Origin of the sequence: Paenibacillus sp. NAIST15-1, assembly GCF_001894745.1 — a bacterium.
Classification (GTDB): domain Bacteria; phylum Bacillota; class Bacilli; order Paenibacillales; family Paenibacillaceae; genus Paenibacillus_B; species Paenibacillus_B suaedae.
The window spans coordinates 57,672-101,945 of sequence record NZ_BBYF01000021.1; the positions used below are offsets into that span (position 1 = coordinate 57,672).

40 protein-coding genes, 1 pseudogene and 1 riboswitch (1 of these 42 cut by a window edge) are annotated in these 44,274 nt (G+C 45.5%); of the genes and pseudogenes, 9 read left to right on the forward strand and 32 right to left on the reverse strand.

Translation table 11 applies throughout. The annotated features are described in order from the left end of the window. Both PBN151_RS27060 and PBN151_RS27065 read right to left on the reverse strand, forming a co-directional pair. A protein-coding gene (locus PBN151_RS27060; protein WP_072731716.1) for a Type 1 glutamine amidotransferase-like domain-containing protein crosses the window boundary here: on the reverse strand, window positions 1-343 show its start. Its footprint begins 359 nt before the window's first position; the window shows 343 of its 702 coding nt (coding positions 1-343); its start codon is at window positions 341-343; the stop codon falls past the left edge of the window. A 70-nt stretch (window positions 344-413) separates the two neighbouring features. Further along, a complete protein-coding gene (locus PBN151_RS27065) occupies window positions 414-1,010 on the reverse strand; it encodes a TetR/AcrR family transcriptional regulator (RefSeq protein WP_072731718.1) in 597 nt (198 codons plus the stop codon). Between the two features lie 235 nt (window positions 1,011-1,245). Here PBN151_RS27065 and PBN151_RS27070 point away from each other — a divergent pair, with 235 nt between their 5' ends. Continuing rightward, window positions 1,246-2,502, forward strand: a complete 1,257-nt coding sequence (locus PBN151_RS27070) for an MFS transporter (RefSeq protein ID WP_072731720.1) — start codon at window positions 1,246-1,248, stop codon at window positions 2,500-2,502. 227 nt (window positions 2,503-2,729) lie between these two features. Here PBN151_RS27070 and PBN151_RS27075 read toward each other — a convergent pair whose 3' ends face one another. Beyond that, the gene (locus tag PBN151_RS27075; protein WP_072731721.1) at window positions 2,730-3,218 is read right to left on the reverse strand and encodes a tetratricopeptide repeat protein; all 489 of its coding nucleotides are present in this window, start codon (window positions 3,216-3,218) and stop codon (window positions 2,730-2,732) included. Window positions 3,219-3,438: 220 nt separating this feature from the next. Here PBN151_RS27075 and PBN151_RS27080 point away from each other — a divergent pair, with 220 nt between their 5' ends. From PBN151_RS27080 to PBN151_RS27095, 4 genes are all read left to right on the forward strand, one after another. Then, window positions 3,439-3,873: a DUF3995 domain-containing protein gene (locus PBN151_RS27080; RefSeq protein ID WP_072731722.1), complete on the forward strand. Its 435-nt coding sequence runs from the start codon at window positions 3,439-3,441 to the stop codon at window positions 3,871-3,873. A gap of 230 nt (window positions 3,874-4,103) precedes the next feature. Continuing rightward, window positions 4,104-4,475 (forward strand): GntR family transcriptional regulator, encoded by a 372-nt coding sequence (locus PBN151_RS27085; RefSeq protein WP_072731723.1) that lies wholly within the window; start codon window positions 4,104-4,106, stop codon window positions 4,473-4,475. Beyond that, window positions 4,472-5,368 carry an ABC transporter ATP-binding protein gene (locus PBN151_RS27090; RefSeq protein WP_072731724.1) on the forward strand — a complete coding sequence of 299 codons (897 nt, stop codon included), beginning with the start codon at window positions 4,472-4,474 and terminating at the stop codon, window positions 5,366-5,368. Before PBN151_RS27085 ends, PBN151_RS27090 begins: the two co-directional genes overlap by 4 nt. Further along, window positions 5,365-6,060, forward strand: a complete 696-nt coding sequence (locus PBN151_RS27095) for a hypothetical protein (protein WP_072731726.1) — start codon at window positions 5,365-5,367, stop codon at window positions 6,058-6,060. Before PBN151_RS27090 ends, PBN151_RS27095 begins: the two co-directional genes overlap by 4 nt. Before the next feature lie 100 nt (window positions 6,061-6,160). Here the strand turns inward: PBN151_RS27095 and PBN151_RS32395 are convergent, their stop codons facing one another. The 6 genes from PBN151_RS32395 to PBN151_RS27125 form a co-directional block, all read right to left on the reverse strand. Beyond that, on the reverse strand, window positions 6,161-8,239 hold the full coding sequence (locus PBN151_RS32395; protein ID WP_072731727.1) for a serine hydrolase domain-containing protein: 2,079 nt from the start codon (window positions 8,237-8,239) through the stop codon (window positions 6,161-6,163). Window positions 8,240-8,334: 95 nt separating this feature from the next. Next, the gene (locus PBN151_RS27105) at window positions 8,335-8,679 is read right to left on the reverse strand and encodes a hypothetical protein (RefSeq protein WP_072731729.1); all 345 of its coding nucleotides are present in this window, start codon (window positions 8,677-8,679) and stop codon (window positions 8,335-8,337) included. Window positions 8,680-8,718: 39 nt separating this feature from the next. Beyond that, entirely contained in the window at window positions 8,719-8,916 is a 198-nt protein-coding gene (locus PBN151_RS27110; RefSeq protein WP_072731730.1) for a hypothetical protein, read from the reverse strand. Between the two features lie 2 nt (window positions 8,917-8,918). Further along, window positions 8,919-9,677: a MerR family transcriptional regulator gene (locus tag PBN151_RS27115; RefSeq protein ID WP_072731731.1), complete on the reverse strand. Its 759-nt coding sequence runs from the start codon at window positions 9,675-9,677 to the stop codon at window positions 8,919-8,921. Window positions 9,678-9,819: 142 nt separating this feature from the next. Then, window positions 9,820-10,266, reverse strand: coding sequence for a hypothetical protein (locus PBN151_RS27120; RefSeq protein ID WP_072731733.1), 447 nt, complete (start codon window positions 10,264-10,266; stop codon window positions 9,820-9,822). Between the two features lie 5 nt (window positions 10,267-10,271). Further along, the gene (locus PBN151_RS27125; protein ID WP_072731734.1) at window positions 10,272-10,859 is read right to left on the reverse strand and encodes a hypothetical protein; all 588 of its coding nucleotides are present in this window, start codon (window positions 10,857-10,859) and stop codon (window positions 10,272-10,274) included. A gap of 285 nt (window positions 10,860-11,144) precedes the next feature. Between PBN151_RS27125 and PBN151_RS27130 the strand changes: the two genes are divergently transcribed. Next, a complete protein-coding gene (locus PBN151_RS27130) occupies window positions 11,145-11,669 on the forward strand; it encodes a ClbS/DfsB family four-helix bundle protein (protein WP_072731736.1) in 525 nt (174 codons plus the stop codon). A gap of 194 nt (window positions 11,670-11,863) precedes the next feature. On the opposite strand, the gene PBN151_RS27135 is transcribed toward PBN151_RS27130, so the two are convergent. The 13 genes from PBN151_RS27135 to PBN151_RS27195 form a co-directional block, all read right to left on the reverse strand. Further along, the gene (locus PBN151_RS27135; RefSeq protein WP_072731738.1) at window positions 11,864-12,781 is read right to left on the reverse strand and encodes an alpha/beta hydrolase; all 918 of its coding nucleotides are present in this window, start codon (window positions 12,779-12,781) and stop codon (window positions 11,864-11,866) included. A 94-nt stretch (window positions 12,782-12,875) separates the two neighbouring features. Beyond that, window positions 12,876-13,991: a DUF4179 domain-containing protein gene (locus tag PBN151_RS27140; RefSeq protein ID WP_072731739.1), complete on the reverse strand. Its 1,116-nt coding sequence runs from the start codon at window positions 13,989-13,991 to the stop codon at window positions 12,876-12,878. Next, entirely contained in the window at window positions 13,988-14,521 is a 534-nt protein-coding gene (locus PBN151_RS27145; protein ID WP_021253554.1) for a sigma-70 family RNA polymerase sigma factor, read from the reverse strand. Before PBN151_RS27145 ends, PBN151_RS27140 begins: the two co-directional genes overlap by 4 nt. Window positions 14,522-14,682: 161 nt before the next feature. Next, window positions 14,683-16,023: an alanine/glycine:cation symporter family protein gene (locus PBN151_RS27150; protein ID WP_227775138.1), complete on the reverse strand. Its 1,341-nt coding sequence runs from the start codon at window positions 16,021-16,023 to the stop codon at window positions 14,683-14,685. A 146-nt stretch (window positions 16,024-16,169) separates the two neighbouring features. After that, a riboswitch (glycine riboswitch) is annotated at window positions 16,170-16,275 on the reverse strand. A 195-nt stretch (window positions 16,276-16,470) separates the two neighbouring features. After that, the gene (locus PBN151_RS27155; RefSeq protein ID WP_072731741.1) at window positions 16,471-17,928 is read right to left on the reverse strand and encodes a pyridoxal phosphate-dependent decarboxylase family protein; all 1,458 of its coding nucleotides are present in this window, start codon (window positions 17,926-17,928) and stop codon (window positions 16,471-16,473) included. Between the two features lie 260 nt (window positions 17,929-18,188). After that, entirely contained in the window at window positions 18,189-19,166 is a 978-nt protein-coding gene (locus tag PBN151_RS27160) for an aldo/keto reductase (protein ID WP_072731742.1), read from the reverse strand. Window positions 19,167-19,351: 185 nt separating this feature from the next. After that, window positions 19,352-22,786, reverse strand: coding sequence for a BMQ_0737 family morphogenetic spore coat protein (locus tag PBN151_RS27165; protein ID WP_072731743.1), 3,435 nt, complete (start codon window positions 22,784-22,786; stop codon window positions 19,352-19,354). Window positions 22,787-22,931: 145 nt separating this feature from the next. After that, on the reverse strand, window positions 22,932-23,783 hold the full coding sequence (locus PBN151_RS27170; protein WP_072731745.1) for a GNAT family N-acetyltransferase: 852 nt from the start codon (window positions 23,781-23,783) through the stop codon (window positions 22,932-22,934). A 112-nt stretch (window positions 23,784-23,895) separates the two neighbouring features. Further along, window positions 23,896-24,393, reverse strand: coding sequence for a DinB family protein (locus PBN151_RS27175; RefSeq protein ID WP_072731747.1), 498 nt, complete (start codon window positions 24,391-24,393; stop codon window positions 23,896-23,898). Between the two features lie 15 nt (window positions 24,394-24,408). After that, window positions 24,409-24,903 (reverse strand): HugZ family pyridoxamine 5'-phosphate oxidase, encoded by a 495-nt coding sequence (locus tag PBN151_RS27180; protein WP_370510460.1) that lies wholly within the window; start codon window positions 24,901-24,903, stop codon window positions 24,409-24,411. A 7-nt stretch (window positions 24,904-24,910) separates the two neighbouring features. Next, the gene (locus PBN151_RS27185; RefSeq protein WP_072731780.1) at window positions 24,911-25,723 is read right to left on the reverse strand and encodes an ABC transporter ATP-binding protein; all 813 of its coding nucleotides are present in this window, start codon (window positions 25,721-25,723) and stop codon (window positions 24,911-24,913) included. Between the two features lie 3 nt (window positions 25,724-25,726). Then, window positions 25,727-26,722, reverse strand: coding sequence for a FecCD family ABC transporter permease (locus tag PBN151_RS27190; RefSeq protein ID WP_072731749.1), 996 nt, complete (start codon window positions 26,720-26,722; stop codon window positions 25,727-25,729). Window positions 26,723-26,736: 14 nt separating this feature from the next. Further along, complete coding sequence (locus PBN151_RS27195; protein ID WP_072731750.1) at window positions 26,737-27,729, reverse strand: helical backbone metal receptor; 993 nt, start codon at window positions 27,727-27,729, stop codon at window positions 26,737-26,739. A gap of 266 nt (window positions 27,730-27,995) precedes the next feature. Here PBN151_RS27195 and PBN151_RS27200 point away from each other — a divergent pair, with 266 nt between their 5' ends. Together PBN151_RS27200 and PBN151_RS27205 are read left to right on the forward strand one after the other, a co-directional pair. Further along, window positions 27,996-28,505 (forward strand): C40 family peptidase, encoded by a 510-nt coding sequence (locus tag PBN151_RS27200; RefSeq protein WP_072731752.1) that lies wholly within the window; start codon window positions 27,996-27,998, stop codon window positions 28,503-28,505. Window positions 28,506-28,951: 446 nt separating this feature from the next. Next, window positions 28,952-29,839, forward strand: coding sequence for a fructose bisphosphate aldolase (locus PBN151_RS27205; protein WP_072731753.1), 888 nt, complete (start codon window positions 28,952-28,954; stop codon window positions 29,837-29,839). A 205-nt stretch (window positions 29,840-30,044) separates the two neighbouring features. On the opposite strand, the gene PBN151_RS27210 is transcribed toward PBN151_RS27205, so the two are convergent. Next, window positions 30,045-30,902: a LysR family transcriptional regulator gene (locus PBN151_RS27210; RefSeq protein WP_072731755.1), complete on the reverse strand. Its 858-nt coding sequence runs from the start codon at window positions 30,900-30,902 to the stop codon at window positions 30,045-30,047. Between the two features lie 138 nt (window positions 30,903-31,040). Here PBN151_RS27210 and PBN151_RS27215 point away from each other — a divergent pair, with 138 nt between their 5' ends. Beyond that, the gene (locus PBN151_RS27215) at window positions 31,041-32,195 is read left to right on the forward strand and encodes an MFS transporter (protein ID WP_072731756.1); all 1,155 of its coding nucleotides are present in this window, start codon (window positions 31,041-31,043) and stop codon (window positions 32,193-32,195) included. A gap of 54 nt (window positions 32,196-32,249) precedes the next feature. On the opposite strand, the gene PBN151_RS27220 is transcribed toward PBN151_RS27215, so the two are convergent. The 9 genes and pseudogenes from PBN151_RS27220 to PBN151_RS27260 form a co-directional block, all read right to left on the reverse strand. Continuing rightward, complete coding sequence (locus PBN151_RS27220) at window positions 32,250-33,428, reverse strand: acyltransferase (RefSeq protein ID WP_072731758.1); 1,179 nt, start codon at window positions 33,426-33,428, stop codon at window positions 32,250-32,252. A 180-nt stretch (window positions 33,429-33,608) separates the two neighbouring features. Next, window positions 33,609-34,991: an ABC transporter substrate-binding protein gene (locus tag PBN151_RS27225; protein ID WP_227775140.1), complete on the reverse strand. Its 1,383-nt coding sequence runs from the start codon at window positions 34,989-34,991 to the stop codon at window positions 33,609-33,611. A 55-nt stretch (window positions 34,992-35,046) separates the two neighbouring features. Then, window positions 35,047-36,384, reverse strand: a pseudogene (locus tag PBN151_RS27230) (ABC transporter substrate-binding protein). A gap of 96 nt (window positions 36,385-36,480) precedes the next feature. After that, a complete protein-coding gene (locus PBN151_RS27235) occupies window positions 36,481-37,830 on the reverse strand; it encodes an ABC transporter substrate-binding protein (protein WP_072731761.1) in 1,350 nt (449 codons plus the stop codon). 20 nt (window positions 37,831-37,850) lie between these two features. Next, window positions 37,851-39,236, reverse strand: a complete 1,386-nt coding sequence (locus PBN151_RS27240) for an ABC transporter substrate-binding protein (protein WP_072731763.1) — start codon at window positions 39,234-39,236, stop codon at window positions 37,851-37,853. 258 nt (window positions 39,237-39,494) lie between these two features. Next, complete coding sequence (locus PBN151_RS27245) at window positions 39,495-40,910, reverse strand: ABC transporter substrate-binding protein (protein ID WP_227775141.1); 1,416 nt, start codon at window positions 40,908-40,910, stop codon at window positions 39,495-39,497. A gap of 14 nt (window positions 40,911-40,924) precedes the next feature. Further along, on the reverse strand, window positions 40,925-42,262 hold the full coding sequence (locus tag PBN151_RS27250) for an ABC transporter substrate-binding protein (RefSeq protein WP_072731765.1): 1,338 nt from the start codon (window positions 42,260-42,262) through the stop codon (window positions 40,925-40,927). 98 nt (window positions 42,263-42,360) lie between these two features. Continuing rightward, entirely contained in the window at window positions 42,361-43,716 is a 1,356-nt protein-coding gene (locus PBN151_RS27255) for an ABC transporter substrate-binding protein (protein ID WP_072731766.1), read from the reverse strand. Window positions 43,717-43,750: 34 nt separating this feature from the next. Then, window positions 43,751-44,167 carry a type 2 periplasmic-binding domain-containing protein gene (locus PBN151_RS27260; protein WP_072731768.1) on the reverse strand — a complete coding sequence of 139 codons (417 nt, stop codon included), beginning with the start codon at window positions 44,165-44,167 and terminating at the stop codon, window positions 43,751-43,753. Window positions 44,168-44,274: the final 107 nt, after the last annotated feature.

Below are 44,274 nucleotides of genomic sequence, written 5' to 3' on the forward strand. Positions count from 1 at the left end.
CCCATGCTTTCTTCAGAATGGCATCCAAGCCCCATTCCTTCCACAACACTAGCAAATTGCGTGTATTGCCGCCGCCAACATACATGATGTCTTTGCTCAGCACATAGTCTTCCAAATCCGTCGTCGGAGGGTTGAATAATGACAGATGGGAAGGCTCACATGCATGTTCTCCAAATGCCTTATAAAACCGCTGTATATACCCATCCGCATCTCCGCTTGCTGTTGGCACAAAGCATACTTTCGGATTTTCCGAACTAGCTTGCTGCAAGACATACAGATCCAGAAGAGGGTTCTCCGGCTCCATCGAGAATCCTCCGCCTCCCATTGCAATAATTTGCTTCATCATCGTTCCCTCCTGAGATTACTTATTCATCATCTTTTAAAGATCTCATTGATTTACATGATCGATTCAGCTACTTTGATTTCATCCGCAACCCGTCTAATACAACTCCCAAGCTGTGCAACGCAACGGCCAGCTCCTTCTCCGCATCCTGAGAATTAGCTACCCAGAAGGCTGCGTTCATAAGCCCGCCGTTCAACATCCGTGCTAATGCATGACTATCCGTAACCGCAATGATTCCTTCGTCCATAAATTGCTGAAGCATTGTTGCCATTGTCGCTAAGCATTGAGACTGAGAAGGATGAGTAAATCCATTCCCAAGAACGGAAGGCGCGTCTCTAAGTACGATGCGCTGAATTTCCGGCTCAATTGCCATTTCAATATACGCACGGCATCGACCAACAAAGCCTTCCCATGACGTTGCTGCCGCATTCGAAATATCGTGAAGGCGATTATCCATCTCTTGATCAATTTCGTCAACAACTGCCGCAAGCAGACCCTTCTTATCGCCAAAATGATGGTACAGCGCACCTCGCGTCAATCCTACGGAAGCAGTTAACTCATCCATCGACGTATTGGCATAGCCGATTGTTCCGAACGCTTCTCTTGCCGCTTCAAGCAGCTTTCCCTTTGTCTCCTCGATCATTTCTTTTCTTGCTTTTCGAACCATGTTCCCTCCTGCACCGTTATGCTGTTTGCACGATGCTAGCTCAGTTTTATATTTCGTTCTATTCTACAATAAAATTTGAAATTAACAAGATTTATAACATACAGATCCGAGACATTTCATACCGCATTTTTCCTCGATTGTTATTGACATACACCACGTATGTGAATATTATAATTGCATACGCTTCGTATGTAAATGGAAACTACCCTATTTCAGCTAGGAGGAACATTGTAATATGTTACGTGCTTATCGAGAATTATTTGCTGCTCCGGGTTCTCATATTTTTTCTGCCGCTGGATTTATCGCTAGAATGCCGATCTCTATGACTGGAATCGGCTTGGTTACCATGATTGCTCAAATGCGCGGAGAATACGGTCTCGCTGGAGCCATCGCTGCCACTTTTGCCTTCGCTTCGGCGCTGCTTGCCCCGCAAATATCCCGATTGGTTGATCGGTTGGGGCAATCACGAGTTCTTCGTCCCGCAGCAGCGTTAAGCATTATCTCCATATCGGCTCTGCTGCTATGTGCACGATTAGGCGCGCCCGATTGGACGCTCTTTCTGTTCGCAATCATGGCTGGCTGCATGCCCAGCATGCCCGCAATGGTGCGTGCACGTTGGACGGAGCTGTATCGGGGATCGCCCAAACTGCATACTGCTTATTCCTTTGAATCCGTCGTCGATGAAATTTGCTTCATTATCGGCCCTGTCATTTCCGTTGGATTATGCGTGTCCGTTTTCCCAGAAGCTGGCCCTCTCGCCGCATGCTTATTTATGGCATTTGGCATTGTACTATTTACGATGCACAAGAGCAGTGAACCGGCAGTACAGCTGCAGCATAACACGAGTCAGGGATCTGTGTTCAAAATCGGTGCATTGCGCTTGCTTGCTCTTACACTTGCTGCAATCGGCACGATATTTGGAACCGTGGATGTTGTAAGTGTTGCCTTTGCCGAACAACAGGGGAACACCATCGCAGCCAGCTACGTCCTGTCTGTCTACGCAATCGGATCATGCTTGGCAGGTCTTATCTTCGGCACACTTACAATCAACATACCGTTGTATCGTCAATTTGCAATTGCGGTTAGTCTTGCATTGGTAACCTTGCTTCCTCTATTCTTCGTCAACAATCTAACTACATTGGCGATTACTGTCTTCTTTGCGGGTATGTCCGTCGCACCTACGATGATTATCACGATGGGATTGGTGGAGAAGATCGTTCCTTCACATCAGTTAACCGAAGGAATGACATGGGCAACAACAGGACTTGGTATCGGGGTTGCGCTTGGCTCTGCGATTGCTGGATGGATGGTGGATCATTTTGGTGTACATATGGGGTTCACGGTGGCAATTGCAGCTGGTGTGCTTGCGCTTGGCATTATGATGGGCGGTTATAAAACCCTTCGCTCAGCATACAACTTTGCAGTAGCAAGTTCTGATCCAAGTTCAGATCATTCAATGAATGTGCCGAGCAACAAAACATATGATTGTTGATAAGAGGAATTGAGGAAAGGATACGATCAGAGTATACGTAGAAAACGAAATCTGTACTCGAAAAAAGTCCAAAAAACGTATTTCCCGAAGAGACATGACAGAATCATGTTTCTTCGGGTATCTGCACAACATACCACAAGCTTGCTTCTTCGTGAGCGTTTTAAAGCATGACTAAATCCTGCTTCTTCAGGTATGCCATTCTAGACATAAATGAAAACTCATTTTGTCTACTCGTCCCATATTTGATCCAATTTATCTGCATAGAAACGAATTGCTTTCTCGAAACTAGCGATTCCTGCATCATTCGTCGTATCTACTAGCTCTGTCAGCAGTAATTTCATCGCTTCTGCATGCTCACCAACATTGTACAGTGCCATTGCATAGAACACCTTAAGCTCTCTATGATTCGGGAATTCACTCACACCCTGTGCCAATATCTCCTTCGCATCTTCGTATTGGCCCAGTGTCCGATAGGTGCTTCCTAGGCCTAATAAAGCTCCAGGTCGATGAGATTCACCTAATTGATTGCGAAGAGCTGCTACATAATAGGGCACCGCCTGCTTCTCTAATCCTAAGTTATCGTGTGCGCATGCCATTTGATACAGCAACTCGGCATTATTCGGGTCCTTCTCCAGCAATTGTGCAAAGATTGTTATCGCCTGCCCGGCTTGCCCTTGAGCCCTCAATTGAACTGCTTCTTCATATGTGCTTTCCATTTCTACCGTTCTTCTCCCTTATTGACCAATTGATAAATGGATCTATAATGAAATTAGCAATCATTTCTTCATCTACCAGAAATAATTACAACCATCTTATCACGTAAGAACTTTTGTTATCAATCTAATATGCTCTTACCGTTCTCTTTGTCAATCAGCATTGCCTTTCAGCAAATATCATCGCTCAAACCTACATTCAGTAAAAAAGGAGGAATCGTTGATGGTATCAGTAATCAGTCTTGTTGCGGCCTGTATCCTATATCTCATCAGCCTGCTCCATGTATATTGGGCATGCCGTGGTACATGGGGCACAACAACTGTAATTCCCGAAAAAAATGGCAAGCGCACATTCTCTCCACGACCGGGAATGACCCTGCTCATTGCTGTTCTTCTTGCCCTTTCAGCCGTCATTTTACTTATGCGCGCATCCTACATTTCATTTCGTTTCAATGCTGTTCTCCTGCAAGCAGGCGCATGGATATGCGCTGTCGTATTCGCCTTGCGAGTCATAGGCGACTTCAATTATGTCGGGTTGTTCAAGCGAATCAGCAACACGAAATTTGCAAAAATGGATACCTGGCTGTATGTGCCTCTATGTACTTTCTTATCGTTTGCATTTCTACTATCTATTTTCTTTGGTGGAACGCAGCAATAAAACCATGATTCCTTCTACATACAACATACTGCGAATAATAGACTCGCTTCCCCTTCCGGCTGCGAGTCTTTGTATTTCCTTCAGCGTTAGAACATCCCCTTATTCCTATTCAACGAACAAGATTGCAGCATCGAACCAAATCAGAAAACTGGGTAAATGTGGGTTGACAGATAACACCATCAGTTATATAGTTAGTTACATGAGTAATTAACCAGTTTGGTGGTGTAGATATGACAGTTATGATGGACGACAGCCGCCCCATTTTTGTGCAAATTGCCGAACGGATTGAGGATGACATCATCGAAGGTCGATTGCCTGAAGAATCACAAGTCCCTTCAACGAATCAATTTGCTTCCTTTTTTCAAATCAATCCCGCTACTGCGGCCAAAGGTGTCAATTTGCTGGTTGATGAGAACATTTTGTACAAAAAGCGTGGGATAGGCATGTTTGTATCGACAGGAGCGAGAGCAAAACTCATGGAAAAGCGGAAAGAACTTTTTTACGAACAGTATGTGGTCTCCATGATTCGCGAAGCAGAGAAGCTTGGCATTTCCAGGGAACAATTAACAGACTTGATTCAGAGAGGAGATCGAACGAAATGAGAACCATTGCTGAAGTGAAGGGATTAACCAAGTCATACGGTGATGTTACTGTCGTACACGATGTTAGCTTTACACTAGAAGCTGACAAAATTTATGGCCTGCTTGGGCGCAATGGCGCAGGAAAAACAACCATTATGCATATGCTGACTGCACAATCGTTTCCAAGCGGCGGTGAACTGTATGTGTTCGGGGAGTCGCCTTATGAGAATAATCGCGTTCTGAGCAAGATTTGCTTCATTAAAGAAAGCCAGAAGTATCCAGACAGCTTTCGAGTCATTGATGTGATTGATCTCTGCCCTTCCATCTTCCCGAATTGGGATAAAGAATTTGCATCTAAGCTGCTGAATGATTTTAATCTTCCCTTGAAGAGACGAGTCAAGAAGCTGTCACGCGGCATGCTGTCTTCCGTTGGCATTGTTATTGGATTGGCAAGTCGAGCTCCGCTGACCATTTTCGATGAACCCTATCTTGGACTTGATGCAGTGGCTCGCAACTTGTTCTACGACCGGTTGATTGAAGATTATGCGGAACATCCGCGAACGATCGTGCTGTCCACACATTTAATCGATGAAGTCAGTCAATTTTTAGAGCATGTGATCGTTATCGATGGGGGCAAGATCATTTTGAATGAGGAAAGTGATGCTTTGCGAGGCCGTGCCTACTCCGTCGTTGGTCAGAGGGAACTAGTTGAGTCATTCATCTCTGGAAATACAATCATCGATCGTCAGCTGTTAGGTGGACTGCTATCTGCAACCGTGCTTGGCAAGCTGACTCCTCATATCCGAGAACAAGCAGAATCGTTAGGCCTTGATCTCTCAACAGTATCCCTGCAGCAGCTTATTGTTCACCTCACAAAGAGAAAATCTGATCGCAAGGCGGTGGATTCGCGATGAATCGAGTAACAACCGTTATGAAAATGTACAGCAAGGATCACATACTTTGGTTTCTCGCCCCGTGGTGTTTTGTTCTGCTCCCTAGTTTTCTGATTAATGTGTTAGTCGGCTATTTGCTCCAACCGGAACGAGGTTACTTCAGCGGTGGATTGGTCTCTATTTTTATCTATCTATTGGTTCTCGGCATCGTAGCCGTTACTCAAACCTTTCCCTTCGCATTTGGAATTAGCATCCGCAGAACAGACTACTATTTTGGAACCAATTTGATGCTACTGCTTTCCAGCGTAACAGTTGCCACGATTGTAATGCTAATGTCCATTAGCGAAAGCAGCATTACACAGAGCTTAGGCGTAAATTTCCATTTCTTTAGTCTACCGTATCTTACAGACGGAAATTTATTTGAACAATGGTGGACTTATTTTGGCACAGCTATACATCTTTGCTCCTTAGGGTTCGTCATTGCCATGTTCTTCCGTCGTTATGGCCGCATGGGAATGTTCATCTTGTTCCCAGTCATGCTTGTCATTTTCTCCATCTTCAGTTATCTCTGCACGTACTACAACTGGTGGGGCAGCATATTCACATGGATCGGCAGCCATTCAGCTGCGCAGCTTGCTTCTTGCTTATTCGCCTTGGCGGTTTTCTATTCGTTACTTTCCTTCATCATGATCCGAAGAACAACAATTGCTTAGCATATCAACAAACAAAGCCGCCGGATATATATCCAGCGGCTTTTCAGCTAAATCATTACCTAGTGACTCATGATTTCGTATAAGAAAAGATTACTTTTACTTATTTAATCGAGACTTCGAACTTAGCTCCCGCTTCACCAGCAAATACAATGGTACCACCGCTAGGCAGTTCAATTCCTTGTTTCCCTGTTGACGATAAGGAGAATTGTACGACTTGCCCCTGCTCATTGTACACTGCAAATGAAGATTGCTTAGGCATTGTCTTAACGGTCAGCTTCTTCCCAGCAACTGCTTTTGGCAGCTTAAACCATCTTGCATAACCATCCTCTTGAATGCTTACAGTAGATTTCGAACCTTGATACAATGGCTTAATTGTATCCTCTGATACCATAATATACCCTGAACTATCTAAGTACTCCACTCCGTCCTTTGTGAAGAACTGATATTCCATAGTATCCCTTCCGCCCATAGCTGGGATTTGCACCTGATTACTTGCCGAATCCGGGCCTGTAATGGTCTTATCATCCACATAACCAGGCAGTTCGGCGTGTTTATTGATTTTACCCCCGTCCATAAGTAGATAAGCGATTGAGCTATATTTTTCACTCACCGGAAAATACTTTTTGCCTATGCGATTCGTCCATGCGGACTCAACTTCTTTGGAGATATCATTTTTCTCGAGCTTTTCACCAGTATACTGAGTCAGAGCTAGTTGAGAAAGTCCTGGTACATCTAAGTACATACTTTGCCATAAATAGGTGCGTCCATTGTCTTTCGCATCGAACCTTATCTTCGTCGTGCCTTCTTCATCCATAAATGTGCCGTCTGCTGTATATACATACTTCGCTGCGGGCATGTCAGGTGCTTGATTATAAGTGATTGACAGTTCACCGCTCTTAGCAATCGCTACTTTCATGACAACATTGGTAGACGCATAATAACCTGCATTTTTGGCAACATCAGCTGGCATTGCCGCTTTCTTCGGCTTGCCGAATGATTTAGCAGGTTTTAACTCCTTAATCGTACCTTTCTCTTTCAATGCCTGCAGCACCATCTCGTTCGCCAACATCGCATTTGTCGAGCTGGATCCACCCGAAGACAAGACGGCCGCTGCCATATTGTGTTCTGGAAGTACAACGAGCGAAGCATGATACATGATCGTGTCGCCGCCCTTATTCTCAGCTTGAATACCGTATCTATTGAATGGATAGAGATTTACACTGTCCCAGCCAAGTCCATAATTCACGATCGTGTCGACTTCTCCTTCTGGCCAGAATCCTCGCTTATATTCCTCTTGACGCATTGCTTTCACAGATGTAGACGACAATACTTTGTCATTCTCCCCTGTAAAGATTTGCGCGAAACGAACAAGATCCTCAGCCGTCGAGTATATCCCACCTGCACCGATGACATTGGCGTTTTCCGTAGGGAGCTGTCCTTCATATGCAGGGTGATACGTGCCTGCAAACTTTGTTTTATCTACATTGTCCAATGGTGTTTTCGTATGAGACATAGCTGCTGGTTCTGTAATATATTGATGAAGGAATTTAGTAAAGCCCATTCCACTCACCCGTTCTACCAGAATTTCAGCTAATGTAAATCCATCATTGCAATAAACAGAGAATGCACCTGGATCAGCCTTCAGCGTCTGCTTCTTCAATTGCTCCAGCAGCGTATCATGGTTGATCGTGTCATTGTCCCCAAGCAAGAAGCTATTTCCTAACGTTGATCCCCGGAGCCCCGAAGAGTGATTCAACAGCATACGTGGTGTAATCTTCTTATACCGTTCATCCTTCATTGTGAATTCAGGGATGTATTGCGCAACAGGGGTATCTAGATCTACCTTTCCTTCTTCAACTAATTTCATAACGGCTACCGTGGTAAACACCTTGCTGGTTGATCCGATTCCATACATCGTGTTTTTCGACAGTGGTACTTTTCCTTGAGCATCATTTTTTCCGGATTGCCCAGATACTACGATGTTCCCATGATCAATGAGTGCATATTGAATACTTGTCGTACCGAAAGTGTCCGTTAGCAGTGAAGCTTTTTCAGTAGCAACTTTTTTAGTAGCGGAGTAATTCAAGCCCCCATTTGAAGCTGCGGCCATTGCGCTCGTCGGAACAAGCATTGCAACAACCATACTTATTGCCAATACCAAAGACAAGCTTTTCTTCATTCTTATGCCTCCCCAATTATGTACTTATAGGATAGTACGTTTGAACGCTAAGAAAGTTCAGTTATTTCCAGTAACATCTGATTTATCTCGACGAATCACCCCCCATTAGCATGTTGGATCCCTTGATTTAGCTTCAGCAGCAAAGCTTCCGGGTTATCACACCTGAATACCACGGAACGTTTCAAGATCGTCCTCCCGAACAACCCTTTTGTCTCGATTGGTTCTTTTAGAACAATTTCGTATTGTGGGGAATCACAGATAATGACGGCATAATGCATATCTTTCGGAATTTTCTCTCCCATGCTGATTTCTTTGGCCTTCTGTATGACGGCAACATTGTTCAGGGGCACTTCAATCCTGTTTTGATAACCACAACGAATAATGATTCGATTGTCCACAACTAGGTGTGGCAAGTATTTCGCAGATTTATATAGTGCCATCAGATAGAACAGTCCATAGATATTAATAGCTGAAAGGATCTATGCAGCAAGTTCACTCCACATTTGTACGAGAAAATGAAACAATACACCTTCGATTATAAGTAAAATGGATAAAAAGACGGCCATAGTTTTGAACTGAGAATGTTGATGATAGGAGAATGCCTCTCCCCGCTCCTTACCTGGTTTCTTCATCCAAATCATAATTAGATGACGTACATCTGATACGATGCTTGACATCTTCAGCTCCTCCTTAACTGATTTTCCTCAAATCGATTTACGGCCTCTTTGATGTAATACTCTACTTCCTTGGAGAATATGGACACGTAAAGCCGCGAATGATCATCGAGATCTAACTCCGCTATTTTCTCCTGATAATGTGGTGCAATGTGTTCATTCATAGTCGTAATCATGTGCTCGATGGTACGCTGAACCACTACTTCGGATGGCGATACTCCTAATTTGCAATAATGCTGCAATTGATTCACAATAGCGAGCATTTCCCTCTCGAATTTTAGTCGTTCCTGTGGGGAAAGATGCTTTAGAAGCGCATGTTCGATAACTGATTGTGGCAATCGGTCTGATAGCCACTCTTCTTGTTCCTTTTCACGATGGATCGAGTGGATGATCGCTAGTAACAGGTCACTGTCTAAATCTTCATCTTGCATAATCTGTTCCACCCGCGTAATCGTATTGATTACATAATCAAGCTCTTCTCTTTTTTTCGCGAGCATAGCTTTCTGCTTTTGCAGTGTATCGCGCATTTGAGGTGAATCATGGTTCGCAAGGTAATCCGCGATTTCCTGTAAAGAAAACCCCAAATATTTGAGAGTAATAATTTTCTGCATGGTTGAAATGTCATCCTTACTGTACAGACGATGTCCATGTTCATTGTAACTAGAAGGAGCCATCAACCCTTTCCGATCATAAAAATGAAGCGTGCGTTCTGTAACACCAGTTAGTGTTGCAAAAGCTTTAACGGTATACATGTGTTCATTCAATAGGACATCTCCTCTCGTCATATTACCTTCAATGTACACTATGACGTAACGTCATAGGCAAGGCTTGAAAACAGAAAGAAACAGCATCTCACCTTAGATATGGAGAAATGCTGATTCCAGTAGTACCCTATTCCAGTAGTTATTAAGATATTACCGTATAACTGAGCTTCTTTTTGCCAAAGTTAATAGCCGCTTGATGATTGGCAGTGCTATATTTCCCGAAATAGACATCAATCCAACGATATGAGAGTTTAGCTGTATTCTTGAGATCCCCTGTATCTTCCACAACAAACGTGTTTATCACGTAACCGCCTGGAATCGATATGCTCTCATTATTATTTAATACAATCATTGTACCAAACGGAAAAACAGGCTTGTTCCAGTTTCCCGCCCCCCAGATTGTCGGATGCACAGCAACACCACCGATGTAGGCAGCTTTTCCACCAGCAAACACCGGGTTATTGTCTCCTGCTGCCCCTGTATAAGCAGTAAAATCTTCATTCATATACGTGATATCCGCCTTCGCTGTAGATACTCCGGTAAATAGAAGTGCTGCTGACATGATTATGGCTGCAAACCACTTTCTCATCTTAATCACTCCCCTTGTCCAGACAATATCCTCCCCGTTACAGCATCGAACTCGATCTGCTGCAGTTGATCTTGATCATCTCGGCCAATCACCTTAATTGTAGTCAATCCTTCTCCTGCCTGAAGAATAAAGTGATAGCCGTTAGCCCATCCATCTCCAGGCAGCAAATGTCTTGACCGTATGCTTTTGAGTACTGCCACAGTACTGTCAATCTTGACCTTGTCGGTAGATACCATCCATTCGGAATTGTAATTACCTATTCCAGGTATGACCTTATCCACCTTTCCATCCCGAATCGCAATAACAGCGCGCTTGTTCGCAGGGGCACCCACTTGTAAATTCCATCGACTCCTTGTACCTTCTTGTCCACTTGTCTTCCCTAACCCGTCATCCACGCTTGTCACATAGAGTAGGACAGCTTCGGGATTCCACTTTTTTGCCGCTACCATTCCAACATGCAGTGCATCGATAAGCGATAATTGACTGTGTGAATTAGTACGTTCAACATGCGAATCATCCATTACAAAATGGTATATTAGTAATGAACATGCTAATACGATGACTGCACTTAGCGTGGCAAACATCTTATTCATCCCTAGCAAGCACCTTCCTGTAAAGTACTATGATATAGACCAAAATCCTTTTATGCCATTATTGCTATCACTACTCTATCAGACCTTTCAAAACAAGCTCAATAGACAGACATGGATCTTGGAACAATCCCATTAGAGCCTATGAATGAATATCCCCGATTGCAAAGGGACTTTTCCAACTCTGCAGCGAAATCAAAATTTCCAAAGTTCAATTATTGTTGACAACCAGTTGTCAAGTTACCAATGTCATACTATATACAGGAACTGAATAGGAGGGATAACACGATGACAGCATATCATTACAACAATAAGGCTGCCTTAATTGATGCAATCCAATATACCTACAGGCGGTTTGATGAAGAATTCAACGATATCGAGGACGGTGCAAGGGATGTCCGGATCACTGGGGTAGATCGAACTCCAGCCGAGATCATCGCCTATCAATTAGGCTGGCTGCATCTCGTTATGGGGTGGGACAAGCAGGAACAGGAAGGCGAAATCGTACATATGCCTTCTCTAGACTATAAGTGGAATCAACTCGGTGCATTATATCAATCTTTCTACGAGCATTATTCATCTTACTCGTTAACTGAATTGAGGAATCAACTTAAGGATGCCGTACAGTTGTGGGTGAATTGGATTGATAGCTATAACGATGAGGCGTTGTTCAGACAAGGGGTTCGCAATTGGACAGGGGACAAGCAGAATTGGCCGATGGCTCGATGGATACATATTAATTCGGTTGCTCCATTTACAAATTTCCGAACGAAAATTAGAAAATGGAAGAAAGGTTTTCTGAGTATGTCTTAACTCTATTATCCTAGTTGTACAGCGACAGATCAGTACGCTCGTAACCGGATATGAACCGTCTGCCGCTGATTCAACTAGGAATTTATCTATTCACCTTTTTATCTCTTCTTTTTATCTGTATCTATATCTATATCTATATCTGTATCTATTTCAAATTTTCTATATCTAGTTCAAGCAAATGATTGTATCTATTGTTACCTCGTCATAATAGAGGCAACGTCCTGAATGGCCGTCCGTGCAGCGCCGCTTATGCCCGCGAGTTGGAAAAATCCATGATTGACACCGAAGTACTTCCTGCACTCTGCACCAACTCCTGCATCAAGCAGCCGCCGATACAACATTTCTCCCTCGTCCGCAAGAGGATCGAATTCGGCAAGAAGAATATGTGTGTATGGCAATCCTTCCAATTCGCTGCGCTGAATAGGACTTGCCTCTGGATGTTCTGCCGGAATGTCTCCGAAATAAGCTTCATAACCGCTGAGCAGTGCGTCGCGAGTGATCACGTAATCATCTCCGTACCGTTGATAACTATCGCTTGCTCCGCTTGCGTCCAACATCGGATATATCAAGATTTGTCTTGTTGGCATCCATTCCTTTTGCGCCTTGAGCCGCAAGGACGTTACTAGCGCAATGTGTCCGCCCGCACTATCACCTGCCAGTGTAATATCGTTCGGATTTCCTCCCCATGATACGGCATGCTCACGCACAATTTGTGCAGCCTTATAGGCATCATCATGAGCTGCTGGATAGGCATGCTCTGGTGCCAAGCGGTAATCTACCGCTACCACGATCGAGTTCCCCTTGTTAGCTAATGCTCTTAACTGGCGGTCATGAGTTGTGAAATCCCCGCTCACAAAGCACCCGCCATGATAATAGATCATAACAGGAAGATTAGACTCATACGACGGTCGGTAAATGCGTAAAGGAATGGAATCGATCGTATGATCGGTGATTTTCCAAATAGGCTCCGCTTCTCCTGCCAACACAACCGATTGTACATAACCTTGACGGCGATCCTGATAGCTCTGCTGTCTCGCAGAAGGACATCCTGATTCAATAAAATCCTTAACGATGCTTCGAATACCTGGTTCCAAATCATTCAAGCGCTCCATGATGTGAACTCTCCTCCGACTGAAATACATGATGTAATGGCATAATTCCATCAATATTCATGTTACACGCGAATGATCGAGGAATGCAATCCTCTCATCGAACGGGCAGCTTGAACTCCAGCTGTGGAATATAGTTCTTATCCGGGCCTTTTCTTACAAACGGCTTAATGATGATAAAGCTAGGCTTCACCTTGAACGGCTCGTAAGAGGTTGAGAACACCATTCCTTTTCCTTCTCCTGAACCATTCCCAGCAATTGCATTCTGTTCATTTCCCTGCTCATCCTCGATATCGAACTCAAGATTGAGGAACCCATCAACTTTATAGTTATCCGGTATTGCATCCAGCATTTTACAATAATCTTCTTCTCCGCTTGCCCCGTGGACACCGACGAGCAAGCGGGTTGTGATGGGGGTAATTTCGACTCGATCGATCGTCATATTTATCGAATCATGTGATTTGGTCTCTGATGTCTTCAGGATAATCGTTCGCTCCGTATCCTTCTTGATCGGGAAGAGGAACTCGTAATTCTCATCCACATCAGCCAAATACACGACCATCTTCATTTCGAACGAGTCTGGAAGCTCGAGATCAGCGGAATCTAAAGCGGTAACGATTATCGATTGCGGAGCATGCTCCCCACCCGGCTGCAGTCCCATCCCGGTATTTATCTGCTTGTCTCCCATATAAAAATCGATATTATTGGCCCGCTTGCTAAGCATGCGCTGCTTGTTCCATAACTGAAAAAAAGACTCCTTCGCCGCATTCGCATCTTCTCTACTGAGCACTAGAGATAGCCTGCTGCCATCATACATCATCTCAGAAATCGTGAGCGTCACTCCCTTATGGGATACGCGCTGATTGACTGAGGTGACCATCCCCTTCTCTCCAGCGGTTTGCAAGCCAAGATCCCCCACCAGTTTGAATACGCTATTCATGAACGGAATCTGCTTCAACGTCTGTGCGATCGCTGGAGAGGCAAGACCCGAGAAGATCATGACAATCCCGAGGCTCGCTACACCCGCTGTTGAAATCAACACTCTGCGCAGCCAGCGGTTCTTCCGACTTCTTCTCTTCCGTCCAGGAAGCATCTCGTCGATGATCTGGTATGTCCGATCCATCCGGTTGCGAACGGATTCTGGCAGCTCGCTAATATATGGTTCCCTAAGCTGTTCCAGTCGCTGATCGATAGGCAGTTGTATGTCTTTCATCCGTTCATCTTCCTTTCTTCAGTATCATCCAGCCATTCTGCGAGCGTGTGACGTGCCCGATGCAGCCGTGTCTTCACCGCGCCCACGGACATATCCATCATCTCGGCGATCTGATGCATAGGCAAATCCTGAAAATAAAACAAAATAACAATATTGCGAGATACTTCCTCAAGCCGATAGATCGCCTGACGCAAATCAAGATGATCACTGTATTCAGCCGTGGCAACACCAACTTCTGGGAGTTCAGCCAGCATGATGATGCGAGCCTGCTTCCGCAATATCATATTGCATTCATTGATCAATATCCGAAAGAGCCAAGTCTTAAAATAGGCATGATGATTTAGGTTGGTCAGTGCGCGATAAGCCTTGAGCACAGTCTCCTGCATCGCATCTGCACAATCCTCATCCCTTCTGACGATCGACCTGGCCATGTTGAACATTTGGGCTTCATGCTGCTTGATGAGTCGAATAAACGCTTCTTTGTTACCTTCCTTAGCCAATCTCACTTCTGTCTCTATATCGCTATGCAAGCCGTTTCTACTCCCTTCTTTACCCCATACACGCGAATCAAACTGTCAATTAGATGCACAAGATAGGCAAAAGGTTTCATTAAACGCAAAAAAACTGCCAAATGTTCACTTTCATGCATTTGGCAGTTTACTTAAGAACAGGAATAGCTTCCTGCTTCTATTTATTTTTCGGATTCCCTATGCTTCCAATATAGACGCGTCTCAGACACGACGACTCCAGACAAACCGAGCAGTGCAACTAAGTTCGGCAGCGCCATTAATCCATTTACAATATCAGCAAGCTTCCATATCATATCCAGCTTGATAAATGCCCCAAAGCCAATGATCGCAATGAACATAAGGCGGTACGGCAGAATCGATTTGACACCGAATAAATAAACCATGCACCGTTCGCCGTAATAGTTCCAGCCAAGAATCGTCGTAAATGCAAATAAAATCAAGCAAAACATAAGAATGAGGGAACCGTATGGCAGCGCAGCATCAAATGCTGCCTGTGTCATGGCCGCTCCTTCCATTGGGCCATTCCATACACCCGTTACAATCAATGTTAATCCTGTAAGCGAGCAGACGATGATCGTATCGATGAATGTTCCGGTCATTGATATGAGTCCTTGCTCAGCCGGCCATTTCACCTTCGCAGCCGCGGCCGCAATCGGTGCGCTTCCGAGACCTGATTCATTGGAGAATACGCCTCTTGCAATCCCGTTGCGGATCGCCATCATAACCGTTGCTCCCAAGAAGCCGCCACCTGCTGCTGTTGCATTGAACGCGCCATGGAAAATTAACGACAGTGCGTGCGGTATCTGATCCGCAAATGCAATAAGCACAACAAAACTCGCGATAAAATAGATAATAGCCATGACAGGAACAATTGTCGTCGTCACATGCGATATACTCTGAATCCCGCCAATTGTAACAAGCGCGGTCACGATAGTGACGATTGCCGCAGTGACTACTGCAGGTACACCAAGGCTTGCTTCTGTAGAAGTGACGATCGCATTAATTTGCGGAAATGTACCAATTCCAAGTAAGGCAACCAGTACTCCGCTAATCGCAAAGAACACAGCAAGCGGCTTGAATTTCATGCCAAGTCCCTTCTCAATATAATACATAGGACCGCCTAGCACTTGTCCATTGTCATCAATGTTGCGATACTTGACAGCAAGCAATCCTTCCGCATATTTGGTGGCCATTCCGAAGAATGCAGCAACCCACATCCAGAACAATGCACCGGGTCCACCCACCTTTATTGCAGTAGCAACCCCCACGATATTACCAGTTCCAATTGTCGCCGCCAACGCAGTAGCCAATGCACCGAAGCTGGATACATCCCCTTCTCCCTCGTTCTTCGACTTGAATATTAACTTCAAGGCGAGCGGCAGGCGGAACAACTGTAGCGCTCCCAAGCGGATCGTTAATAAAATTCCCGTTCCTACTAATAAAATAAGAAGCGGTGCTCCCCATACCATGTTGTTCAATTTGTCTAACCATTGTTCCATCATTGTCAAATCAGTTCCCCTCTTTGTGAATAATAAAAAGAGTCAAATCGAATGATTTGACCCTGGGGACATGTGTGCAGAATAAATAACCTGACGTAAGTGACATACCTAAATAAGATCATCATACCAATGACTTACGATTTCTACGCTTCTGCATCCCTGTCCTTTTACCTGAGAGTTTTAACGAATTAATGAGATTCAATTCGCCTTGCCCCTTCGGTGCCCCAATCATGGAGTCTCTCCAGAGTCCTGTCCATTTACGGTCCTGCTTATACATACTCGAGCTCAAGGTTCGATATGCCTAGGCGCCTGAGAGCTTACCCCTTCGGCTAGACGATTCGTCTATCTCCCGCAAACTTCATCCAGTTATAAAGTTGTAGGTAACATTATAGTAGACACACTATCATTGTGCAATGATCCACTGCATTGTAATTTATCCCATACCATTTATCACACATGTGCTCGTTGACTGTAATACAGGGATCTGGCCTCATTTAATAAATGAATGAGTTCTTTCATATTCTGTTCGCTCGTATCGTAATTGGTAAAGCATGCACGCAGCGTTGGTACACCATGAATGGTAAATACGGATAGCCACACTTTCCCTGTGCTTAATAAATGTTGATTCACAATTAGAGCGAAATGCTGATCGTTTCGTTCCCATGCATCTTGATCAAGAAAGCAGATGACAGGCAGCACGGTATCGTTGGCAACTGTCCAGCCAGATCGCATTAATTCTTCTCTGAATCGCTTGCCCATTTCAACTTGATGTCGCAAGACAGCCCGATATCCTTCCCAACCCGCAGTAGCCAGGGATAGATACAGCTTCAATCCTATAAATCTCCGTGACCATTGAATGGAATGCGTATATGGATCGATCGTATGCAGCTCTCCTCCCTCCTTCGGCATATAATCTGCCGTTATACGGAAGGTTTCATTCAATATACGTGAATGCCGTGTGAAGTACATGCCCGCCCCCATCGGAACGGACAGCCACTTATGAGCATCAAACGCGATTGAATCTGCTTGCTGGATACCATCCACATGGTAGGACATTTCGGAATCCAACACGATTGCACCGCCATAAGCAGCATCTACATGAAGCCACATCTGTTCATGCTCCGCTATTGCTGCGATGTCCATTAACGGATCAATTGCACCGGCTCCCGTCGTTCCCGCTGTAGCAATAATAAGAAATGGGGCAAAACCCTGCGCGCGGTCTATACGTATTTGTTCTAATAACGCGTCTATATCCATTTGCAAGGAATCGTTCGTACGAATGGAGCGAATTGAATTCGTTCCAAGCCCACAGGAACGAGCCGCTTTCACCAATGAATGATGACTCTCTTCAGAAGCATACAGAATGGGTGGCTTCTCCAGAGCTGCTAATCCGTCTGTTGCATACTTTGGAAAATGATAAGATAGAGCCGTTAAGACAGCAGTCATATTAGCTTCCGCTCCCCCAGTCGTGAAGGTTCCATCAGCAACATCACGCGGGTAACCAAATTGAACGGCGAGCTCACGCAGTACGTAATTCTCAATCTCTACCGCGAGCGGCGCATGACTCCATGCAGCAAGCTGGGGGTTAAACGCCGCTGTTATCGTGTCTGCCATAATCCCCATAAAGTTCGGACGGGGATTGTATAAGCCATAATATCCTGGATGTGCTGTGTGCACTTGATATCGACGCAGTCCTTCTATAACATGCTGAACCGCAGTTTGAGGCTTGACAGGAGCAGCAAAGTCAATTTGCTCCGCATACTGCACGATTTCTGACGGGATTAATTCAGGGGCAACTACTACCTCGTCGGTGTATGATAGATACTGACTGATTTTCTCTAACGTATATGAGCCTAGCATATACTGTTCCTCAGTTGATAGATCCAAGATCGGATTCTGTCTAAGCATACAGATTCCAGCAACTCCCTTCCACTGTTCAATTCAAGAAAGATGTTCCAATTGAATAATAGCTTACCGACCAAGACGACAATTGAACAGGTACAGTTTATCAGTTCGCTATGAGGACAGGCCATTTATCCCCCTATTATACATACCGTCCTACCATTTACATCGTATTTTGAATATGAGCGCAAGATTTCGAAATCTCAACTCAAAAAAACCGCCCCTATTATCTAGAGACGGTGTCTATTGCTTCCTTACTTTCTCATTTACTCAGGCAATCGGTATACAGCAAAAGGTTCACCATACCGATATCGACGGCTTATTTCATCCAATCGGTTCAACTGTTCTTCATTAAGTTCGACATTGACACTCGTTATATTGTCCTCTAACTGCTCCACCTTCGTCGCTCCTACAATGACTGTCGATACACAAGGCTGGTGCATAAGCCAAGCTAATGACAACGAGCTTGGGCTGCAGCCGATATCCGCTGCCAATTCGCTCACCTGTTCACTTAACGCAAACCGTTCTTCATTGAAGAATTTGTAGAAATTCGGATCCGTATCTGCTCGTGAGCCAGCTGGCTTCTGATCTTCTACTCGATATTTTCCTGTCAGAATTCCTCCTGCAAGCGGATAATATGGAATGATTCCCACCCCTTGATCCTGACATAGCGGAACCAGTTCCAGTTCTGGCGTTCGATCAGCTAGTGAATAGCTGGTTTGCATGGACACATAACGATTCAGACCAAGCCGTTCACTGATGCCAATCGCCTTCATCAGCTCCCAAGCAGCGTAGTTAGACGCTCCGATATACCGCACCTTGCCTGAACGTATCATATCATCAAGCGTCCGCAGCGTCTCCTCAAGTGGAGTATGCGGATCAAATGAATGTATTTGATACAGGTCAATATAATCGGTATTCAGCCGCTTCAAGCTATTGTCTAATTCCTGCTGCAAATGAAAGCGAGATGACCCGCGCTCGTTCGGCCCCTGTCCTCGAATTAATCCTGCCTTCGTTGTCAGCACGACATTGTGTCGATTGCCTGTCAGCGCCTCACCGATGATGCGTTCTGATTCTGAACCAGCATAAATATTAGCCGTATCAATAAAGTTAATGCCATAGTCCAGCGCTTGATGAATAATCCGAGTCGAAGCCTGCTTGTCGGCCCGCTTGCCGAACGCATTTGTTCCTAATCCAAGCACAGACACCTTCAATCCACTATTGCCAAGACGACGATATTGCATGACGATCAACTCCTTGCTTTCCTTATTTAGCAGTAATTATATCACAAGCTATCCCCTTGATCTGAATCCGATCAAATATGTGTCTGCCTTATGATTCCACTTCCGCGCACAAAAAGAAAAACTCATGAAAGCATGAGTTCTCAACAACAATAAAGAATCCAGAATCTCTATGGATTACACGACATTTATACGAATGGAAAAATCGTCGGACATTGCAATGGAAGGCTGATGCTGCATGACTCCGGTATCGGGATTAATGCCCTAGGTTGACAGAATGTCGCTTCAACCATCAGCGGTATTGTAAATTTCACGATAAGCTCCAAACACCAATCCAATTGCAACTCAATCGTTAAGCTGTCAGTAATTCGTGCAGCACAATGGATATCGAATATTTGAGAAGTAATGTTGGATTCATCTAATGGGAGCGGTAAGCAAAGTGATACTTTCTCGTTATTCTTGACCAATAGCGTAAACGTACATGTTTCTCCCGTTCCGCTATCCGTTAACGTAATCGTTACTTCTACAGAGCACGTGGTCAGTACAATAGCTGCTTGCGATCCGATAATGGGCAGCGGCAGCCGCTTTACAACCGTGATGCTGCATTCTCCCGTAGCTGGCACTGCATTGCAGCTCACGAGCACTTGCCGACCACCAGCAATTGCTTGTTCTACGAAAGCCCTGCAGGTTTCGGGAATAGATTCTTCCACGATAAAATCACTCCGAGTGACAACCCAATCGAACAGTTTGCTGACAGAAATGCACTCTAAAGGACGAACAACTAGCGTCGTAATCATAGCTGTAACAGGAGGCGTATTATCCGCCTGAGCGGTAGCCGTGTTGGTAACCACCCCTTCTAACAAAGGAATGACTGTAATGATAATCGTCTGTTCTTGTTGACCCTCCAATGTGCCCAAGAGACAAGTAACGGTCTGCCCGGATACAGAGCAAGTGCCTCCTTCAGATTGAACACTGACAAATTCAACCGTAGGAGGAATGACATCACGCACGATTACATTCGTCAGAGGAAGTTCTCCGAGATTTGCAACACTGATCGTATATTGCAACAGGCCGCCCACAAGCACAGGGTTGCTTGATGCTTGCTTCGAAATGGCGAGCGGCTGTAATACCGTAATGCTTGCGGTTGCTGTTTCAGAGTCTTCAACATTATCAGCGGTCACCACTGCTGTGTTCGTTAATGTTCCTGTTACAGTCGTAATTGCTTCGATCGTAATCATAGCGCACGTTCCAGGGGCAATGACACCGAAAGATGCTGTGATCGTGTGCCCGACCTGCGTGAATGTGCCTTCAGATACTTGGATACCAGTGACTTCAACGCCTGCAGGCAATGTGTCCACCGCAACCACATTTGTGGCCGCCGTTTCTCCCATGTTGCACACCGTCACTTGAAAGATGACTTCATTTCCAAGGGTTACAAGATCCGGCTCGGCAAGCTTCTCAATGGTTAAAAAAGCAGGAGGAAGCGCAATGACGGTTGTATCAATCGTGGATGATACAGGTTCTGTTTGATCAGATGTCGCTGTAGCTGTGTTCGTTACGACGCCCGGAGCTGTAGGAATAACGGTAATCGTGATGATTTCAGACTGACCAGGATCAAGATCGCCAATCAATGCTGTCACGGTGCCAGCCGCTTCAGTTACGGTTCCTTGCGTAGTTTCGGCAGATACGAAGACGAGACCAGGTGGCAGCACATCCACCACTTCCACGCCGGTTAATAACTCCGTCGTCTCGTTGGAGACAACGATCGTATAGATGAGTTCTTCTCCAACAGTTGCAGGATCCGGCCCTGCAAACTTCGATATCATTAACTCAAGTATCGGCTCTTCGATAACTAGAGTTTCGGTAGTAGAGGATTGTGGCGCAGTCTCATCTGAAAAAGTCGTTGCCGTGTTCAAGACTGTACCTGTGACCGTTGGGATGACGACGATAAAAATGACCACAGTCTCTCCCGGAGCAAGTGAACCAATGTCATTCGTAATTGTCGTGCCATCGAACGAAATCGTCCCTTGATCCGATTCAGCGGATACAAAGGTGGTTCCTGCCGGCAGCGGATCATTCATAACAACATTGGTCGCTGTGCTCCCTCCAATATTGGAGACAAAGATAATATAAACGAGTTCTGAATTTACGGCGACGATTGGGGGAAAGTCCAGCTTCTCAATTTCTAGAATTGGAGGCGGCAGAGGATTTACGGTATTGACTGCGGTTGAGGAAATGATACCGGTCTGATTGGCTTGGGCTGAAGCAGTATTGGATATGAGACCAGCCGCTGTTGCCAGCACGGTAATATTGACGGTAACACTTTGACCAACCGGGATCGTCCCGATATCTACGGTAACCGTTCCAGCAGCAAACGATGCCGAACCTTGCGTAGTTTGAACCGATTGAAACGTAACACCAGCTGGTAGCGGGTCAGTAAGTACAGTGTTCACAAGCGGGGAGTCTCCATCGTTGCTGACGACAATGGTGTATACGATCTCTTCTCCAACGGTGACTGTATCAGGAAAAGAGGTCTTCTCCAGCAGCAGCGTCGGTGGAATATTGTCAATTTGAATCGCCAGCAGATTGACAGTATATCCGTCGCCATTCGTTCCAAATTGAATCGCTGCTGAAGTTTGCCCGTTCACGAGACTGTTGGAGATGCTTACGTTGGAAATATCCCATCCTTGGCGATTCCCCTCAATGATGTTGGATCCCGGCTGCCCAGGTATCGGATTGCGATCCCCAAACGTAGCCGTTGGATTGATATTCCCATTGTCATCGTAAATTAGTGATTGAAAGAAATTGTTCGTAAATCCAGCGGGTTGCGGAATTGTTGTAAGACTGGCAAGGGTTGGGCCGAAACGTACGAAATCTCCCGTAATCGCCGCGTCCCCTTCTTGCGCGCTGACGAGAAGACGGCCAGTAATAGGGCCTGTTGACGGAGTTTGGAAATTCCCAATCATTTCATTGACTGGTGGAGATACGGCTTGAATCGGGACGTTCCCGACATATAAATTCATGCTGCGGAAAGGCAATGCAGGATTCACGTATACGACCCCGAGTGACCAACCTGCGAAACTTGTCGTATTCGGATCCGGAACCAGTGTTCCAACGATTTTTCCAGCCCCATATGTTCCTGCACCGCCACCTGCTACAAGCGCAGTAACGTTGGCAGAACGCACATATCCTAAATCACCTTGAATATTAACGGCATAATTAAAGAACGTCTCTGGCTGAATATTGAACATTCCTGCTGGGGTACTGAATCTGACCGGGTCATTCAAACGGGCCGATAAATCCTCGCCGCCCGGTGTATTGATCAAATATGTCCCGCCCCATACCAATTCAGCGTATACAACTGTACTTCCAGGAGGGAGGACGAGCGAATTTGTTGAAAAATTTATCATATACATATTCGTCGTTCCCCCGCCAGTCGCAGGACTGGACGGAACCGTTCCGCACACCGAGTTCGGATCATTGATAATAAAGGAGCCGATCGCATCAGCCGTACCCGGTGTACAAGCAGGAGAAAATCTAGAGGCGCGGCTGATCCCTAGAGAATTCCCAGTGAACGTAATCGCACCTCTTGTTATCGTACTGAAGCGCAATATAAATGGCATTGTCTACACATCCTTACAGCATACGTGATCGTGTGATCATTATATTCTGTACGTACGCTGATAGTTCATTGACCCGATGTAGGCTTATCCACCCGTCCAAGTCCCTCAATGAGGGGCAATCTATTGATTACAAATGCAAAATTATTTACAAATGCAAATACATTTCATATTGCTCGAGCTCATTTCGATTGAATCCATGCTTAGATACAAAACCTTCTAGATAATGATTATTCGCAAAAGAAACCGATACTCGCTCTGGCTGCTTCTCTCTTATCATTGTCAGCAGCATATCCGTTGCAATCCCCTGATTTCGATATTCAACATCTACATAGAGAAAACTAACCTTGCCACTAACATTCATACATAAACTTGCAATGACCTTATCGTCTTTATAAGCTGCAACATAGTTATTGGTGTCAGACAGCCTCATGTAGTCCAGATCATTCTGCCAATTGATATGCGAAATACGCCAATTGTGCACATGCCGCTCAAAACATTCGAACGGAACTGGCTTTATGTCATACCCCTCAACATTTCTGCCCAAGATACTTGCTGGATGATGCAATGTAAAATAGCTAAGATCGTATACCTTGGAGTAGCCTTTCTTTTTATAGAATTGGATCGCTCTGTCATTCCCAACAATGACTTCAAGGAATAGCTGCCCACAACCGCACTCCACTGCTCTAGCCTTGTGCAGCTCGAATAATTTTGAGCTCACTCCGATTCCACGATAATTAGGATGGATTGCAAGTGCTCCACAGCGCATCGTTAATATGCCTTCATATCTCTTCAATCCGCCTAGCATCAGTCCGACTGGGCGTTCCCCATCCATCGCAATATAGGAATTCTCCAACTGGTTGCCTTCAACGCCAAAGAAACGAGTCTTGAACATCTCCTCGGAGATTTCCATATTCACGATATAATCAGAAAAGCCAACTGTAAACGCTTCATAAATGTTTGAAATATCTACTTCTGAACATGCAAGATACTTTATCATTTGCCATCATCCTCCAGTTCATTCCTCTCGGGACATATCTTACTCCACACAAAGAAAAGAAATCAACCAAAAGGTTGATTTCAAGGTAGCTCAATCTAACTTACATGTTGGCTCAATGTAAAGTTGCAGGGGCAGACCTCTGCTGCCTTGCAGAGATGGAGGCGGGATTGGTATGCTTAAGTATGAAGGCAATTTGCCCTGCATGAAGACTGGTATGATACAACAGGCGTCCAACCGCTTGTAGCGGTGTGATGGTTCCCATTGGCGACTTCACCGGAACATGCCATGCTTGTTCAGGCAGCGTACACATCGCTTGACGAATATGATGTTGCGAATGTTGAATCAATTGCAGCATGTCAAGTATGCTTGTATATCGATTCGGATCGCCTGACGGCCCTCGACTCGTTCGAATTTCCACATCCGCAGGCAACTCTTGGCCAAAGTACCACTCTGTGAATAAATATTCCACCTCTGCATTGTGTCTAATCATGTAGCCAATTGTGGCACTTCCCACTCCATAACTCAATTCATCATCAGTCAGTTCCTGCACCATCTGATAGAACCGTTCTTGGATCGTATCCCATATGACCGATACCGTATCGTACGTCATTCCTTCATCCCCCTCCTACGTTGTGCGAAATCGTTCAGACGGTTGATGTCCATCTCTGGCAACATGATCGAAGCGCAATGCTTCCAAATCAATATCATAGGCTTGGCCAAATCCAGCAACATACCGTCCTTCTGTAGGTGTCAGTTCAAACAATGAGAAATCAAGTCCTCTTAGCATCTGAATTAGACTTGATCCAAACGACGCTTCAAACGCAGCAAATATGTCCTCATTCGCCTCATTGTCCAGCCTTGCCGCTTGACATGCAAAGCGAGCACGTTGTCTAGCGAACATGTTTCCGGTCTTGGACTCATCTTCAATCATGAGAACATCTACACACGGATTATGCTCAAGATACCGATAATGCTGGGCAATTTTACTCAAATAAATATACAGCTTGCCATCCTTCCGCACATAGGGAGCGTATGAGCCAAACGGAGAGCCATCTTCGGCAATTGTGCTGAGCACTACAGATTGAACACTATCAATAAAATTCATATATTTTTGTTTCATTTTGTCATTATCCTGTTGCTTCATTCCCATTCCTCGCTTCCTTATTCCATTTATTCAACACATGTATTCGTGGATGTTCTCGATCCGGTAAATACTGAATATCTGCATCTACTCCATATACACTGCGAATCAGGTCTGATGTAAATACCGTACCCGGGGTACCACAAATGCGGATTCCCCCGCTCTGGATGACACATACTCGGTCACTGTAGGCACTGGCATGGTTCAAGTCATGCAGCACCATAATAACGGTTAGATTCAGATCACGATTTAGTTTGCGAACCAATTCCAAAACCTCAAGCTGATGCGCGATATCGAGAAAAGTCGTTGGTTCATCCAACAACAGCACTTTTGGCCGCTGGGCCAGCGCCATTGCAATCCATGCGCGCTGAGCCTCTCCACCTGACAAGGATACAACCGTTCTCTCCTTATAGGAGGTCATCCCCGTTAGCTCCATTGCCCAGCAGATAATCTCCTTGTCCTCATCATTCATCCGTTCATACCATTTCTTATGGGACATTCGCCCATATCCAACCAGTTCTTCTACGGTCATATCGGAAGGGCTTGAATTGGATTGGCACAACATGCACATGATCTGCGACAGCTGTTTCGAACTGAACTGCTGCAATTCCTCATTCGCAATACAAATTCGCCCACTATCACAGGGAATTAATCGAGTAATTGCCTTCAGAACAGTAGATTTGCCCGATCCGTTAGGGCCGATGATTGTAAGCACCTCGCCTTCATTCACATGAAGCGAGAAATCGTGCACAATCTGTCTGTTCCCATAACGAATGTTCAGTGATGACAGATGCAGCATCAATCAGCCATCCCCTTTCCGCATCAAATATAAGAAGTACGGCCCTCCTACCATGGCCATGACAATTCCTGCGGGAATCTCTACAGGACTGAAGATTGTCCGACCAATCGTATCAGCGATGAGGAGCACCATTGAACCAAGAACAAGACTAAGAGGAAGACGATAACGATAGTCAGAGCCGATCAGTATTCTCGCAATGTGCGGCACAAGCAGACCTACGAACCCAACAAGCCCGACCGTCGACACAGATATCGCTGCTAAATATACCGCAATAAAAGAAAGCAGGATTCGAATATGAGTCAGGTTAAGCCCTAAATTGTGTGCCACCTGCTCGCCCAATCGCAAAATATTCGCATGTCGTATACATAGCAGTGCTGCTGCCCATCCTATCAACGAATACGGAAGAATGACGAGTACATCCGCCATGCTGGTACTGGATAAACTCCCGTTCAACCATTGCAGAGCAGCAGGAAGCCTGTCGCTATACAAGATGGAGAGCAGTCCAATCATTCCTCCAAATACTGCATTAACAGCTACCCCAGACAAAATGATGCGCACAGGTGTTAAACCGAAGTGCTTTTTCCATGCGAGTCCATAAACCATAAGCGCTGCAATACTGCCCCCCACAATTGCCGCGAGCGGTACCATCGAATAATACCCAGGAATAACAAGCATAATGAACAGTACCGTTACTGCCGCACCGCTCGATACTCCAGTGAGTCCTGGATCTGCAAGCGGATTGAGCACCACTGCCTGCATTAGTGCGCCTGAAGCGGCCAGATTAGCACCAATAAATAAGGCCATCAGCACCCTCGGAATGCGAATATCCCACAATATCGTATTGGCGACATCATTCCCGTATCCGAGTACAGCATCTAGCGTTTCCTTCATACTGAACTGCACGCTCCCAATCCCGATGGAGAGCAGCGTCAGAATGGCAAGCAGAGCAACAGCTAGAAGGAGTAGGATATATTTATGTCGTGACGTACTCTTCTTCACTCCGCAAGAACCCCTTATTCACCAAATAGAATGTATGCCATATCTTTATAGGCTGCAGGCGCCTTGACTATAGACGCAATACCGTACAATTTGGAATCAAGAGCCTTCAATTTTCCATTTTTAAAGGCATTCATTTTCTCCCAAGCGCCATTCTTCTTCACGTCATCCTCAAATTTCTTGGCAACCGCATTCGGATCGCCGTGCGCGACCAGCAAGATGGCATCAGGATTTGCAGCTATCACACTCTCCATATTGAGCGGTACATAGTCCTCTGACTTCTTCATGACGTCAGACAACACATTTGTAGCCCCCAAATTGCGTGCAATACTTCCGGCGAATGTATTGTCATTCATTAGCATCAAGGCTTCAGCTGAACCAAACAGAATCATTACCTTTGGTGCAGGCTTGCCCTTTACGGAATCAAGTACCGTCTGCTCCTCATGCTGAATCTTCTCCAGATAAGCATTTGCCCTGTCTTCTCGGCCGAACACACGTCCTAGTACAGTCATTGATAATTTCAACTGTTCTAACGAATCTGCCGGCAAATAAGCCGTAGGCAATGACGCTGGCTTCAACTTCTTCTCAATGCTGTCTTTAATAGACATTGGGCTTACGATTACATCTGGCTGCAGTTTAGCGATTTGCTCGAGATCAGGCTGGTGTGAAGAACCGACGCGGGGGACGTTATCAAATGCTTCTGGCAGTTTATTGCTTGACTTAGGAACACCGGCTGGCGTTACCCCGATTTCGTTCAAAATCTCCGTAATGGAGACTGATAATGTCACAATCTTCTCTGGCTGCTTCGTCCCGAATTGCTTCAAGAGCTTCTCTACTTCAGGGTCTTCTTCCGGCTTCTTATCAACATGGTTTGGCAAGTCTTGACCTGAATTTGTTGTGAACTTAGCCGCTGGCACCGAACCAGTGACCGTCGAATTCTCCTTCGCATTGCCGCAAGCGGCAAGCACGACGATCATGAGTGCAATGACCCCGTATTTGATAAATTTCATTGATTATGTATGCCTCCTTGACACCTTTTATATGAGAATCGTTATCACTATTATGATAACGATTCTCATTATATAGATATTGATTCTCATTATCAATATGATTTTTAATCTGATTCTCATTTGATTATCATAAAGCTCGATATTTGCTGTAGTGATGCGACTTTCACGGATCGAAGGAAGATTATGGAGGCAAAAAGATATGCTATGCTGATTGCAAGTCAACTAGGCGGTTATCACATTTGTTTATCCATAAGGAGGATTACAACATGAACAACATCATGGCAACACGAATGGGAAAAACTCTACTCAGCATCGGAATATGCGCAACGCTCGCCTTGTCGGGTAGCATTGTTAGTGACGCTGCAGTCATGAAGGTGGAAGCAGCCTCCTCTACTTCCGTAGCAAATAAAGTGATCCAAACAGGCAAGAAATTTATGGGGACGCCATATGTATTCGGTGCATCAACAGGAAGAACGAGTGCATTTGATTGCTCTTCCTTTACACAATATATTTTCAAAAAGAATGGCATTAACCTCCCTCGCTCTTCCAGAGAGCAATCGCGAGTGGGTACGAAAGTCTCTAAGAGCCAATTGAAGGCGGGAGACCTTATCTTCTCTGACACGAATCGTGATGGCATCATCAATCACGTATCGGTATACATGGGCAATAACAAAGTCATCCACACGTATAAGAAAGGTGTAGGAGTGACGATTTCCAACTTTAAAGGCAGTGCGTGGGACAAGACCTTTAAAACAGCACGTCGTGTGATTAAATAAGCGTGAAATTAATAGAGGAGCCCATATCATTCGGATATGAGCTCCTCTTCTTTTTATCCTTCCGAGGAATGAAGATGGATAACGAAGAATATATTGTCCCCTCCAACTTCTCCTCCTAACCTACTTACGGCAGTTCCCATTCCTCATTATCGGTTCGATATATGTTCATATCCAACCGGCTCACACTGCAGCAGCAGCGCTTATGAACTAGTGGTGATATGTCGGTGCATAGAACGATTATTTATTGTACAATATAAGAAACTCTACCTGACGTATGGGCAAGAATAACGATGAACGAATGCTTCTGGATTTGTTCAATGCGGTTCGAACTCCTAGGCTCATGTGAACGCGTCAAGTTCTGTTTCTATTGTGACCTCATTGTTAGATACGTTGCGTATACAAAGTGTCGAGGTCATCCATCCCACACATAGGAAGGAGAAACATCAATGAACAAGGAACAAGTGGAACGAATTCATACGGGAGAGGGTTTTATTGCAGCATTGGATCAGAGTGGCGGTAGCACGCCGAAGGCTCTGCTGCAATATGGGGTTACAGAAGATCGTTACTCCAATGACGAGGAAATGTTCGAGCAGGTTCACGAGATGCGCACACGCATAATTACGAGCTCAGCATTTGATTCGAAGTACATATTGGGGGCCATCTTATTTGAGAATACGATGGATCGGACGATCGATGGACAGTTTACCGCAGATTATTTGTGGGAAAAGAAAGGCATCGTACCTTTTTTGAAGGTGGACAAAGGATTGGCTGATCTTGAACAGGGTGTTCAACTGATGAAGCCTATGCCTGATCTGAACGACCTACTGAAGCGTGCAGTCGAGAAGCATATTTTCGGCACGAAGATGCGCTCAGTCATTAAGGAAGCGAACGCAGAAGGAATACGTAAAGTAGTCGAACAGCAATTCGAATTCGGCAAGCAGATTTGGTCTATGGGTCTTGTCCCAATTATTGAACCTGAAGTCGACATCTATAGCAAGGACAAGCAGCAATCGGAACAAATATTGAAGGATGAGCTTCTGAAGCAATTGAATGCGCTTGGCGAAGACGTAAGAGTCATGCTGAAGCTGTCCATCCCTACTGTCGATGATTTCTATCGTGAATTGATTGAAGATCCGCATGTGCTCCGCGTTGTAGCCTTGTCAGGCGGATACGATCAAGATGAGGCGAATGAAAGACTGGCTCGCAATCATGGACTCATTGCCAGCTTCTCACGCGCCTTGTCGGTAGGATTAACAGCGCAGCAGACAGCTAAGGAATTCGATGAGACTCTGTCCCGCTCTATTCATTCCATCTACGAAGCTTCCATTAGCTAACATGAATGTGCTTGCATGACGGACATCTCAATTAGCAGTGGACAGTCATGTGTAAATAGGATAGCAACTCCCGCGAATGCAGCCATTCACGGGAGTTTTTTTGTTTACTGACACTTTAGCATCCGACCGAATTCAGATGTAGATCCGATATTAAGACCACGGATTATTCATATTCCGTTCACCCGCTTGGCTGATTAGAACACTCTCAGGAACGCAGCTGATTACTTGTCAGAAAGGCTTCAATCGTAGGACTCACCGTTCGATAGACCAGACTGATGGGACGACTTGTCGCCTGCTTCAATGGTCTGATCGCGATCTGCTCATTGGATTGAAACAACAGCTTTGGCCCAATGGTAACACCGATCTCTTGGGATACCATGTTCATAATCGTGTTACAATGCAGGACTTCCATCAGCACATTTGGCGTTACCCCATGATCAGACAGACACTCCATCACCTGTGAATGATAGGACGCCATAGGCATGATGAAATCGACACCCTCAAGCTGCGAGATATCGATTGTGTCCAGCTGTGCAAGTGGGTGCTTCGGCGACATACCGATGACAAGCTCATCTTCATGAATGAATACTTGATGCAGATCTTGGTTCTGTCCCGCATTCATCATAAATCCAATATCCACAGTTCCCTTTCGAATCCATTCTTGAACTTCTTCATACGTTCCCTCAAATAAAATCACTTTCACACGCGGATGATGTTTTTTGATTTGTGCAATCATCGGTGGCAGCAATTGTGACGCTGCACTTGTAAAAGCACCGATTCTAAGCAAACCTTCAAGCTGGTTGTTCTCTAGCGATACTTCCTCGCGAATAATTGCTTCGCTGCGCAGAATTTGCATCATATGCGGAATAAGACGATCTGCTAACACTGTCGTACTAATCTTAGCTTGCTTGCCTCGATTCAGCAGCGCATGACCAAGCTCCTTCTCCAAACTCGCAATCGCATGGCTAACCGCAGACTGAGTCATATTCAACTGCTCAGCAGCCTTCGTGAAATTCCCCTGCTCCACTACCTTCATGAACACTTCATAGCGCGCCAATGTCATGAGTTATCCTCATACCTTTCATGCCAAACATTAATTTCACTAATATAAGTATACTCGATACAATACATTCAGAACAGATGCTTGCTCTTACAGCGATCCATGTGTTTCATGCATATTATCATAAGGTTGGTGATCATCTTGAGAAACATTACTCTTCTACTATTCGGCATGTTCGCCCTAGGTGCTGATGCCTATGTGATGGCCGGAATACTCCCCCTTATCGCAGGAGACTTTAACATTTCTATTGGTGCGGCAGGACAATCGGTCAGTACGTTCACCCTCTGCTATGCCATCGCAGCTCCTTTCTTTGCAGCTGTCTTAAGTAGAGCGAATACGAAGCATATTTTACTTGCTGCATTATCGCTCTTTACTTTGGCCAATATCCTGACTGCGATTGCGCATCATTTTGCCGTATTGCTAATATCTAGGGGAATAGCAGGAATCGGAGCGGGATTATATTCGCCATTGGCATCCTCTGCGGCCGTTCATCTTGCTCCTGAAGGGCAGCGAGGTCGAGCCTTAAGTTTAATCTTGTTTGGCATGAGTGCTGGAACGGTAATCGGGGTGCCGTTAGGGATTTATATCTCTTCCTTGCAGAATTGGCGATTGACGATGTGGTTTATTGTATTGGTCAGTCTTCTGGGTATCATCACAATGGCAAGCCGGTTTCCCACAATTCACAGCAATAGCTTGCCTACGTTAAGCGATAGATTGTCGCTGTTTAAAAATAAGCAGATCACGCTCGTTATGCTTGTGACGGCGATTTTAAGCTTTTGCAGCCTAGGACTATATACGTATTTGGATCGAATCATCGCCGCATTCGAATATGAGCAATCAATTTGGTTCATTTGGATGTGGGGGCTAGGAGGAATCGCTGGCAGCTTCTTGATCGGCTCAATCATGGATCGATTTAAGCGCCCGCGAACGATTATGCTTATTCTGATCATCCTGCTAATGATGTCCATGATGCTCATGGGTAGTGTTCATCAAAACGCAGCAAGTCTCGCTTTCTTGCTCATGCTGTGGGGTTCGGCGGGTTGGGCGTCCATAGCTGCCCAGCAGAAAACACTTGTTGAAATCAGTCCAAGCCATGCAACAATCTCTATCGCACTGCTTAGCTCGATGAACTATTTGGCGGGATCTGTCGGTACAATGACCTTCGGTGCCTTGCTTGAGCGGAATGCGGATCCTGCCAATCTCCCCTATCTCGCAGGAATGGTTCTCGTCGCTGGATTCTTGCTTCAATGCTTATTCATGCACAAGGCCCGAATCAGAAGTCGCACATCGGCATAACGTGCCCACTACAAAGAAGGATGGACTTCATAATGAAGCCCATCCTTCTTTCTATCATTCCGATAAATTGCGTACATTCGCTTCGTGATGCGGTTTGTCCACAATACGGCTTTTGCTGTCCTTGTCCTGAACCGGGACAATGCCGAATGCAATCCATGACCATGAAGTAAGACGCGAAATCATATATACGATGAACCAAGAACCAATGAAGGCAAATATCCAGCCGCCTGCAATATACAGTGCATACTCGAGCATATTTCCCTTAATCCCTATTTTCCGATAGATAAAGAGCAGGAACGGATGCAGCAAATATATGCCGAATGAGCATGCTCCGATGGAAGTAACCCAGGAAGATATACGTCTGCCACAGCGGTAAAATAGAACAAATGCAATCTGGATCAAAATAATGCACGACAATAAGGAATGAATATACCAGACAAGCTCATACCACAAGGTGTTGACGAATATCTTGCCAACATTCGCACGATAAAACATGTATGCATGATAGATTCCAAGCCCAATCCATACACTCCATAAGACGACCCAGCCTACAATTTGCTTATATCCCTTCGACAAGTGAACAAGCCAATTCCGGATCGATTCATAATGCATAGCGATCCATGCCCCGAATATGAAGTATGACAGATAGGAGATTGCCAGATTCCCTCTTGGGATTTGCCAACCATACTTATTGACAATGATAAATCCCCATTGCAGCAGTGCAGCTGCCAGGAACATGAGCGGCACAGTCCGACGCATCTTTTGGAATACAGCCAGCAATAACGGAAACAATATATAAAACTGAACCATAATAATTATGTAATAGAGGTGCGTATACGCCCTGCCGCCGAACAGAGCTTTTATAAAGTCATATGCCACCGCCCACGATAGATCGAATAACATGTCGCTGCGATAGAGCTTCAATAAATAATAGAAGGCGGAAAAAACAAGGTATGGTACTAATATGTACAGTAATCGTTTCCGGTAAAACTGTCGTATCGTTCCTCCGCTTAACGGCTTGTCCGCATAATTATAAAACAATACGAACCCACTTAAAAAAATAAAAACGGGTACGGCAAATTTACTAAAGGTATTTATCAATAAGTAAAGCGGGTATGCCCGACTGCCGATTGTCGCTGCCAGCGCTTCCGATGTCGCATGGATCGCCAGCACCGCCATGATAGCAAGTGCCCGATAAGCATCGAGCTCTTGTATTCGTTCTCTCTTTGTCACGTATTTACAACTCCTCATTTGAGTTTTCTTATCATACGAAAAGTGCTCTTCACCATATCTAACAATCGAAAAGCCAAAAATGTGACATTGACAAAAAATTTTTTTATATAAAAATTGTAGCACAAAAAAAGACCGAGTGCGGGAACATTTCGTCCCTGCTCTCGATCTTCTTCTGAACATTTACTTTTGCTGCTTGGTTTCCCGCGACCTATCCAATATCTCTTGCCCCTTGATTTGAAGTTCAGCAACCGCCTCATCCAGTGTTTTCTCTTTTTCAATCACAGAATTCAATGCATCCGACAGTAAAGCATCAAATTCGGAATGGAATCCTGCCGTAATACTCTTTTTATCAGACACTCCACTGACTTGCATTGGCTTTAACAGATAGAACGCATCCGTTTCCCGCCCTCTAAAATCCTTGAAATAGTCTGACCGCGTGGGGAGTGTATCGTTCATTGCCTTGCCAGCAACCTGTGCCATTTCCGACCCGTTCACGAACTTGACGAATTCCCAAGCTGCCCGCTTGTTTGGAGAATCCGCAGATATGGCATAGATTTCCGACAATTTCACGTAAGCCGATTCATCGGGCATAGCAGGATTAACGGGCGCGGCCGCGATGCCCCAGTCGATCTCCGGTGTCTTCGAGTAGTATGGAATATCCCGCAAGAAGGAAGCAAACCACGGCGCTTGAATCGTCATTGCGGCATGACCCATGTAGAACATCTCGTTAGATCGGCTGTACTGCTTCAAGTAGTCTCTATGTTTCTCATAGTCGGCGTCATCGTATCCATCAAGCTGTTCGCCTTCCTTCATTGGAGGAGGAGCATAAGCCGCATGATTGCGGACGGCATCTGCCGTCATCTTCATCGCTTCTTTCCAACCATCCGAATCGATCAACAGCTTGCCTGATTTCGCGTCAACTAGCTTAAGTGCCGATGCAGCAGCGATATCATACATCAAACTTGCTGGCCCTTTCGTTTGATACAAACCAAACACTTGCTTCTTTCCTGATTCGACGCTCGCAAATCTCTCTGCCAGATCAAGAAGCTCCTTCCACGTCATTTTCCCGTTTGGCGGCTCAATTTGATACTTCTTGAACAAATTGCGATTATAATAGATGACATTTGTCTCGAAGGATGGGGTAAGCCCGTATAGCTTTCCGTTCCCTTTTGCCCGCAGCCTATCAATAAGTCCAGGCATGAATCCGTCCAGCTTGTATTGATCCTGGCTAATAGCCGGCTCAATGTCATACAACTTTCCTTCTTGAGCGAAGGCCTCAAACATGCTTTCATTCAAAAACAGCACGTCCGGCTTGTATTTATCGAGCAGCTTTTTCTTTTCCTCTGTCAAATTGAATGCCTCGTTTTTTTCGGCTTCGTCAAATAATTCTGCTTCACTGATAACCTCAATGTCGATATCAGGGTTCATCATTTTAAAGAAGTTCCCATAATCACTATAAAATCGATCTTCATCTTGATAGACGACCCTGATTTTCCCCTTGCCGTCCTTTAATGGCGCAAGCTCTGATCGTTCTCCGAAGCAGCCGCTTAAGAGTGATATCATTGTCAGCAGTACTATACAAATCTTCCACTTTTTTAGCACGTATTTCACACTCTCCCTATTTTGCTTTGTCCTTGTTTGCAGCTTCTCGTACTTTCATTAGCAATTCCTGTGCCTTCTCCTCAAGAGCAGCTGCTGCCTCATCAACTGTTTTCTCGTTCGCGACGACGGCATCCAGCTCCACACGCAGCGGCTTATCGAATAATACGAAGAACTTGAACGGGATACGCGCATCTCTCTGAATGTTGTTCTCCGTCCTGATCTTCGGCACATAGAACGGATCCGTACTTCTGCCCTTTATGTCCTTCAAATAACCGTTGCGTGAAGGAAGCTCGTCCCACAGTGCACGAGAACGGGCCTGCGCCATTTCCGGGCCGTTCACGAACTTGACGAATTCCCAGGCTGCACGCTTGTTGGCGGAGTCGGCTGCAACTGCATAGATGTATCCAAATTCGATACTTGAAGAATCCATTGCAGGATCGATTGGCGCTGTAACTACACCCCAATCTTTCTTACTATTTCTAAGCTCCTGAGCTGTGTTAGCATTGCTTATCATCATCGCAGCTTGATCATTACGAAAATAACTTTTTTACGTATGAATTTGGCCTTCCGGATGGAAGAACACCGTTTTGCTGCGCATCGCATCTGTTGTCTGCTTGATCGCTCTTTTCCAGCCCTCTGTGTTCAGAAGCACCTTCTCTCCCTTCGGATCGAACAGTCTCAATCCAGAGGTATCGGCGATTTCGAACAAGAAGTAGCGTAAACTTCCTACCCATTCGTAGTATCCGTGCACCTTATTCTCGCCGCTTCCGATATTGGCAAATCTCGCAGACAAATCCAACACTTCCTGCCAGGTCATATTGTTCTTCGGCGGTTCGATTTGATGCTCCTTGAACAACGCTGCGTTATAGTATAAAACCTGTCTGTCGACAAAAGGAGCAAGCCCGTATAGCTTGCCGTTGCCTAAGCTTTTGATTCTGTCGATCAACCCCGGTAAAAAGCCCTTCATATCATAGTCATCCTGCCGGATTACTTCCTCTAACTCGTACAGCTTGCCATCTTTCGCAAATGATTGAAACGTTTCTCCATACATCCTTAATACGTCAGCACCGGAGTTCTCCAGCAGTTTCTTCTTTTCCGCATCCCAATCTTCCGCGCTAATCGTCTTCCCAAGATTTTTGAGCACCTGAATCTCCGAGATGACTTCGACTTCAATCTGCGGATATTTCATATGAAAATACTTCCCGTAATCGCGGTAGAATGCCTCCTCATCCTGATAGAGCACCTTGATTTTACTTGGCTGCAATGGCTCCAGCGCTTCCTTCTTGCCGAAGCAGCCGCCCATTAGGGAAATGATCGTCAACAGCAGAATTGCAACTTTCCATCTATGATGCATATTTTTCTAGCTCCTTCTTGATTAAACCTGTACGTAGTAGCGAACCCTTTGCTTCTTCTATTGTGGAATGTAATCATAGGCAGCTTGTGAAGCCTTTCAATGCTTCTTCTCCGGTGCTTCACGCACTTTTAGGAGTACCTCTCGCCCCTTGATCTCCAGCTCCGCTAACGCTTCGTCCACTGATTTCTTATTATCAATAACAGCTTGCATCTCTTCCTGCAACGGCTTATCGAACAGTTGGATGAAGCCAGCTGGAACATGTTCATTCATCCATACTGCATCCCTCTGCCTGACCTTCAGCAAATAAAATACTTCCATGCTCTTGCCGTCGATTTCCTTTGCATAGCCGGTACGTGTAGGGAGTGAACCGTTCATTGTTCTTGAACGAGATTGGGCCATTCCCTCTCCATTCGCGAACTTGACAAATTCCCAGGCAGCACGCTTATTCGGCGAATCGGCTGCAATTGCAACGATTTGGTTGAGAGAAATCGACTGTGACGGTTCCGCAGGATCGATTGGCACCGTGACGGCGCCCCAATCTATCGGCTTCCCTCCAAAACTAGTCCGATGCTTCAATTCCAACATCACGAAAGCATTTGCACGCATCATCGCAGCTTTTCCTTCGAAAAAGTAGCTTTTTTGTGTATACATTTGACCCTCTGGATGGAAAAACAACGATTTATTGCGTATCGCATCCCCTGTAAGCTTCATTGCTTGTTTCCATCCATCCGAATTCAGAAGCACCTTCTCTCCCTTTGGATCGAACAGCCTAAAACCGTACGTATCAGCGATTCGATACATCAGCCTGCCTGGATCTCCGAAGTATTCATACAAGCCGTACACCTTACTGTCGCCAGCACCGACATTAGAAAATCTCGCGGCCAAATGAAATAGTTCCTGCCAGGTCATGTTGTTCCTCGGCGGTTCGATTTGATGCTCCTTAAATAAGGCCTTGTTATAATAAAGAACCTCCCTGTCGAAGGATGGCGCCAGTCCGTACAGCTTGCCGTTGCCCATATTTTTGATATTGTCCAGCAATCCCGGCATAAATCCATCCACATCATATTCATCCTGGCGGATCGCGCCCTCCAAATCATACAGCTTGCCATCTTGAGCAAATAGCTTGAATATATAATCATCCAGTAAAAATACATCCGCCCCCGAGTTCTCCAGCAGCTTCTTTTTTTCTACAAAATAGTCATCCGCATTAATGATTTTCCCAAGCTTTTTCAGCACCTGCGTCTCCGGAATGACCTCGACCTCAATTTGCGGATATTTCATATGAAAATATTTCCCGTAATCGTGGTAGAAGGCTTCCTCATCCTGATAGACCACCTTGATTTTGCTTGGCTGCAGCGGTTCCAGCACTTGCTTCTTGCCGAAGCAGCCGCTTATCAAAGAGAGGATCGTTAGCAGCAGGATTGCTATTTTCCATTTGTTATGCACGTTGTTTCCTCACCGTTCCTTTACTTATGAGCTTCCTTTGAGCTTCCTATTGCCTTCTTTTTCGACTCTTCTTGCAATTTAGACAATATCTCCTGCCCCTTTATCTCCAACGCGGCAGCCGCTTCATCTACTGACTTCTTGTTATCGATAACGGCCTGAAGCTCTCCCTCCAGCGTCTTATTGAAGAGCCTGTAAAATTCGGATTCGGATACATTCCCCCCTATACTGTCTCTGTTCTTGACATTCAACATATAGAATGCTTCCATGCTCTTTCCTTTAAATTCCTTCAAATAGCCCGTACGCGAAGGCATAGCGCCGCTCATCGTCCTTGAACGGGCATGAGCCATCTCCGGACCGCTTGTGAACTTAACGAATTCCCAGGCAGCTCGTTTATTTGGCGAGTTGGCTGAGACTGCAAAGAGCGAATAGAGAGAAACACCTATCGATTCGTACCCGGGTTCAATTGGAAAAGTAACAACTTCCCAATCCACCGGCACGTCGTTATTTCTGACGAATCCCGTTATTGGAGTGGTACCTATCGTCATAGCGGCCTGACCGTTATAGAAGTCGTTTTCTGATGGATAGATCTGCTCTTCTGGAGCGAAATATACCGCTTCGCTGCGCACGGCATCCGTCGCCAGTTTTATTGCTTTTTTCCAACTATCTGAATTGATTAGCACCTTCTTCCCTTTCGGATCGAATAGCTTCAATCCAGAACTATCGGCGATATCGAACATCACCGTGCCCGCATCGCCATAGGAATAGTACATGCCATGTACGGGATCGTTACCTTGTTTGACATTAGTGAATCTCGAAGCTAAATGAAGTACCTCCTGCCAAGTCATCTTGTTCGTAGGCGGGTCGATCTGATTTTCCTTGAACAATTTTGTATTGTAGTACAGCGCACGAACGCTTACTTGGGGAGTCAACCCATACAACTTGCCGTTGCCCAGGTTTTTGATCGAATCGATAAGCCCCGGCATAAACTCCTCGACATTATAGCCGTCCTGCCCGATGACTTCTCCAATATCATAAAGCTTCCCGTCGGCGGCGAATTGCTCGAACATTCCGCTGTCCAGCATATATACATCTACATCCGCCTTCTCGAGCAGCTTCTTTACTTCCGCCTCATATTCATCCGCGCGAATCATCTTCCCGAGATTTTTGAGCACTTGAACCTCCGGAATGACTTCAACCTCAATCTGTGGATATTTCATACTGAAGTACTTTCCGTAATCATGGTAGAAGGCCTCCTCATCTTGATAGACCAGCTTGATCTTGCTTGGCTGCAGCGGTTCCAGCGGTTCCAGCACTTCCTTCTTGCCCAAGCAGCCGCCTATGAATGACAAAATCAATACGAGTATCACTGCAAATCTTAATCTTTGTACATATTTCTTCTTCTCCATCTCCGTTCTTCTCCATCTCCGTTCTTCTCCATCTCCATTCTTTTCTCCGGGGAAGGAACCCGTTTTAGATTCACCCTCCCAAGAAGCTTTCCTAATATATAACAATCCGGATTATGTGAAATGTGACGCATTCCGAAATTTACTGAGTCAAAGAACAAGCACTGATTTCGGTTTGAGTCAAAATTGTGCACAAAAAAAGATCGAGAGCAGGAACATTTCGTCGTCCCTGCTCTCGATCTTTTTCTGAACCATTTACTATTACTGCTTGGTTTCCCGCGACCTATCCAATATCTCTTGTCCCTTGATTTGAAGCTCGGCAACTGCATCGTCCAGTGTTTTCTCTTTTTCAATCACAGAATTCAATGCATCCGACAGTAAAGCATCAAATTCGGAATGGAAACCCGCCGGAATACTCTTTTTATCAGACACTCCACTGACTTGCATTGGCTTTAACAGATAGAACGCATCCGTTTCCCGCCCTCTAAAATCCTTGAAATAGTCTGACCGCGTGGGGAGCGTATCGTTCATTGCCTTCCCCGCAACCTGTGCCATTTCCGGACCATTCACGAACTTGACAAATTCCCAAGCCGCCCGCTTATTCGGAGAATCCGCTGATATGGCATAGATTTCCGACAATTTCACGTAAGCCGATTCATCGGGCATAGCAGGATTAACAGGTGCGGCCGCGATGCCCCAGTCGATCTCCGGGGTCTTCGAATAGTAGGGAATATCCCGCAAGAAGGAAGCAAACCACGGCGCTTGAATCGTCATGGCTGCATGACCCATGTAGAACATCTCGTTAGATCGGCTGTACTGCTTCAAGTAGTCTCTATGTTTCTCATAGTCGGCGTCATCGTATCCATCAAGCTGTTCGCCTTCCTTCATTGGAGGAGGAGCATAAGCCGCATGATTGCGGACGGCATCTGCCGTCATCTTCATCGCTTCTTTCCAACCATCCGAATCGATCAACAGCTTGCCTGATTTCGCATCAACTAGCTTAAGTGCCGATGCAGCAGCGATATCATACAACAAACTTGCTGGACCTCTCGTTTGATACAAGCCAAACACTTGCTTCTTTCCCGATTCGACACTCGCAAATCTCTCTGCCAGATCAAGAAGCTCCTTCCACGTCATTTTCCCGTTTGGCGGCTCGATTTGATACTTCTTGAACAAATTGCGATTATAATAGATGACATTTGTCTCGAAGGATGGAGTAAGCCCGTACAACTTTCCGTTCCCTTTTGCCCGCAGCCTATCGATAAGTCCAGGCATGAATCCGTCCAGCTTGTATTGATCCTGGCTAATAGCCGGCTCTATGTCATACAACCTTCCTTCTTGAGCGAAGGCCTCAAACATGCTTTCATTCAAAAACAGTACGTCCGGCTTATATTTGTCGAGCAGCTTTTTCTTCTCCTCGGTCAAATTGAATGCCCCGTTTTTCTCCGCATCATCAAACAATTCCGCTTCACTGATAACCTCAATATCAATGTCAGGGTTCATCATTTTAAAGAAGTTCCCATAATCACTATAAAATCGATCTTCATCTTGATAGACGACCCTGATCTTCCCCTTGCCGTCCTTTAATGGCGCAAGCTCTGATCGTTCTCCGAAGCAGCCGCTTAAAAGAGACATGATCGTCAGCAGCATAATGATGCTCTTCCCATTTTTCAACACGTTCCACACGCTCCCTATTTTGCCTTGTCCTTGTTTGCTGATTCTCGTACTTTCATTAGCAATTCCTGTGCCTTCACCTCAAGAGCAGCTGCCGCCTCATCAACTGTTTTCTCGTTCGCGACGACGGCATCCAACTCCACACGCAGCAGCTTATCGAATGATGGGAAGAACCCGGATGGGATACGCTCATCTCTCTCAATGTTGTTCTCCGCCCTGATCTTTGGCATATAGTACGGGTCCGTACTTCTGCCCTTTATGTCCTTCATATAGCCGTTGCGCGAAGGAAGCTGGCCCTTAAGTGTACGAGAGCGGGCCTGCGCCATTTCCGGGCCATTCACGAACTTGACGAATTCCCAGGCTGCACGCTTGTTGGCGGAGTCGGCTGCAACTGCATAGATGAATTCAAAGTCGATACTTGAAGAATCCATTGCAGGATCTATTGGCGCTGTAACGACACCCCAATCTTTCTTGTTATTGATAAGCTCCAGGGATGTGTAAGCATTGCTAATCATCATCGCAGCTTGATCATTATAAAAATAACTTTTTTGCGAATAAATCTGGCCTTCCGGATGGAAAAATACCGTTTTGCTGCGCATCGCATCTGTTGTCTGCTTGATCGCTTTTTTCCAGCCCTCAGTGTTCAGAATCACCTTCTCTCCCTTCGGATCGAACAGCCTCAATCCAGAGGTATCGGCGATTCTAAACAAGAAGTAGCGTAAGCTTCCTATCCATTCGTAGTACCCGTGCACCTTACTTTCGCCGCTTCCAATATTGGCAAATCTTTCAGACAAATCAAACACTTCCTGCCAGGTCATATTGTTCTTTGGCGGTTCGATGTGATGCTCTTTGAACAATGCTGCGTTATAGTATAAAGCCTGTCGATCCACATAAGGAGCAAGCCCATACAGCTTGCCATTGCCTAAGCTTTTAATTCTGTCGATTACCCCTGGCAAAAAGCCCTGCATATCATAGTCGTCCTGCCGGATTACATCCTCTAACTCATACAACATGCCATTTTTCGCAAATGATTGAAACATATTTGTCTCCATCCTTAATACGTCAGCACCGGAGTTTTTCAGCAGTTTCTTCATTTCCGCGTCCCAATCTTCTCCGCTAATCATAGGGCCGAGATTTTTGAGCACCTGAACCTGAGGGATGACTTCAACTTCAATCTGCGGATATTTCATATGAAAATACTTCCCGTAATCGCGGTAGAAGGCGTCCTCATCCTGGTAGACCACCTTGATTTTGCTTGGCTGCAATGGCTCAAGCACTTCCTTCTTGCCGAAGCAACCGCTCATTAGGGAAACGATCGTCAACAGCAGAATTGCAACTTTCCATCTATGATGCATATTTTTCTAGCTCCTTTTTTTGATTAAACCTGTACGAAGTAGCGAACCCTTTGCTTCTTCTATTGTGAAATATAAATACAGATTTCTTATGAAGCCTTTTAAGGCTTCTTCTCCGCTGCTTCGCGCGCTTTTAGGAGTACCTCTTGCCCCTTGATCTCCAACTCGGCTAACGCTTCGTCCACTGATTTCTTATTATCAATAACAGCTTGCATCTCTTCCTGCAGCGGCTTATCGAACAATCGGAAGAAGACATCTGGAACATGCTCATTCATCCATATCGTGTTCCCCTGCTTGACCTTCAGCAGATAGAAGGCTTCCGTGCTCTTGCCGTCGATTTCCTTTGCATAGCCGGTACGTGAGGGGAGCGAGCCGTTTATTGTTCTTGAACGAGATTGGGCCATTTCCTCTCCATTCACGAACTTGACGAATTCCCAGGCTGCACGTTTATTCGGCGAGTCGGCTGCAATTGCAGCGATTTCGAAAAGAGAAATGGATTGCGATGGCTCCGCAGGATCAATCGGCACCGTGACCGCGCCCCAATCTATCGGCTTCTCCCCCTCCACATAAGTAGGCCGCTGCTTCAATTCCATCATCACGAAGGAATTCGCAATCATCATTGCGGCTTTCCCTTCGAAAAAGTAGCTTTTTTGTGTATACACTTGACTCTCAGGATGGAAATAGACCGATTTATTGCGTACCGCACCCACTGCCAGCTTCATTGCATCTTTCCAGCCCTCTGAATTTAGAAGCACCTTCTCTACCTTTGGATCGAACAGTCTTAAGCCGGATGTATCAGCGATTTGATACATCAGCCTGCCTGGGTCTCCGAAGTATTCATACAAGCCGTACACCTTATTGTCGCCAGCACCAATATTAGAAAATCTCGCAGCCAAATCAAATAGTTCCTGCCAGGTCATGCTGTTCCTCGGTGGTTCGATTTGATGCTCCTTAAATAAGGCCTTGTTATAATATAGAACCTCCCTGTTGAAGGATGGAGCCAGTCCGTACAGCTTCCCGTTGCCCAAACTTTTGATCTTGTCCAGCAATCCCGGCATAAATCCATCCACATCATACTCATCCTGGCGGATCGCGTCCTCCAAATCATACAGCTTGCCATCTTGGGCAAAGAGCTTGAATATATAATCGTCCAGTAAAAATACATCCGCGCCCGAGCTCTCCAGCAGCTTCTTTTTTTCTACAAAATAGTCATCCGCATTAATGATTTTCCCAAGCTTTTTCAGCAGCTGCATCTCGGGAATAACCTCGACCTCAATTTGCGGATATTTCATTTGAAAATACTTCCCGTAATCGCGGTAGAAGGCGTCCTCATCCCGGTAGACCACCTTGATTTTGCTTGGCTGCAGCGGTTCCAGCACTTCCTTCTTGCCCAAGCAACCGCTCATTAAGAAAACGATCGTTAGCAGCAGGATCGTTATTTTCCATTTGTGATGCACGTTTCCCCACCCTTTACATTCCTTATGTGTTTCCTTATGTGTTTCCTTTTGTCTTCTGTTTTGCTTCTTCTTGCAATTTGGATAATAGCTCCTGCCCCTTTATCTCCAAGGCGGCAGCCGCTTCATCTACTGACTTCTTGTGATCGATAACGGCCTGAAGCTCTTCCTCCAGCGTCTTATAGAACTTCCCGAAGAAAGGAATTGGAACATAGTCATTCATCCAGACGCTGTTGTGCTGAGTCTTCAGCATATAGAACGGTTCCATGCTCTTGCCCTTGAATTCCTTCAAATAACCGGTACGTGAAGGTAAATTACCAGTCATCGTCCGTGATCGGGCATGAGCCATTTCCGATCCGCTTGTAAACTTGACGAATTCCCAAGCAGCGCGCTTGTTGGTCGAATTCGCAGAAACCGCAAAAAGCGGATAAAAGGAAACATTCGTCGATTCCACCCCAGGCTCAATTGGGACAGTGACGACCTCCCAATCTACCGGCTCACCATCGTTAAATCTCCCTCAAAATGATTAAGTTTCCTCACTCAGACTCATGAATTCGCAGG

Excerpts from the sequence above, each read along its gene's own strand:
- PBN151_RS27065 (WP_072731718.1), bottom strand. The coding sequence starts at position 1,010 with ATGGTTCGAAAAGCAAGAAAAGAAATGATCGAGGAGACAAAGGGAAAG.
- PBN151_RS27070 (WP_072731720.1), top strand. The coding sequence starts at position 1,246 with ATGTTACGTGCTTATCGAGAATTATTTGCTGCTCCGGGTTCTCATATT.
- PBN151_RS27075 (WP_072731721.1), bottom strand. The coding sequence starts at position 3,218 with ATGGAAAGCACATATGAAGAAGCAGTTCAATTGAGGGCTCAAGGGCAA.
- PBN151_RS27080 (WP_072731722.1), top strand. The coding sequence starts at position 3,439 with ATGGTATCAGTAATCAGTCTTGTTGCGGCCTGTATCCTATATCTCATC.
- PBN151_RS27085 (WP_072731723.1), top strand. The coding sequence starts at position 4,104 with ATGACAGTTATGATGGACGACAGCCGCCCCATTTTTGTGCAAATTGCC.
- PBN151_RS27090 (WP_072731724.1), top strand. The coding sequence starts at position 4,472 with ATGAGAACCATTGCTGAAGTGAAGGGATTAACCAAGTCATACGGTGAT.
- PBN151_RS27095 (WP_072731726.1), top strand. The coding sequence starts at position 5,365 with ATGAATCGAGTAACAACCGTTATGAAAATGTACAGCAAGGATCACATA.
- PBN151_RS32395 (WP_072731727.1), bottom strand. The coding sequence starts at position 8,239 with ATGAAGAAAAGCTTGTCTTTGGTATTGGCAATAAGTATGGTTGTTGCA.
- PBN151_RS27105 (WP_072731729.1), bottom strand. The coding sequence starts at position 8,679 with ATGGCACTATATAAATCTGCGAAATACTTGCCACACCTAGTTGTGGAC.
- PBN151_RS27110 (WP_072731730.1), bottom strand. The coding sequence starts at position 8,916 with ATGTCAAGCATCGTATCAGATGTACGTCATCTAATTATGATTTGGATG.
- PBN151_RS27120 (WP_072731733.1), bottom strand. The coding sequence starts at position 10,266 with ATGAGAAAGTGGTTTGCAGCCATAATCATGTCAGCAGCACTTCTATTT.
- PBN151_RS27125 (WP_072731734.1), bottom strand. The coding sequence starts at position 10,859 with ATGAATAAGATGTTTGCCACGCTAAGTGCAGTCATCGTATTAGCATGT.
- PBN151_RS27130 (WP_072731736.1), top strand. The coding sequence starts at position 11,145 with ATGACAGCATATCATTACAACAATAAGGCTGCCTTAATTGATGCAATC.
- PBN151_RS27135 (WP_072731738.1), bottom strand. The coding sequence starts at position 12,781 with ATGGAGCGCTTGAATGATTTGGAACCAGGTATTCGAAGCATCGTTAAG.
- PBN151_RS27140 (WP_072731739.1), bottom strand. The coding sequence starts at position 13,991 with ATGAAAGACATACAACTGCCTATCGATCAGCGACTGGAACAGCTTAGG.
- PBN151_RS27150 (WP_227775138.1), bottom strand. The coding sequence starts at position 16,023 with ATGATGGAACAATGGTTAGACAAATTGAACAACATGGTATGGGGAGCA.
- PBN151_RS27155 (WP_072731741.1), bottom strand. The coding sequence starts at position 17,928 with ATGCTTAGACAGAATCCGATCTTGGATCTATCAACTGAGGAACAGTAT.
- PBN151_RS27160 (WP_072731742.1), bottom strand. The coding sequence starts at position 19,166 with ATGCAATATCGTCGTCTTGGCAATAGTGGATTGAAGGTGTCTGTGCTT.
- PBN151_RS27165 (WP_072731743.1), bottom strand. The coding sequence starts at position 22,786 with ATGCCATTTATATTGCGCTTCAGTACGATAACAAGAGGTGCGATTACG.
- PBN151_RS27170 (WP_072731745.1), bottom strand. The coding sequence starts at position 23,783 with ATGATAAAGTATCTTGCATGTTCAGAAGTAGATATTTCAAACATTTAT.
- PBN151_RS27175 (WP_072731747.1), bottom strand. The coding sequence starts at position 24,393 with ATGACGTACGATACGGTATCGGTCATATGGGATACGATCCAAGAACGG.
- PBN151_RS27180 (WP_370510460.1), bottom strand. The coding sequence starts at position 24,903 with ATGAAACAAAAATATATGAATTTTATTGATAGTGTTCAATCTGTAGTG.
- PBN151_RS27185 (WP_072731780.1), bottom strand. The coding sequence starts at position 25,723 with ATGCTGCATCTGTCATCACTGAACATTCGTTATGGGAACAGACAGATT.
- PBN151_RS27195 (WP_072731750.1), bottom strand. The coding sequence starts at position 27,729 with ATGAAATTTATCAAATACGGGGTCATTGCACTCATGATCGTCGTGCTT.
- PBN151_RS27200 (WP_072731752.1), top strand. The coding sequence starts at position 27,996 with ATGAACAACATCATGGCAACACGAATGGGAAAAACTCTACTCAGCATC.
- PBN151_RS27205 (WP_072731753.1), top strand. The coding sequence starts at position 28,952 with ATGAACAAGGAACAAGTGGAACGAATTCATACGGGAGAGGGTTTTATT.
- PBN151_RS27210 (WP_072731755.1), bottom strand. The coding sequence starts at position 30,902 with ATGACATTGGCGCGCTATGAAGTGTTCATGAAGGTAGTGGAGCAGGGG.
- PBN151_RS27225 (WP_227775140.1), bottom strand. The coding sequence starts at position 34,991 with ATGATATCACTCTTAAGCGGCTGCTTCGGAGAACGATCAGAGCTTGCG.
- PBN151_RS27240 (WP_072731763.1), bottom strand. The coding sequence starts at position 39,236 with ATGGAGAAGAAGAAATATGTACAAAGATTAAGATTTGCAGTGATACTC.
- PBN151_RS27250 (WP_072731765.1), bottom strand. The coding sequence starts at position 42,262 with ATGCATCATAGATGGAAAGTTGCAATTCTGCTGTTGACGATCGTTTCC.